This is a genomic window from Streptomyces sp. NPDC014801 (genome assembly GCF_043082085.1).
In the GTDB taxonomy this organism is placed as follows: Bacteria; Actinomycetota; Actinomycetes; order Streptomycetales; family Streptomycetaceae; genus Streptomyces.
Genome location: NZ_JBIBXG010000012.1, coordinates 224,852 through 280,540 on the forward strand (window position 1 = coordinate 224,852; position 55,689 = coordinate 280,540).

The 55,689-nt window shown below is 72.3% G+C and carries 48 protein-coding genes, 1 tRNA gene and 1 pseudogene (1 of these 50 running past the window's edge); 26 read left to right on the forward strand and 24 right to left on the reverse strand.

The genetic code is table 11. From position 1 onward, the window contains the following. Window positions 1–266 precede the first annotated feature (266 nt). Window positions 267–1,583, forward strand: a complete 1,317-nt coding sequence (locus ACF1AL_RS28820; protein WP_391780697.1) for a M6 family metalloprotease domain-containing protein — start codon at window positions 267–269, stop codon at window positions 1,581–1,583. Window positions 1,584–1,798: 215 nt separating this feature from the next. Then, entirely contained in the window at window positions 1,799–3,370 is a 1,572-nt protein-coding gene (locus ACF1AL_RS28825; RefSeq protein WP_391828044.1) for a helix-turn-helix domain-containing protein, read from the forward strand. 15 nt (window positions 3,371–3,385) lie between these two features. On the opposite strand, the gene ACF1AL_RS28830 is transcribed toward ACF1AL_RS28825, so the two are convergent. Then, window positions 3,386–3,664 carry a hypothetical protein gene (locus tag ACF1AL_RS28830; protein ID WP_391780699.1) on the reverse strand — a complete coding sequence of 93 codons (279 nt, stop codon included), beginning with the start codon at window positions 3,662–3,664 and terminating at the stop codon, window positions 3,386–3,388. Window positions 3,665–4,129: 465 nt separating this feature from the next. Here ACF1AL_RS28830 and ACF1AL_RS28835 point away from each other — a divergent pair, with 465 nt between their 5' ends. The 3 genes from ACF1AL_RS28835 (at window position 4,130) to ACF1AL_RS28845 (ending at window position 4,909) form a co-directional block, all read left to right on the forward strand. After that, window positions 4,130–4,387 carry a GntR family transcriptional regulator gene (locus tag ACF1AL_RS28835; protein WP_391828046.1) on the forward strand — a complete coding sequence of 86 codons (258 nt, stop codon included), beginning with the start codon at window positions 4,130–4,132 and terminating at the stop codon, window positions 4,385–4,387. Between the two features lie 118 nt (window positions 4,388–4,505). Next, window positions 4,506–4,754, forward strand: a complete 249-nt coding sequence (locus ACF1AL_RS28840) for a GntR family transcriptional regulator (RefSeq protein ID WP_386912679.1) — start codon at window positions 4,506–4,508, stop codon at window positions 4,752–4,754. Between the two features lie 79 nt (window positions 4,755–4,833). Continuing rightward, window positions 4,834–4,909: transfer RNA gene (locus ACF1AL_RS28845), tRNA-Arg, on the forward strand. Window positions 4,910–4,929: 20 nt separating this feature from the next. On the opposite strand, the pseudogene ACF1AL_RS28850 reads toward ACF1AL_RS28845, so the two are convergent. Then, window positions 4,930–5,124, reverse strand: a pseudogene (locus ACF1AL_RS28850) (hypothetical protein); the annotation flags it as partial. A 163-nt stretch (window positions 5,125–5,287) separates the two neighbouring features. Between ACF1AL_RS28850 and ACF1AL_RS28855 the strand changes: the two are divergent. The 4 genes from ACF1AL_RS28855 to ACF1AL_RS28870 all read left to right on the forward strand — a co-directional run bounded on the left by ACF1AL_RS28855 (window position 5,288) and on the right by ACF1AL_RS28870 (window position 10,165). Next, the gene (locus ACF1AL_RS28855; RefSeq protein ID WP_384211638.1) at window positions 5,288–5,539 is read left to right on the forward strand and encodes a hypothetical protein; all 252 of its coding nucleotides are present in this window, start codon (window positions 5,288–5,290) and stop codon (window positions 5,537–5,539) included. A gap of 474 nt (window positions 5,540–6,013) precedes the next feature. Beyond that, window positions 6,014–9,112: an NACHT domain-containing protein gene (locus tag ACF1AL_RS28860; RefSeq protein ID WP_391828049.1), complete on the forward strand. Its 3,099-nt coding sequence runs from the start codon at window positions 6,014–6,016 to the stop codon at window positions 9,110–9,112. A 302-nt stretch (window positions 9,113–9,414) separates the two neighbouring features. Further along, complete coding sequence (locus ACF1AL_RS28865; protein ID WP_391828051.1) at window positions 9,415–9,612, forward strand: dehydrogenase; 198 nt, start codon at window positions 9,415–9,417, stop codon at window positions 9,610–9,612. Between the two features lie 331 nt (window positions 9,613–9,943). Continuing rightward, window positions 9,944–10,165, forward strand: a complete 222-nt coding sequence (locus tag ACF1AL_RS28870) for a hypothetical protein (protein WP_366835567.1) — start codon at window positions 9,944–9,946, stop codon at window positions 10,163–10,165. A gap of 598 nt (window positions 10,166–10,763) precedes the next feature. On the opposite strand, the gene ACF1AL_RS28875 is transcribed toward ACF1AL_RS28870, so the two are convergent. Together ACF1AL_RS28875 and ACF1AL_RS28880 are read right to left on the reverse strand one after the other, a co-directional pair. Then, window positions 10,764–11,174 carry a hypothetical protein gene (locus ACF1AL_RS28875; RefSeq protein WP_391828053.1) on the reverse strand — a complete coding sequence of 137 codons (411 nt, stop codon included), beginning with the start codon at window positions 11,172–11,174 and terminating at the stop codon, window positions 10,764–10,766. A gap of 439 nt (window positions 11,175–11,613) precedes the next feature. Next, window positions 11,614–12,033, reverse strand: a complete 420-nt coding sequence (locus ACF1AL_RS28880) for a hypothetical protein (RefSeq protein WP_391828055.1) — start codon at window positions 12,031–12,033, stop codon at window positions 11,614–11,616. A 120-nt stretch (window positions 12,034–12,153) separates the two neighbouring features. Between ACF1AL_RS28880 and sigJ the strand changes: the two genes are divergently transcribed. Further along, window positions 12,154–13,110: an RNA polymerase sigma factor SigJ gene (sigJ, locus tag ACF1AL_RS28885; protein WP_391828057.1), complete on the forward strand. Its 957-nt coding sequence runs from the start codon at window positions 12,154–12,156 to the stop codon at window positions 13,108–13,110. 90 nt (window positions 13,111–13,200) lie between these two features. On the opposite strand, the gene ACF1AL_RS28890 is transcribed toward sigJ, so the two are convergent. The 3 genes from ACF1AL_RS28890 to ACF1AL_RS28900 form a co-directional block, all read right to left on the reverse strand. Beyond that, the gene (locus tag ACF1AL_RS28890) at window positions 13,201–14,562 is read right to left on the reverse strand and encodes a serine hydrolase domain-containing protein (RefSeq protein ID WP_391828058.1); all 1,362 of its coding nucleotides are present in this window, start codon (window positions 14,560–14,562) and stop codon (window positions 13,201–13,203) included. A gap of 85 nt (window positions 14,563–14,647) precedes the next feature. Further along, on the reverse strand, window positions 14,648–15,124 hold the full coding sequence (locus ACF1AL_RS28895) for a hypothetical protein (protein ID WP_391828059.1): 477 nt from the start codon (window positions 15,122–15,124) through the stop codon (window positions 14,648–14,650). Beyond that, window positions 15,088–16,341, reverse strand: coding sequence for an MFS transporter (locus ACF1AL_RS28900; protein ID WP_391780706.1), 1,254 nt, complete (start codon window positions 16,339–16,341; stop codon window positions 15,088–15,090). The genes ACF1AL_RS28895 and ACF1AL_RS28900 overlap by 37 nt, the downstream gene beginning before the upstream one ends. Window positions 16,342–16,441: 100 nt before the next feature. Between ACF1AL_RS28900 and ACF1AL_RS28905 the strand changes: the two genes are divergently transcribed. From ACF1AL_RS28905 to ACF1AL_RS28915, 3 genes are all read left to right on the forward strand, one after another. Then, a complete protein-coding gene (locus ACF1AL_RS28905) occupies window positions 16,442–17,431 on the forward strand; it encodes an ArsR/SmtB family transcription factor (RefSeq protein WP_391828060.1) in 990 nt (329 codons plus the stop codon). A 107-nt stretch (window positions 17,432–17,538) separates the two neighbouring features. After that, on the forward strand, window positions 17,539–18,039 hold the full coding sequence (locus ACF1AL_RS28910; protein ID WP_391660179.1) for a glutathione peroxidase: 501 nt from the start codon (window positions 17,539–17,541) through the stop codon (window positions 18,037–18,039). A gap of 114 nt (window positions 18,040–18,153) precedes the next feature. Further along, the gene (locus tag ACF1AL_RS28915; protein ID WP_391821195.1) at window positions 18,154–19,029 is read left to right on the forward strand and encodes a MerR family transcriptional regulator; all 876 of its coding nucleotides are present in this window, start codon (window positions 18,154–18,156) and stop codon (window positions 19,027–19,029) included. A 144-nt stretch (window positions 19,030–19,173) separates the two neighbouring features. On the opposite strand, the gene ACF1AL_RS28920 is transcribed toward ACF1AL_RS28915, so the two are convergent. The 3 genes from ACF1AL_RS28920 to ACF1AL_RS28930 all read right to left on the reverse strand — a co-directional run bounded on the left by ACF1AL_RS28920 (window position 19,174) and on the right by ACF1AL_RS28930 (window position 21,498). Then, window positions 19,174–19,365, reverse strand: a complete 192-nt coding sequence (locus ACF1AL_RS28920; RefSeq protein ID WP_366835556.1) for a DUF397 domain-containing protein — start codon at window positions 19,363–19,365, stop codon at window positions 19,174–19,176. A 205-nt stretch (window positions 19,366–19,570) separates the two neighbouring features. Further along, window positions 19,571–20,428: a helix-turn-helix transcriptional regulator gene (locus tag ACF1AL_RS28925; RefSeq protein WP_366835555.1), complete on the reverse strand. Its 858-nt coding sequence runs from the start codon at window positions 20,426–20,428 to the stop codon at window positions 19,571–19,573. A 317-nt stretch (window positions 20,429–20,745) separates the two neighbouring features. After that, window positions 20,746–21,498 carry a GPP34 family phosphoprotein gene (locus ACF1AL_RS28930; protein WP_366835554.1) on the reverse strand — a complete coding sequence of 251 codons (753 nt, stop codon included), beginning with the start codon at window positions 21,496–21,498 and terminating at the stop codon, window positions 20,746–20,748. Between the two features lie 381 nt (window positions 21,499–21,879). On the opposite strand from ACF1AL_RS28930, the gene ACF1AL_RS28935 reads away from it, so the two are divergent. The 3 genes from ACF1AL_RS28935 to ACF1AL_RS28945 all read left to right on the forward strand — a co-directional run bounded on the left by ACF1AL_RS28935 (window position 21,880) and on the right by ACF1AL_RS28945 (window position 28,380). Further along, complete coding sequence (locus ACF1AL_RS28935; protein WP_391828061.1) at window positions 21,880–24,507, forward strand: D-alanyl-D-alanine carboxypeptidase; 2,628 nt, start codon at window positions 21,880–21,882, stop codon at window positions 24,505–24,507. Between the two features lie 285 nt (window positions 24,508–24,792). Further along, window positions 24,793–26,652, forward strand: a complete 1,860-nt coding sequence (locus tag ACF1AL_RS28940) for an MFS transporter (RefSeq protein WP_391828062.1) — start codon at window positions 24,793–24,795, stop codon at window positions 26,650–26,652. Between the two features lie 183 nt (window positions 26,653–26,835). Beyond that, on the forward strand, window positions 26,836–28,380 hold the full coding sequence (locus ACF1AL_RS28945; protein WP_391828063.1) for a sodium:solute symporter family protein: 1,545 nt from the start codon (window positions 26,836–26,838) through the stop codon (window positions 28,378–28,380). A gap of 10 nt (window positions 28,381–28,390) precedes the next feature. Here ACF1AL_RS28945 and ACF1AL_RS28950 read toward each other — a convergent pair whose 3' ends face one another. The 4 genes from ACF1AL_RS28950 to ACF1AL_RS28965 form a co-directional block, all read right to left on the reverse strand. Beyond that, the gene (locus ACF1AL_RS28950; RefSeq protein ID WP_366835550.1) at window positions 28,391–29,506 is read right to left on the reverse strand and encodes an ADP-ribosylglycohydrolase family protein; all 1,116 of its coding nucleotides are present in this window, start codon (window positions 29,504–29,506) and stop codon (window positions 28,391–28,393) included. A 112-nt stretch (window positions 29,507–29,618) separates the two neighbouring features. Then, window positions 29,619–31,847 carry a caspase family protein gene (locus ACF1AL_RS28955; protein WP_391828064.1) on the reverse strand — a complete coding sequence of 743 codons (2,229 nt, stop codon included), beginning with the start codon at window positions 31,845–31,847 and terminating at the stop codon, window positions 29,619–29,621. Beyond that, a complete protein-coding gene (locus tag ACF1AL_RS28960; RefSeq protein WP_391828065.1) occupies window positions 31,847–32,011 on the reverse strand; it encodes a hypothetical protein in 165 nt (54 codons plus the stop codon). Before ACF1AL_RS28960 ends, ACF1AL_RS28955 begins: the two co-directional genes overlap by 1 nt. Continuing rightward, window positions 31,995–32,369 (reverse strand): hypothetical protein, encoded by a 375-nt coding sequence (locus tag ACF1AL_RS28965; RefSeq protein ID WP_391828066.1) that lies wholly within the window; start codon window positions 32,367–32,369, stop codon window positions 31,995–31,997. The genes ACF1AL_RS28960 and ACF1AL_RS28965 overlap by 17 nt, the downstream gene beginning before the upstream one ends. 132 nt (window positions 32,370–32,501) lie before the next feature. Between ACF1AL_RS28965 and ACF1AL_RS28970 the strand changes: the two genes are divergently transcribed. Then, the gene (locus ACF1AL_RS28970) at window positions 32,502–33,032 is read left to right on the forward strand and encodes a DUF2165 domain-containing protein (RefSeq protein ID WP_366835548.1); all 531 of its coding nucleotides are present in this window, start codon (window positions 32,502–32,504) and stop codon (window positions 33,030–33,032) included. 19 nt (window positions 33,033–33,051) lie between these two features. Here ACF1AL_RS28970 and ACF1AL_RS28975 read toward each other — a convergent pair whose 3' ends face one another. From ACF1AL_RS28975 to ACF1AL_RS28985, 3 genes are all read right to left on the reverse strand, one after another. Then, complete coding sequence (locus ACF1AL_RS28975; protein WP_366835547.1) at window positions 33,052–33,606, reverse strand: L,D-transpeptidase; 555 nt, start codon at window positions 33,604–33,606, stop codon at window positions 33,052–33,054. 222 nt (window positions 33,607–33,828) lie between these two features. After that, the gene (locus tag ACF1AL_RS28980) at window positions 33,829–36,417 is read right to left on the reverse strand and encodes a bifunctional FO biosynthesis protein CofGH (RefSeq protein ID WP_391828067.1); all 2,589 of its coding nucleotides are present in this window, start codon (window positions 36,415–36,417) and stop codon (window positions 33,829–33,831) included. Window positions 36,418–36,955: 538 nt separating this feature from the next. Beyond that, on the reverse strand, window positions 36,956–37,807 hold the full coding sequence (locus ACF1AL_RS28985) for an LLM class F420-dependent oxidoreductase (protein WP_386912703.1): 852 nt from the start codon (window positions 37,805–37,807) through the stop codon (window positions 36,956–36,958). Between the two features lie 232 nt (window positions 37,808–38,039). Here ACF1AL_RS28985 and ACF1AL_RS28990 point away from each other — a divergent pair, with 232 nt between their 5' ends. From ACF1AL_RS28990 to ACF1AL_RS29005, 4 genes are all read left to right on the forward strand, one after another. Continuing rightward, window positions 38,040–39,563: a CehA/McbA family metallohydrolase gene (locus ACF1AL_RS28990; RefSeq protein WP_391828069.1), complete on the forward strand. Its 1,524-nt coding sequence runs from the start codon at window positions 38,040–38,042 to the stop codon at window positions 39,561–39,563. 215 nt (window positions 39,564–39,778) lie between these two features. Next, window positions 39,779–42,733 carry a BTAD domain-containing putative transcriptional regulator gene (locus ACF1AL_RS28995; RefSeq protein WP_391828071.1) on the forward strand — a complete coding sequence of 985 codons (2,955 nt, stop codon included), beginning with the start codon at window positions 39,779–39,781 and terminating at the stop codon, window positions 42,731–42,733. Window positions 42,734–42,942: 209 nt separating this feature from the next. Then, entirely contained in the window at window positions 42,943–43,122 is a 180-nt protein-coding gene (locus tag ACF1AL_RS29000; protein WP_366835540.1) for a hypothetical protein, read from the forward strand. 143 nt (window positions 43,123–43,265) lie between these two features. Beyond that, window positions 43,266–43,811 carry a DinB family protein gene (locus tag ACF1AL_RS29005; RefSeq protein ID WP_391828073.1) on the forward strand — a complete coding sequence of 182 codons (546 nt, stop codon included), beginning with the start codon at window positions 43,266–43,268 and terminating at the stop codon, window positions 43,809–43,811. A 9-nt stretch (window positions 43,812–43,820) separates the two neighbouring features. Here ACF1AL_RS29005 and ACF1AL_RS29010 read toward each other — a convergent pair whose 3' ends face one another. The 3 genes from ACF1AL_RS29010 to ACF1AL_RS29020 all read right to left on the reverse strand — a co-directional run bounded on the left by ACF1AL_RS29010 (window position 43,821) and on the right by ACF1AL_RS29020 (window position 47,954). Continuing rightward, complete coding sequence (locus ACF1AL_RS29010) at window positions 43,821–44,417, reverse strand: hypothetical protein (protein WP_391828075.1); 597 nt, start codon at window positions 44,415–44,417, stop codon at window positions 43,821–43,823. 239 nt (window positions 44,418–44,656) lie between these two features. Further along, window positions 44,657–47,038 carry a PQQ-binding-like beta-propeller repeat protein gene (locus tag ACF1AL_RS29015; protein ID WP_391660191.1) on the reverse strand — a complete coding sequence of 794 codons (2,382 nt, stop codon included), beginning with the start codon at window positions 47,036–47,038 and terminating at the stop codon, window positions 44,657–44,659. Window positions 47,039–47,228: 190 nt separating this feature from the next. After that, window positions 47,229–47,954, reverse strand: a complete 726-nt coding sequence (locus ACF1AL_RS29020; RefSeq protein WP_391821200.1) for a VOC family protein — start codon at window positions 47,952–47,954, stop codon at window positions 47,229–47,231. Window positions 47,955–48,088: 134 nt separating this feature from the next. On the opposite strand from ACF1AL_RS29020, the gene ACF1AL_RS29025 reads away from it, so the two are divergent. Next, window positions 48,089–48,724 carry a TetR family transcriptional regulator gene (locus ACF1AL_RS29025; RefSeq protein ID WP_391702895.1) on the forward strand — a complete coding sequence of 212 codons (636 nt, stop codon included), beginning with the start codon at window positions 48,089–48,091 and terminating at the stop codon, window positions 48,722–48,724. 202 nt (window positions 48,725–48,926) lie between these two features. On the opposite strand, the gene ACF1AL_RS29030 is transcribed toward ACF1AL_RS29025, so the two are convergent. Beyond that, a complete protein-coding gene (locus ACF1AL_RS29030; protein WP_366835535.1) occupies window positions 48,927–49,379 on the reverse strand; it encodes an Lrp/AsnC family transcriptional regulator in 453 nt (150 codons plus the stop codon). Window positions 49,380–49,461: 82 nt separating this feature from the next. Between ACF1AL_RS29030 and ACF1AL_RS29035 the strand changes: the two genes are divergently transcribed. The 3 genes from ACF1AL_RS29035 to ACF1AL_RS29045 all read left to right on the forward strand — a co-directional run bounded on the left by ACF1AL_RS29035 (window position 49,462) and on the right by ACF1AL_RS29045 (window position 51,453). Further along, the gene (locus tag ACF1AL_RS29035; protein WP_391821201.1) at window positions 49,462–50,181 is read left to right on the forward strand and encodes a LysE family translocator; all 720 of its coding nucleotides are present in this window, start codon (window positions 49,462–49,464) and stop codon (window positions 50,179–50,181) included. 112 nt (window positions 50,182–50,293) lie between these two features. After that, window positions 50,294–50,587 (forward strand): hypothetical protein, encoded by a 294-nt coding sequence (locus ACF1AL_RS29040; protein ID WP_366835533.1) that lies wholly within the window; start codon window positions 50,294–50,296, stop codon window positions 50,585–50,587. A gap of 197 nt (window positions 50,588–50,784) precedes the next feature. Beyond that, window positions 50,785–51,453, forward strand: a complete 669-nt coding sequence (locus ACF1AL_RS29045) for a pyridoxal 5'-phosphate synthase (RefSeq protein WP_391821202.1) — start codon at window positions 50,785–50,787, stop codon at window positions 51,451–51,453. A 266-nt stretch (window positions 51,454–51,719) separates the two neighbouring features. On the opposite strand, the gene ACF1AL_RS29050 is transcribed toward ACF1AL_RS29045, so the two are convergent. Beyond that, on the reverse strand, window positions 51,720–52,589 hold the full coding sequence (locus tag ACF1AL_RS29050) for a GNAT family N-acetyltransferase (protein ID WP_391828077.1): 870 nt from the start codon (window positions 52,587–52,589) through the stop codon (window positions 51,720–51,722). Further along, window positions 52,586–53,182 carry a GNAT family N-acetyltransferase gene (locus ACF1AL_RS29055; protein ID WP_391780721.1) on the reverse strand — a complete coding sequence of 199 codons (597 nt, stop codon included), beginning with the start codon at window positions 53,180–53,182 and terminating at the stop codon, window positions 52,586–52,588. Before ACF1AL_RS29055 ends, ACF1AL_RS29050 begins: the two co-directional genes overlap by 4 nt. 440 nt (window positions 53,183–53,622) lie before the next feature. On the opposite strand from ACF1AL_RS29055, the gene ACF1AL_RS29060 reads away from it, so the two are divergent. Then, on the forward strand, window positions 53,623–54,834 hold the full coding sequence (locus tag ACF1AL_RS29060; RefSeq protein WP_366835529.1) for an NAD(P)/FAD-dependent oxidoreductase: 1,212 nt from the start codon (window positions 53,623–53,625) through the stop codon (window positions 54,832–54,834). A 52-nt stretch (window positions 54,835–54,886) separates the two neighbouring features. Here ACF1AL_RS29060 and ACF1AL_RS29065 read toward each other — a convergent pair whose 3' ends face one another. Further along, a protein-coding gene (locus ACF1AL_RS29065) for an MFS transporter (RefSeq protein ID WP_386912716.1) crosses the window boundary here: on the reverse strand, window positions 54,887–55,689 show its 3' portion. The gene runs 502 nt beyond the window's last position; the window shows 803 of its 1,305 coding nt (coding positions 503–1,305); the start codon falls outside the window, past its right edge; it ends in the stop codon at window positions 54,887–54,889.

Consider the following 55,689-nt stretch of genomic DNA (forward strand, 5'->3'; position numbering starts at 1 on the left):
TCCCCCATCAACCCCCGATCGGCCACTCCCCCGCAACTCCCGACCGGCTACCGGCCACTGTCTGCGAACCGCCGACCGGCTACCGGCCACTGTCTGCGAACCGCCGATCGGCTACCGGCTACTGCCTGCACCCCCGATCGACTACCGGCTACTGCGTGCAACCCCCCGATCGGCCCGCTTCAGCGAGCGTGGGCCGCGGCCGCGACTCAGGGTGATCGCATGGGTGCAGCCGGGAACCGGGGGCTGCCTGGAGCGAAGGGCCCTGCATGCAGCCGCAGCGATCCCGGACGGGAGACCACCGCCGGATACGCCCGCGCCGCGTGGCCGCCCTCGCCTCCGTGACGCTGCTGACCCTCGCCGTCAGCACCTCGGCCGGCACCGGGCACCTGCTGCCGGGAGCCAGCCCGGCCGGGGCGGGCCCCGTCGCGGCGCTGTCCCGTTCCACCACCCTGGGCCCCTGCATGATCAGCGGCGGCCCGGCCGTCCAGATGTCCGAGGGCGTCCCCACCCCCGGCGGCTACGCGCACTCCACCGGCAGGGTCCGCGCGCTCACCCTGATGATCGACTTCCCGGACGCACGCGGCCAGGGCAAGGCCATGGACCGCTTCCACGAGTTCTTCCCGCAGACCCAGCGCTGGTTCCGCACCAGCTCCTACGGCCGCCTCGACTACGAGCCGGCCACCCCGATCGAGGGCTGGCTGCGCATGCCGAAGACCTTCAAGGCGTACGGCATAGAGCGCGGCGCCCCCTTCGACCCGGGCTACCGCGAACTGGTCCAGGACATCGTGGCCACCGCCGACGGACGGGTGGACTTCCGCGACTACGACCTGCTCAACGTGCTGGTCACGCCGAACGCGGGCCCCTCCGCGCTGGACACCGTGCTGTCGGTGACGTTCGCCGGCAACGCCGAGGCCCCGGTGGCCGACGGCGTCCCGGTCGCCAACGCCTCCTTCGTCTACTCCCGCCAGGACGACGGCTCCGGCTCCTACGCCCGCACCGGCTACCGCGTCCTGCCGCACGAGAACGGCCACGTCTTCGGGCTGCCCGACCTCTACACCGCGGACGGTGGGGGCGCGGTCGGCCACTGGGACATCATGAGCGAGGACTGGGGCGCCAACAACGACCTGCTCGGCTGGCACAAGTGGAAGCTCGGCTGGCTGGACGCCGCCCAGATCCGCTGCGCCGCCTCTCCCGGCACGGCCGAGTTCCCGCTGACCCCGCTGGCCCGGTCCGGCGGGCCCAAACTGGTCTTCGTCCCTCTGGACGGCCGTTCCGGATACGCGCTGGAACTGCGCACCCGGGAGGGCAACGACGAGGCGGTGTGCCGGCCGGGGGTGCTGATCTACCGGGTGGACGCCGACGTCGACACCGGCCTCGGCCCGGTCCGGGTGTACGACTCCCGGCGCGACAGCGGCGGCTGCACCCGCAGCCCGAACGTCCACGCCGAACTCTCCGACGCCACGTTCGTCCCCGGCCAGTCCTTCGAGGACACCCGCCACGGCATCCGCATCACGGTGACGGAACCGGACGACGAGAGCGGTGCGGGGGAGGACGGGGTGGTGGTGCGGGTCACGCGGAGGTAGGGCGCGGGGCGACGGCCGCCTGGTGTTCCAGGGGCCCCGGGTCAGGAGGCGCCCCGGTACCACCTGGTCCGCCCACGGACGTGGACGCCTTCCTACGCAGACGGCTTGCGGCGACCGACTCCGGTGATGCTCCGGATACGGTGTGAGCGAGATCCGCCCGCCGGCCCCCTCGTAGCCGCCGGCCCCGTCCCGTCAGCCCCGGAGAGCGCACGGTCATGCATCCGCCCGACGCCGCCCGCACCGCCCCGGGGGCCGCCGCGCCCCCGGAGGAGGCCGTCACGCCGCTGATCCGCGGGATCGCCGTACTGCACCGGCTGACGGAGGCGGGCGGCCGGCTCAGCCCGAGCGCGCTGGAGAAGGCGACGGGCCTGGCCCGCTCCACGGTGGACCGGATCACCTCCACGCTGGCCCGCATGGGATACGTCCGCCTCGACGGCCGCGACGCGGTCCTCACCCCGCGCGTGATGGAACTGGGCAACGCCTACCTGGCGGCCCTGCGCCTGCCCTCGCTGCTGTCGGCGCGGGCGGACGAACTGGCCGACGCACTGGACGAGTCGGTGTCGCTGGCCGTCGCCGACCGGGACGGCATCCGTTTCATCCACCAGGCGACCCGCCGCCGCGCGATGTCGCTGAGCTTCCGCATCGGCGACCTGCTCCCCGCCGAACGCACCGCGCCCGGCCCGCTCTTCGCCACCGAGTGGACCGAGGCGGACTGGCGCCGCTGGCGCGAACGCCGGGCGGCGGACCCGCAGGACCGCGCCTTCACGGCTGTACCGCCGCGTGAACGTCCGTATTCGGACGAGGAGTTCGTGCGGCGCAGCCGGGAAGCGGCGCGGGAGGGCTGGGCCGTCGACGACCAGCTGATCGAACCGGGCCTGGTGGCGGTCTCGGTGCCGGTACGGGACCCAGGGACCGGCCGCGTGGAGTGCGTGGCGAGCGTGGTGAGCCACACGAGCAGGCATCCGGCCGACGACCTGGCGGCCACGCTGCTGCCCCGCCTGCGGGAGGCGGTGGCAGAGATGGAGGAGGCCCTGCGCACGGCCCCCACGCCCGACCCGGTCCTCCCGGGCAGCGGCCTCGCCACCTGGACGGCGGCGACGAAACACGAACTGGGCCGCGACTTCGTCGAATCCCTGGCAAGGGGCCTGACGGTCCTGACGGCGTTCAGCGAGGGCAGGGACCGGCTGACCCTCACCGAGGTGGCAAAGGCGACGGGCCTGGCGAGGGCGACGGCCCGCAGGGCGCTGATCACGTACGAGCACCTGGGCCTGGTGGAAGTGGTCGACGGGGTGTTCTCCCTGACCCCCAGGGTCCTGTCCCTGGGCTTCCCGTCCCTGTCCCGCACGACCCTCCCCGAGATCGCGACACCCCACCTGGAGGAGCTGACCGCCCGCATCCAGGAGTCGACGGCGCTGGCGGTCCGCGCGCCGTCCCCCGGGGAGATCGTGTACGTCGCGCGGGCCACGCACCACCGCGTGATGAGCGCGACCATCCCCCTGGGCCGCCCGCTCCCGTCGGCGGAGACCTCGGCGGGCCGCGCGCTGCTCGCCGCGGCCCCCCACGCCCTCCTCGACGCGGAACTGGAAGCGGGCCTGCGCACCCTGTCCGTCCCGCTCTATGACGCCCGCGGCGAGGTCATCGCAGCCCTGACGACGGCCACGCACGCGGCCCGCCGCACCAGAGAAGAGTGCGAGGAAACCCTCCTCCCAGAACTCCTCACCACGGCAGCCACCATCGAAGCAGACCTGCACACGGCGGCCCGCTTCACGAGGGTGCCGCTGACGTGACGGAGGGGCGTCAGGTCAGTCCTCCGACACCCCGCTGGTCATGCGCTCGGCCATGACATCGACGCATTCCTCAAGCGCCGCATGCAAAGGCCGTACGAACGCGGCGAGTTCGATGTCCGAGGCGCGCCCCTCCTCCAAGACAGCCCCGACGACGGCGACGAGGACTGCGGCCGTCTCAAGGGCATACCGATCGGCCAGGGCCTCCAGAAACCCACCGGATTCCGCGACGACGAAGGCCTCCTTCCCGGTGGCCGGGTCGACACCGAGGCTGCGGGGACGTGACGAGGCACTCATACGGCGACCTCCCGGGGGAGGTAGTCCTGCCCGAGCGTGGCCAGCACGGCGGCCCGCCGCCGCTCTCGCTGAACCCACCACCGCTCCTGCGCTTCCCGCTCCCGCTCAGCGAGAACGACGTAGGGCCGCACGAGCGGCAGCCCGTCGGCGAGGACGACGTCGAGGGGCGGCCGCGCCGGCCGGGGAGGTACGGCCCGAACGGAAGGAAGGCCCGGATGCCTTCCGCGGCTCGGCACCCCAGGCCCAGCACGATGAAGCCCGCGGGAAGGCAGCAGTAACTGCAAAAGGGCGGCCAGTAGGCTGCGCATAGGTCGACTCCTGGTCAGTCGGCTGAGCCCCGGCATGGAAGCTCTCACCCTTCCGGCCGGGGCGTTTCTGTCCGCCGCATAGTATCGCCTTGTATCGATACGTAGCGAGACGTATCCCAAAGAGCATGCTCCTCTGAGCTTGCCTAGCGTCGTTCTCATGAACCCTGACGCTGAGATCGATCACGGCGCGCCGCTCACCCCGTACCGGCAGCTGGCGGAGATCCTGCGTGCGCAGATCCGACGCGGCGACTGGCAGCCGGGACGCATGCTGCCCAGCGAGGCCCAGCTCGTACAGCGCTACGGCATCGCCCGGACGACCGTCCGCCGAGGCCTCGGCCTTCTGGCCGACGAGGGCTGGGTGTACGCGGTCCCCCAGCGGGGCTGGTTCGTCTCCGACCCACTGCCGGCGGACTGAGAGCTGCTATGCCCCGCTCCTCTGTCACCTGAGGCGCACGCGATGGACCGACCCGAGCGCGTGCCTGATCGTGACAATCAGGGGCGCGTCGCGGCCCGGTACGCCACGCTGGCCAGTCATGGAACTGGATCGCACCCGCCCCCTCTGGCGACAGATCGCAGCGGAGATCATCCGCCGCATCAAGGACGGCACGTATCCCCCGGGCAGCCGCGTGCCGTCCACACTGGAGATCGCCCAAGAGTTCGGCGTCGTGAACGCCACGGCGGCCAAGGCCATGCGCCACGTGCGGGAACAGGGCTGGACCCGAGGCGAGGTGGGCCTCGGCACGTTCGTCGCCGACCGACTGCCCGAGGACCCGTCCGCCTGAAGGCAGAGGACTTGCTCCCTCCCCCCAGCAGCCGCATCCGCTACCCTGTCATGTGCCAGCCGGACATCCGGCGGTGCACGCCTTCGTAGCTCAGGGGATAGAGCACCGCTCTCCTAAAGCGGGTGTCGCAGGTTCGAATCCTGCCGGGGGCACCAGCCAAAAGGCCTCGGACCAATCATGGTCCGGGGCCTTTGACATCTACTTCTGACATCCACGGGGCGTCACTGACGACCCCGCGACGCCTCCTGAGCAGCCGGTCCATGTGGCTCATGGCCTCGCGCTGCGTGGCCTGGACGACGTAGGTGTACGCGTCCATGATGATGCTCATCTGGGAGTCGCCCAGGATCTCCATCACGATGCGGGGCGCGACCGGTCCAAGTGACGCGGGTGCCGGCGTGTGTGACTGACAGCTCACCGAACAGAGCTCCCGCCTGCGCCTACGAGTTCAAACCCAGACCCAGGGTGCCCCCTCCCAGCTGACACCGAAGGCCTGCTCTCGTACGTGAAGCCGGGCCTCAGTCATGCTCGGCGGCATGAGCGCCTACAGCAGCGACCTGGACCTGAACGTCACCGACGCCACCGGCAACGGCGTCGAGGTGGACGTGGCAACGAACCTTCTCAACGGCACAGTCCGCTTGTCCGTGCTGTGGACCCAGGAGATCTACCTGCGCCCCGACGACGCCGAACGGGTAGCCCAGTCACTGCTACGAGCTGCCGAACACGGCCGGCGCATCGCGGAAGCCCGCAAGCCGGAGACTGATCAAAGCACCAGCCCCAACGACTGAGTTACAACTTTCTCTACTGGTTCAAGCTGGCTCGCTCCGCTCACCGCGCGCGGCCCGGCCCCCGGCCGGGCCTGCGCTCCTGTCTCCGCCCCGCTCCAGCCCGGCCGGCGCCCGCACCGCGCGCACAGCAATCAGCCACCTGACGTCACAGAAGGGGTCCGTCGTGGCTGGGGCCGGTCGGCTCCACGGCTTTAGCCACCTCCCCGGTCCGGGTCCCGCGTCGAGCAAGACCAGGGGGCCACTCGTGCACATTGCGGTCAGGCCCAAAGCCTGCCCGAGTTGCCAACCAGCGTACGGCCCCCTGATCATGCTCGACCCCAGACCGGGCAGGCCACCGGCCAAACCCGTTCCACCGACCTACAGGTATGAACTGCGTGCTGCGGTGTGGGCTCACTTCCCGTGTTTGCCATACGCCGTCCTCCCCGCTCGGGCAGACTGAACCTGCGTTACTAATCTGGCGAGGTAGGAGCCTGCATGTCGGACCGTCAGGAGAGAATCGTTGTCAGCGTTCTTGAGTCCGATAAGAACAAAAAGGGGGACCTCTTCGGAAGGGCAGTGCAAGATCTCTTCCATGCGCTTGGATACGAGGACTTCCATCTGAATGTCCACAAGGCAGGAAGAGAAATCGACATCAAAGGAAGGCATCGGACTGAGTCACGCGTTCTCATCGCCGAGTGCAAGGCCACCAAGAGCCCGACTGGTGGCAGTGACATAAATAAGTTCGCCGGCGCAGTCCAAGTTGAGCGCTCCAAGGTCGGCGACTTGGCAATTGTGCCGTACTTCGTTTCGCTTGGTGGATTTACCGCACCGGCGCGCGAACAAGAAGAAGATGCGGGAAAGCGCTTGGTATTGCTTGACGCCCCGAAGATTGTGGACGAGCTGGTCAGAGGGCGCGTTATCGTAAGCCGAGAAAAGGCGGCCACTGTGGCAGCGACATGTCAGGGTCTGCCGGACCGCGCAATCTTGGGCCAACGCTGTTCTCTACTTGTTCACGAAATCGGTTGGATCTGGGCATTCTACTTCAAAGTCGGAGCCCGTTATGCTTTCTACACCCTAGTCCATGCCGACGGATACGGACTAGACGACGATCTCGCTTCCACCATTACCGCATCCGACGCCGATTCAGCTAAGGTTCTCGCTGGACTCAAGTATGTAGCGCCAATCGATGTTCCTGATTCTACGCTAAAGCGGGACCAAGCAACATCTTCATACTTCGACTATTTGGAACGTGAATGTGGGGGAATCACTCTAGAAGGACTGCCTGCCGACCAGGAAGTCGGAGCTAAGACCATCCGCCTTGAGTCTATTTATGTTCCGCTACACCTATCAGCCATTCCCAAGAGCGACAAAAACGAAGCAGAGAAGGGGAGTGCTCTATCGACGACTAAGTCAACTACTCCCAGAATTACAGTAAGCGAGGTGTTGGCATCTCACAAACATGTGGCAGTGCTAGGAGCCCCTGGAGCCGGAAAGACGACGCTCCTCAAGCGTCTTGCCGTTGCTTATGCTGCTACCGAGCGCCGTGACGAAGTGGGAGATGAGCTCCCTGCAGCTGAGTGGTTCCCTCTATTCATCCGCTGTCGCCAACTGGGCAGCCAAGTAAGAAATCCCGTCACGGAGCTTATCCAAGAACTTCCCCGCTTTGCCGAATTGCCGCATCTTAGGGAAGCATTTTCTCGGCGCGCCTCGGATGCGCTCAAGCAGGGTGAAGCTATCCTGCTCGTAGACGGGTTGGACGAAATCAGCGATCCTGGAGATCGCGCGGCTTTCGCAGCACAACTGCGCACTTTTATAGGCACTTATCCAGCCGTGCGTGTGGTAATTACGTGCCGTGAAGCCGGCTTCCGGGCGGTTTCTGGTGCAATGTCATCAGTCTGCTCCCTTTTCCGGATTTCCGATCTTTCGGTACAGGACGTCTTCACGCTATGTCGCGCATGGCAGCATGAAGTGGTTGGAGGTACTACAGAAGCAGCAAACAAGATCGCTCAATCGATTGTCAGCCAACCAAGAGTTCGCGACTTGGCGATCAACCCACTCCTTCTGACAACCCTCCTGCTTGTTCAACGATGGCTGGGTGAGTTGCCGCCAAAGAGGAGTGTCCTCTACGACAAGGCAATCGAAGTTCTGCTGATGACCTGGAACACAGAAGGTCATACGCCCATCGATCAAGATGAAGCCCTCCCTCAGCTCGCGTATGCAGCCTTTTCGATGATGACATCGAAGCGGCAGAGTATCAGCGCGAAGGGGCTCAGGGACCTATTCGAAAAGTCCCGTATCCAAATGCCCGAAGTGCTGGGGTATGCTCGAATGTCATCGAGTGAACTAATCGAAAGAGTGGAGGATCGGAGTAGCCTGCTAGTACAGAGTGGCCATGTCATTGAGGATGGCCAGCTACGCCCACTCTACGAATTCAAGCACCTGACATTTCAAGAATACCTTGCGGCCCGGGCCTGTGTGGAGTCATGGAATCCACGGCGCAATGAAACAGAGGACTACACAGAGGTCCTCTCACCATATCTAGAAGATGAATCCTGGTCTGAGGTAATTCCACTCGCTACGGTCCTGTCGGGTAGTCGTGGCGCCAAGCGCATGATTGATCTGCTCATTCATACGATTGACAGTCCGACGGCGTCCGAAAGTTCTTCGCAAGATGAAGATGAGTCGCTGGTTCATCAAACCCTGCTCCAGTGCTTGGTTGATGAAGTGCAAATTTCTCCCCAACAAGTTCGCCAGGCCATTGACTGCTTGATCCGCACGGCTGAAGCGAGTGATGCGGTCGTGATCGAGGAGATTCACCAATCGCGGTTCTCATCTGAGATCCCTGACGTCGCATGGTCCGGTTACGTGGCGCAGAACAAGTACCTCTTGAACTATGCGTCGGCGATCGCCAACCTAGCCCATTTGACAATCCTGAAGGAGGAAGGTTTCGCGCAGAAGGTTTCACAGCTGCTGGACTCTGAATCCGACCGGGACGTAGTGAATGGCCTCGCCTGTGTAATGCTGCTGTGCTACTCACGCGCACAACACGAAGATAGGCCGGAAGGGGAAAATGCGGATGATGTCCCTGATATCATCCGCGAGGAGATGATCCCTCCGATTTCGGTGATCGCTGAATATAAGTCTCTAACACTGGCCGCACTTAAACGCTATGACCTCACCCGTCAGGTCTACGTAATGGCTTACTGGGCGCTTGCCTGGATGGGCGAGCAAGTTCCGTGGTCGGATAATGAGCTCCAATTCACATTGTCCGGATGTCTCGATGTGTGGCGCAATAGCGAGATTGAAGAAGCAAAAAGGGTTGCAGCGTGGTGCATCTGGCGACTTCCTTTTGCTTCGACAAGGGAAGTGATCAAACTGCAGCAAGATGAGAAGCTGAGAGAATTCTTGTCAGCCGAATCGCGTAAGAATGCTAAACGTAATTTTGCGCGGGATTTTGGGCGGGCTGCTCAGATCATCGCTTACTATGCGCACTTGAACGTGCCTTACGACGAGAAGCGGTCACAGCTGAACGAGTCGAAGTCGTCATCTAAGCTGTGGGAAGCGAAACTGGAGAGGTTGCGACGGGCGGACTAAGGCTTGCCCCGCAGTGATCAACTAAAGATTTCCTCCCGGAGACGCCCACCTGGGCAGGAGCAAGCACTCAGCCAGATCGCCACCGTCTCAGTTTCCGTCTCATCCAGTCTGGTTCACAGTCGTTCAGCGGAGAGCAGAGGTGCGCGATGAGTGCCTAACTGCGTGACAACGCCGACGTACGTCGGCGGACGAGCGCGGACGTCGGCGGACCATCGGCGCAGGTGGACGGCACACCAGGCCAAGGTCAGGCGCCCGCCCAAGTTGCTTCGGGACGAAGCGGTCGCTCCGTTAGGGTGCGCTGCATGACCGACGCCCCGGACTGTCCCGAGTGCAGCCAGCCCATGAAGTTCGGCGGCTTCGTCCTCGTCGATCGGGAGGACGATGGCCGGCGGACCTGCCAGGCGCTGTGGAGGTGTACCGGTTGGCATGTCTGGTGGCGCTGGGCCGACCGTCCGGAGGAGCCGTTGGAGACTTGCCCGATGCCCGAGCTGTTCCGCTGACATCCAACGCTGACATCAACGACCCCGGACGGCGGCAGCACACAGCAGCCACGTACGGCACCAGTTCATGAGGCGAGCCGCGACCAGGCCGAGGGGGGATCGAACTCCTAAAGCGGGTGTCGCAGGTTCGATCCTGCTGGGGGCACAGAGAAAAGGTCCAGCTCAGGAAGGTTTCCCTCCGCAGCTGGTCCTTTTCCGTTTCCGGCACCGCGCCACACGCATTCCACGGCATCCGCCTCCCCGCCGTGGCCGGGCCATCCGCACCCGGTGTGTCCAACCCGACGTGGACGGCCGCTGCGCAGGGGGCACCCGCGGGCGCATACTAGGGGCAATGACAAAGCCTCCTGCACTGAAGCGTCATTTGCCCACCAGCCCCTTCAAGGCCCGGGTCACGCCGACTCCCCAGCACTTCGCGGTCGGCGACCAGGTGACGCACGACATGTACGGCCTCGGCCGGGTGATCGGCGTCGAGGACGGGATCGCGGCACTCGTGGATTTCGGCTCGACGCAGGAGCGGATCCTGAGTCCGTACGCCAAGATGACCAAGTTGTAGGACCTCCGTGTCCACTGAAGGAACGCCAGGTCCCACGAGGGTCTGTAGCGCAAAGGGAGCCGTCTCATCGACCTGACCTCGCTTTTCTCCGCTCCGGAAGGGGCGCCTCGCAGCTCTGCCACCGCATCGCCGCCTCCGGCGACGGATCCCTTCCAGGCTCCGGACTTCGGGGAGGACCAGGCAGATTCGACAGCCGGCCACGACCCTTCCGCTTCCGGATCTCCCCAGGGCCACGGAACAGCGGGCTTCTGACATCCACGCAACGCGGGTGCCGCTGGTTCGGATCCGACCGCGGGCACCCATACAGAAGGGGGTCGCCTCCGACATTCGGAGGCGACCCCCTTCTGCCATCGGGCGGCACGCCCCACCTGGGCGCCAGAGGGCCACGTCTGCCGCTCGCTGGAGGTCGACGAGGTGCGTTCAGGCAGACGGTGCGTTCCTCGCCATTCCTCTTACCTGCGTCCCCCAAGGCCCCCCGGCCTAGGCTCCCGCTGCCGCGCATGCCCCGACCATCCCTACGCCCATCGCTACGACTGCCAGAGCACAGCCGCGGTGCCCTGACGAGCGGCATGTCAGACGCTATGCCCCGTTTGGTTGATCAGGCGGGGATCCAGGCGGGCCACTGGGGTGGGACGTTGGTCGCTGGGCAGAGGCCGGAGTCGCCGGGGTAGCCGTCCAGTGTTCCTCGGGTCGCGAAGAGCCACCAGGCCAGGCCGGCCGTCGCGGCAACCACCAGCAGCGGCGGTAGTGACATGCGGACCGTCGCTGGTGCGGCATGCACCAACCGGTGGGCGATGGCCCTTGCTGCGAGTCCTACGAATGCTTCGATGATTACGACCAGAGGGAGCAGGATGTTGAGTTCGAAGCGTCCCCCGGCGTCGTAGCCCGCGTCGCAGTACGCGCGTGCCCAGACCGTCAGAGACCAGGCGACGCAGCCCATCGCGGCGCCGAACAACGCGGAGGCTGCCCAGGGGAGGCAGGAGTCGGCCGGTGGCTTGGCTTTGTTCACGTCAGGGCACGACAGCGTACGCACGCTGCGTGGTTCCTGCGGTGGCTGATGGGTGTCTGCGAACGCAGGCCGCCGCTGACCTTGATCTCCTCCTATGCGGGTGACAGAGTCCCGGGGCGGTCGGCGAGCGGCCGGTCCTGGGGAGGGTGTGATGGGTGGGGGAATTCTTGTGCTGGTGATCGGGGTCGCGGGGGCGGCCTGGGGAGCCAGGTTTCTCTTCGATGTGGGCGGGGCCACGGGCAAGGTTGTCGAGCGGGCCGTTACCGGTGCCCGCACGTTGGATCTCCGGCTCACGGAACCGTCGCGGTTCGGCTCGTGGGCGGCATCGTCTTCCTCGGCGGGTTGTTCCTCCTCTTCGTCGGGCTTGCTCTGACACTCCCGGGGTGATCTGAGCACTCCTCCTGTCCGGTTCGTGGCCGGATGCCGGTCCACTGTCCGGCTACCTTCGTGAGCTCGATGCCTCCGGCGCGCCCTGGGCGTCCCGCGCGCCGTCGTCCCGGTTCGCCGTCAGCTCTTGTGCCAGTGCCAGGCAGCTCAGGGCGAACATCGAGACGCCCAGGGGGACGTGGAGCGACGGGACGTGGGCTATGCCCAGGATTACCTGGAGGGAGGCCAAGGTCAGGAACAGGGACGCGTGGAGGATCGGGCGGGCGGAGGCTCCGCCGGGGCGCCACGCCAGGATCGCCGCCAGGACGTAGAGCATCGTCGCGCCGTACATCACCCGTGCGCCTACGCTGTGCAGGGTTTCGGTGGAAGGGGACGACAGGAGCAGGCCCGCTGTTGCCGCCTGGAAGAAGATGGCCAGGGTTTGTGCCGCCAGCGCCAGGCGCAGGAACGTGCGGGTGCGGTGCGTGGGCATGGTGGGGGTTCCCTTCTGCCTTGCCGTGGTACGTCGGTGGGTTGTCAGTCCTTCGACGGCGTAGGGCAGGGGATTGTCAGGTCGGTTCCAGGAGAAGCCGCTTGACCTGGGCTTCGGTTGATGGGGGGAAGCGGCGTGGGGGACGTCGACTCGGTCGTCGGGGAGCGGCGGCAGTTGACCAATCTGGCGTATCGGCTGCTCGGTTCGCTCGCCGAGGCCGAGGACGCCGTGCAGGAGACCTACGCCCGCTGGTACGCCATGACTCCGGCGCGGCGTGCGGCCGTCGTGTCGCCCGGGGCCTGGCTGACGACCGTGGCCGGGCGCATCTGCCTCGATCTGCTCACCTCGGCGCGGGTACGGCGTGAGCGGTACGTCGGTGAGTGGCTGCCGGAGCCCTTGCCGGACCGTTCCGAGTGGGTGGCGGGGCGGGAGCAGGGCGAGCCGGACGATCCCGCCGACCGGATCACCCTCGACGAGTCGGTCGGCATGGCCTTCCTCGTCGTGCTGGAGTCGATGACGCCCGCCGAGCGGGTCGCCTTCGTGCTGCACGACGTCTTCCGGTACCCGTTCGCCGAGGTCGCCGACGTCGTCGGACGTACCCCCGCGGCCTGCCGGCAACTGGCCTCCTCCGCCCGTCGGCGCGTCCGCGCGGCGCGGGCTCCGGTGGCCGCCACCGCCGGGCAGGCCGCCGTGGTACGGGACTTCAAGGAGGCGTGGGAGGCCAAGGACATCGCGGCCCTCGTCGGTCTCCTCGATCCCGGTGCCGCGATGACCGCCGACGGAGGCGGGCTGGCCGGTGCCGCCCTCCGGCCGGTGGAGGGCGGCGAGCGCATCGCCCGGTTCCTCGTGCACTTCGCCGAACGGGCGCCCGGGCTGACGCTCCTGGAGCGGAGCGTCAACGGCCTGCCCGGCCTGGTCGCCCGACACGACGGCGTCACCGTGACCGTGGCCGCGTTCGAGCTCGCCGCGGACCGGATCGTGCGGATCTGGGTCGTCCGCAATCCGGAGAAGCTGCGCGCCTGGAACGCGCCGACGGCGTCGGCCGGTTGGGCCCCGTCCTCCGTCCCGGCCCCGTGACGTCGATCGGTTCTTCGTCCCTCCCGGCCCCGTGACGTCGGTCGTTCGTCCTCCGTGCCGGCCCCGTCCGTTCCGGCTCCCTTACGTCAATCAGCTGCTCGCCGGGACCAGGGGGCCGATCGTCGCGGCGGCCATGCGCTGGATCACGTTCATCTCCGTGCCCTTGAGCTGGGTCGGGTTGACCGAGTAGACGACCTTGCGGGAGAGGTCCTTGGTGGCGAACACGCCGCTCGTCCAGCCGGGGCGGGAGCCCGTCTTGCCCCAGACCACCACGCCGTTGGACGCCTCGACCCGCATCATGCCCATGGTCATGCAGGCCCGGCCGTGGTCGGTCTCGGTGCGACACTGGCTGCTGTGGAAGCTGGGGACGTCGGGGACCTCGAAGAGCTTCGCCTGCTGGGCCGGCGGGAGCAGGCGGCCGCGGAAGAGGGCCGTGACGAAGCGGTCCAGGTCGGCGGCGGTGGAGATCATGCCGCCCTCGGCCCCGGGCCAGGGGCTCTGCTCGGTGACGTCCACGGGGTGGGTGGTGCCGTCCGGGGACGTGACCGTCAGGTAGCCGTGGGCGTGCGGGCCGGGCAGGCGCGCGTCGTCGGCGTCGGGGGCGTAGGTGTGGTGCAGCCCGAGCGGGCGGGTGAGGCGGGTCCGCACCTCGTGGGCGTAGCTGTGCCCGGTGATCTTCTCGATCAGCAGGCCGGCGACGAAGTAGTTCATGCCGCTGTACTGCTGGGCCGTGCCCGGCGCGAACTCCATCGGCCGGCCGGCCATCGTGTCGATCACCTGCTGCGGGGTGAAGCTCTTCAGACGGTTGGCGGCGAACCACTCGGGGCTGCCGTCGCCGAATTCCGCGGTGGCGCCCCCGCGCGGCAGGCCGCTGGTGTGGTTGAGCAGCTGGCCGACCGTGACGGCCGGCAGACCGGCGGGCAGGACGCCCGGCAGGTAGCGCTGGACGGGCTGGTCCAGGTCGATCCGGTGCTCGGCGGCGAGTTGCAGGACGATCGTGGCGGTGAAGATCTTGGAGATGCTGCCGATGCGGAGGTACCCGTCGAGCGGTACGCCCTCCCCCGTCTCCAGGTCGCCCACCCCGGACGTGCCGGACCAGTGACCCGCCCGGCCGGTGACCCGCAGCAGCGCGCCGGTGACGTCCGCGTCGGGCAGGCCGGACATGGCCGCCCTCAGCGCCGCCGGGTCCAGGCGCGGCAGCGGCGCGGTCGGGGCGGCCTGCCCCGACGGGGCGGCGGGAACGGGCGGGGCGACGAAGGGGGTCGTGGCGGCGGCGGGCGCGGCGGCCATGGCGGGTGCGGCCACCCCGGCGGCCAGCGTCATCGTCAGGGTGCCGCAGGCGGCCAGGGTGAGCCAACGGGTGCGACGGGCCGAACTGTTCACGTCGGTGCCCTCCAGGAGCGTGGTGGTCGGGCAGGTGATCGACTGCCCGGCCACGAGTCTGTGTCGCACCACCGGTCCGGCCCATCAGGGAACGCCCCCGATCAACCCCCGGGCCGACCCTGACGGTTGGCAGGGTCGCGCCTCATCCTCACGGTCAGCTCGTGGACTTCAGCAGGTACGTGCAGCCCTTCGCGTTCTCCTCGTCCTCGTTGTGGGCCACCTGCTTGCCGTCCACCGTGATCGTGCAGGCCGGGAAGACGAAGCGGGCGTTGGCGTCCTGGACCGCCTGCGGGACGACCGACAGCGGCGCGCCCAGCTTCAGTTCCGCGCCCTTCAGCGTCACCGTCGTCTGCTTCTTCCACGGCAGGTCCACCTGGTCCATGCCGTTGTCCCCGGCGGTCCACAGCACCTGGCCCTTGCCGGACCCCTTGACCTCCAGGGTCACCTGGTGGGTCTCCCCCGCCGCCGAGCCGGCGGCGCCGGACGCGGACGGGTCCGGGGCGCCCGACGCGGACGAGGCCGACGGGGCCTTCGACTCAGACGACGTGGAGCCGTCGCCGCCGCTGCCGCAGCCGGTGAGCAGAACGGCCGCCGTCAGGAGGGTTGTTGCCGTGGTGATGGCCTTGCGCATGCGTCGTTCCCCGTTGTCGTGGCTGAGATGTCCGTCCGATCCTCACCGATCTTCGGCCCGTGTGTCACATCCGCCGCCGCTGCCCGCGCCAGCAGCGCCGTCACCGTCAGGGAGGACAGGGCCAGCAGGGTCATCGCCGCGGCGGTGGAGGTCAGTTGGGCCACCGCGCCGGCCAGTGTCGCGCTGACTCCCTGGAGGGTGAGCATGCCCGCCGAGTGCAGGCCGAGGGCGTGACCGCTCAGCTCGTCGGGGGTCAGCCGCATCAGGCGTTCCTGCTGCAGCAGGCTCGCGCCGAAGCCCGTCGACGCCGTCGTGACCAGTACGGCCGCGAGCCACAGCGGCGGGTGCAGGGCGAACGCCGCGTAAGGGGCGGCCAGCAGGACCAGTGCGGGGGTGATCAGACGGGGGCGGAGGGCGGGCGGTACGACACGGCCCGCCAGCAGGTCGCCGAGCAGCATGCCGAGGGCCGCGCACGCGAACAGGGTGCCCGCCGACCGGGGGGTGTACGGCACGTACAGGGACTCGCAGCCGACGATCAGGCCGTTCGGGATCCACAGGCCCAGATACGTCAGGCGGCGGGGGCGGGACCGCCACAGGGTGGCGTTGGTCCGCCAGGTCGCGCCGACCGAGGGGCGGCCGGCCGCGCGCGGGGGCCGTTCGGTCAGGCCCCGGCGGGTGATCGCGGCGGCCAGGACGTACAGCGCCGCCGAGAGCAGCAGCGTGCTGCGGGGGCTCAGCCAGGTCAGCAGGGCGCCGCCGAGGCCGTAGCCGGTGATCTGCATCAGGCCGGTCAGCATGGTGAACAGCGAGCGGCCCAGGAGGTAGCCGTCCCGGGCCAGGATCTGGTTCAGCAGGCCCCAGCGGACGCCGCCGCCGAGCGACGCCACCAGGCCCTGGACGAGGATCACCGCGAAGACCGCGGCCAGGGGCAGTGCCGCCAGGGCCGCCGTGCACACCGCGAAGGCCAGCGCGATCGCGGTCAGGGCCCTTCGCGGGGGCAGGCGGTCCGCGCCGGACAGCAGCAGGGTGGCGCCCGCCACCTGGGCCAGGGACGGGCCGAACATGCTGACCGCCGACAGCAGCGGGGAGTCCGTCGCCCGGTACACCAGGGTGCCGAGGGCCAGGCCGCCCGTCGTCTGGGCGGCGGTGTGGGCGGCGGAGGAGAGGAACAGCGGGGTGAACTCGGGGGTGCGGAACAGGTCGCCGTAGCTGCGCATGCCCCACACCGTCGGCCCTGCCGGGCGGCGGCCCGTACTCTTTCGCGCACACGCGAAAGGTCACGCACGGACAAGAGCTCGCGCGGAAGGCCGGTGGAGCATGGGGTGGTGGCAGGTCAACGCGGACACGCTGGCGCGGAGCCGGTTCGTGATCTCGCCGTTCGCGGAGGTGTTCTCCTCGCTGAAGCTGCTGCACGCGGCGAGCGGGGCGCACCCCGGGGAGCAGGAGTGGCTGCGGGCGCATCTGCCCGCCTACCGCGCGCTGCTGGCCCGCGATCCCGCCACCGCGCTGCTCGTGCGGGCGGGCCTGGGGCGGGAGTGGATCGCCGACTTCCTCACCCCGGTGCCGTACGACGGGGAGGGGTTCGCCGATGCCGTCGCGCGGGTGCGGCAGGTGGACGGGGCGCGGGCACGCGCCCATCTGCGGATGTCCCTCGCCGGGGACCTGCCGGGCGAGCTGGTGCGGGACGATCTGCCGGAGCGGGCCGCCGCGCTGCTGGAGTGGGTGTGGGAGGAGACCGTACGGCCGTCCTGGGAGCGGCGCCGGCGGGTGCTGGAGGCCGATGTGCTCGCGCGGACGGCGCAGGCCGGCCGCGGTGGCTGGGCGTCGGTACTGGACTCGTTGCGGCCGGGGACGCGGTGGCTGGGCGAGAACCGGTTCCAGGTGAACGCGCACGAGTACCCGCCGCGCGAGATCACCGGCGCGCAGCTGGTGTTCGTGCCGGTCACTTCGCGGTTCGGGTGGGTGAGCTGGGAGGACGGGCGGCGGTACGCCCTCGTGTACCCGTGCGACGGGGTGCTGGCCGGGGACGGCGGGCGGCGGGTGCCGGCCGGGCTCGGGGCCCTGCTGGGGGCGGGGCGGGCCGCGGTGCTGGTGCTGCTCGGCACGCCGATGAGCACGACGCAGCTGGTCGCCGTCACCGGGCAGCCCCTCGGCTCGGTCGGACGGCACCTGCGGGTGCTGCGGGAGGCCGGGCTGGTGCGGGGACGGCGGGCGGGGCGCTCGGTGCTGTACACGCGGACGGCGGCGGGGGACGTCCTGGTGGAGGCGTCGGGGAACGGCGCCCCGGGAGCACCCCACCCGACCTGAAGCCGGCCACCCGGCGGCCCCCCCCCCGCCGGGTCGAACCCGGCCGCCCGACGGGCCCCCGCCCGGCGCCCTCCCCCCGTTCCCCCCGCCCGGTTAGGCTCCCCCTCATGACTACTGACGCCTCCTCCCCCCTCGACGTCGAGATCGGTGCGCTCACCGGTGGTTCCGCCGACCTGAAGCGGTACGCCGGTCAGGTCGTCCTCGTCGTGAACGTCGCCTCCAAGTGCGGGCTGACCCCGCAGTACACCGGTCTGGAGAAGCTGCACGAGCGGTACGCCGAGCGCGGCTTCACGGTGCTGGGCGTGCCGTGCAACCAGTTCCTCGGGCAGGAGCCGGGCAGCGCCGAGGAGATCGCCGAGTTCTGCTCGGCGACGTACGGCGTGACCTTCCCGATGACCGAGAAGGTGGAGGTGAACGGGGAGGGCCGGCACCCGCTGTACGAGCGTCTGGTCGGCTTCGCGGACGCCGAGGGGCACAGCGGGGACATCCGCTGGAACTTCGAGAAGTTCCTGATCGGGCGGGACGGCACGGTCGTCGCCCGTTTCTCGCCGCAGACCGAGCCGGAGGCGGACGAGGTCGTCGCCGCCGTCGAGAAGGCGCTCGGCTAGGGGCGTCTCCCTCGTGATCGGCGCGAGGCGGACACTCGACAGTCCCGCGTCCGGGCGTTGACCTTGCCCTTGGGGCAAGGAGCAGCGTTCCCGTCACCGGGCGAACCTCGCCCGGTGACGGAGGATGCTCAGGTGGACGACGACCTGCTCACGATCGGGGCGTTCGCCGCGCGGGCCCGGCTCTCGCCGAAGGCGCTGCGGCTGTACGACCGCCTCGGCCTGCTGCGCCCGGCGCATGTCGACGAGGTCAGCGGCTACCGCTACTACCGCGCCGGTCAGATCGGCCGCGCCCGCACGGTGGCGCTGCTGCGGCAGCTGGACATGCCGCTCGCGGTGGTCGCCGAGGTGGTCGCTGCGGCCGAGCGGGACGGCGGCGCGGCGGCCGAGCGGCTCGGCGCGTACTGGGCCGGTGTGGAGGCGCGGATCGCGCAGCAGCGCACGCTCGCCGAGTTCCTCCGTGGACGGCTGTCCGGAAGGGGCGTCGAGATGTACGGCAGGTTCGAGGTGGAGACGGTGGAGGTGCCGGCGCAGCTGGTGCTCACCGAGAAGCGGCACACGCTGGCGGACGAGCTGCCCGCCTGGATCGGGGCGTCGCTGGGGAGGCTGGAGGCGGCGGCCCGGGAGTGCGGTGGCGTCACCGGGGCGCCGTTCGTCGTCTACCACTCCGAGGTGTCGATGGAGAGCGACGGTCCCGCCGAGTCCTGTGTGCCCGTCGCCGACGAGAGCGCGGCCCGGGCGTGGGCGGCGGAGCGGGGGCGGGCCTGGGAGACGGCGGTACGGATGGAGCCGGCGCGCCGGCTGGCGTACACGCGGATCACGAAGGCGCAGGTCGCGCACCCGCAGATCCTCGCCGCCTTCGAAGCGGTGGAGGCGTGGATGAAGGAGCGGGGGCTGGAGTACGACGGCCCGTGCCGGGAGGTCTACTTCGCCGACTGGGACGCTGCCGGGCCGGACGACCCGGTGTGCGACGTGGCGTTCCCCGTGCGGTGACGTCCGGGGCCGGCGGGGGCGCTGCCTCCGTCGGCCGGCGGGGAAAGCCGAGCCCTCTCGGCAAGGACGGCGAGCTCGTCGAGAGGGCCCTGTACGTGGTGCTTGCGTGCTGCGGGAACCGCTGGTCTCAGGAAGACCCTCCCCTCAGGACTTGACCGAGGCGACGAAGGCGGACCATGCCTCGGCCGGGAAGGACAGGATCGGCCCCTGGGGGACCTTGGAGTCCCGTACGGCCATGGCGGCCACGACCGGCGACTTGATCTCGACGCACGCGCCGTTGCCCGTGGAGTACGAGGACTTGGTCCAGGTGTCCGTGGCGCCCTGACGAATTGCCATTTCTGCTCCGTAGTGCCTGAGGAACGTTGCTCGATTTGCGCCAACCTTGGTGCTTGCTTGGCGTGATCGACGCTACTCGCCCCCATCGGCTGACGAAGCGACTATTCACTCGTTGGATGGCATATTCCAGAGGAGACTTCCATCCCGGCCGTTGACTGGTGTACCGTGCGGCACTTTCCGCGACCGGGCCGCGCCCGGCGGCCGGTCAGCGGGTGTATTCCTTGGCGATCCGCGAGATGAACTGCAGCGACTGGTCCACGTTCAGCGCCTGCGCGCGCAAGTGCTCGTACATCACGGCGTACTTGTGGACGTCGTTCGGCTTCTCCAGGTACAGGTCGCTGGTGACGCCCTCGATGTAGACGACGCTGGAGTCCGCCGCGTCCGGGAACTCCAGGATCGCGTACTGGCCGTTGAGGCCGGGGTGGGCGCCCATGTCGAACGGGATGACCTGCACGGTGACGTGCGGCAGCTGCGACTGCTCGACCAGGTGGTCGAGTTGGTCGCGCATCACCGACTTGTTGCCGACGACCCGGCGCAGCGCGGCCTCGTCGAGCACCGCCCACAGCCGCAGCGGGTTCTCCGGCGCGGTGATTCGTTCCTGCCGGCGCATCCGCACCTGCACCCGCTTCTCGATGTCGGCCTGCGCGGTCTCCGGCAGCGCGCCCGCGATGAGCGCCTCCGCGTACTGCCGGGTCTGCAGCAGACCGGGCACCACCTGCGGGTCGTACACCCGAAGGCTCGCCGCGTCGGTCTCCAGCCCGATGTAGACGCTGTACGGGATGTCGCCGAAGGTGTGCCACCAGCCCTGCTGGCGGGAGTCCTTGGCCATCTGCATCAGCGAGTCGACGACCCGCTGGTCCTCGACCTCGTAGACACTGCACAGGTCGCGCACGTCGCGCTGGCTGATGCTGCGGCGGCCGTTCTCCAGGCGGCTGATCTTCGACTGCGAGACCAGCAGCCGCTCGGCGACCTCCTCGGCCGTCATGCCCTTGAGCTCACGGAGCCTGCGCAGCTCCTGGCCCAGCCGGCGCCGCCTGACAGTGGGATTGACATTGGACGCCACGGGACGTGCACCTCCGGCTGCGTGCCTGTTGCTTGCAACTTTGCGTATCTGCTGTTGAGCAGACTGCCACCAAGGTGCTTCCTACCGCTGCCGAACGGTGGATATGCGGCGAAGATGCGTACGGCGCCTCGCACACGTGTATGGACATGCGTCCGCGCGGGACGGTCCGGCCTGCCCCTGAAGGGCCACGCCCCGGGGCGTGGCCCCGTGGCGTGTACGGCCGGTCCGTCCCGCGCGGACGCGCGGCTCCCGGACGGGTCCTCGTGGTGGCGCCGGTGAACGGCGCCGGTCACGGCGTGGGTGTCGTGGTGCGCGGCTCAGTGCGCCACGGCACGCGCCATGTTTCCGCGGTGCGGCTGGACCGGAACCCCGCGAGCGGGTTCCGGTGCCGGCCGGGCACCGCCGGGCTGCCGGCCGCCGGGGGCCGCGCCGCGGCGGGGCTGTGCCGCCACGCCGTTCTGCACGTCCATCACGGCGTGCGCGACCAGGCCGCCCATGGGGTCGTGCCGGATCAGGTCGCGCAGCCGGGAACGGGACGAGCGGCCCTCGTTGCCCGGGTACAGGTGCTTGCCGAGTCCGACCGCGTGGGCCAGGGCGGCGAGCGCCGCGGTCCGCGGGTCCGGCGGCACGCCGGTGCGGATCGCCGAATCCAGCCGGGCCCTGATCTCCCGGCTGATCTCGTTGTCCGTCGCCTGATAGCGCGTCGTCGGCAGCACCCCGCACATCTGGCCCTCGACGGCATGCACCATGCCGCACCGCTCCAGATGCGAGAGGTAGGTCTGGCGGAGCCCGAGACGCGGCCCGCCGATCCAGTGGACGGCACGCACCGGAGCGCCGCGCCTTCGCAGCAACTCCAACGCGCAGTCCAGAGTCGGATCTCCTGTCGGCCGTGGTACCACCACGGCGATACGATCCCCGTCTGGGGCTATCCGTCCGGCCAGCGCCAGCTCCACTAGCTGTGCTCCGGCCAGACCGAGGTCGAGCGACTGCGGCTGTGCAGTGGTACCCGTGGCCGGGTCCAGTGCCAGCAGCAGAAGCTCCTCCGGAAGTGTTCTGCGGCTCCTGCCCATCCATGCCTCCCCGCGTGGATGAATGACAGGGTGACCCCTCTCACATTGGTCTGTCGAGGGTGCGTGACCTGTTTGTGAGGGAACCGGCAGGTATGTCGTTCTCGTCCTACGCAGGAGCCGGGCCCTCACACAGGACACTGGTACATGGTTCGGACAGTGCCGTGAGGCGGTGTCCCGGGCGGCGGTTCACGTTTCGGCAGGCGCACGTCAGGGCGTGCGGCGGCGTATGAGGAGGCATCGGTGGCGGGCGAGTCCCCCGACAGGTCGAAGCAGCGCGAGTCGTCGGCAGAACCGACGCCGGGGAGCGCGGCGCCGGTTCCCGAGGCCCGGGGCGAACGCTCCGACGACGTGGCCGCGGGGAGTCACGACCCTCGGCTGGCGATGACGCGGAAGGCGTCCGGCGGGGGCGTGGACACGGCGACCCGGGTGCTGTCGGTGCGCGACCTGGCGGAGGCCGGGGAGGACGAGACCGACGGCGACGGCGGCAAGGACGCCGGCGACCGGGCGGACGGCGACCCCAGCGAAAACGTCACGGCGGACGGGGACGGCGCGGACGCCTCCGGCGAGGCCCCCGACGAGGACGGCGAGTCCGACCGCGAGACGCCGGACGCGGACGATGACGCCTCCGCCGCGGACGGTGACACCTCGGACGGCACCTCGGACAGGGACTCCGCCGGGGCCGACGGCGACGCGCCGGACGCCGCCTCCTCGGACGCCGACGGCGACGTGCCGGGTGCCGAGGGTGACGCGCGCCTGCGGAACGCCGTGGCGGCCTGGGTGCGGTCGGCGGACGGCGACGGCGGGAAGGACGCCCCGGCGGCCTCCGGGACGCCGGAGCGGGCCGTGGAGGCCTCGGACGACGCGGGCGACGAGGACGACCGGGACGGCGACCGAGACGGCGGGTCCTCCGCCGCCGAAGGGAAGGCCGGTGCGTCCGGTACGGCGGCCGAGGCGGACGCCTCCGCCGGCGAGGCGGACGAGACCGACGCCACCGACGACGCGGATGCCTCGGACGCCTCGGACGCCTCCGCCGGCGAGGCGGACGAGACCGACGCCACCGACGACGCGGATGCCTCGGACGCCTCGGACGCTTCCGCCGACAAGGCCGACGACGCCACGGCGGACGACGCCCCCTCGGGCACCCGGAAGGCCGCCGATCAGCCCACCACCATGCTCAAGATCGGTGATCTGGCCAAGGCGCGGGCCGGCAAGGGCCCGGTCGACCAGCCGACCACCATGCTGAAGCTGGGCGACGCCGCGCCCAAGCCGGTCACGGACGCCAAGCCGGGCGGCAAGCCCGACGGCACGGCGGACGCCGAGCCCGATGCGAAGGCCGCGCCCACGGCCGACGCCGAGTCGGCCCCGAAGACCGACGCCGAGCCGAAGCCCGGCAAGGACGGCGAGAACGACAAGCCCGGCAAGGACGGCGGCGAGTCCGAAGCCGAGCGGACCAGCAAGTTCGTCGCGCTCAAGCCGCTCGACGACCCCTCGACCCGCAGGCCCCCGCGCCCCAGCCCGGCCGGCGGGCCGCCCGTGAGCGAGGCGACCACCGCCCTGCGCAAGGTCACCCCGGGCGCCAAGCCCACCGCCCCCGGGACGGCCAAGCCCACGACGCCCGGCGACGCCAAGCCCGCCCCCGCCGGACCGGCCGCCGCCAAGCCCGCCCCCGCGGAGGCCACCGCCGCGATCCCGCAGGTCGGCCCCGAGCGGACGACGCAGCAGCCGCTGCCGCCGAAGCCGCCGCTGGATCTGCTGGCGGAGCTGACGAACACCCCGCCGCCCCCGCAGACCCCGCTGCGCACGGCGGTGCGCCGGGTGAAGATCTGGACGCCGCTGGTCCTGCTGCTGGTGATCGTCTTTGCGATCGTGCAGGCCGTGCGGCCGCTGCCGACGCCCACGCTCGTGCTGACCGCGGCGGACAGCCACACGTTCGCCGGCGACAAGGTGCGGCTGCCGTGGCCCGGCGAGGGCCAGGGCTGGATGGACGTCGACGGCGTCGGCACGATGGACAGCTTCGGCAACCAGACGCCGGTGCCCATCGGCTCGGTCGCCAAGACGATGACGGCGTACATCATCCTGCGCGACCACCCGCTGAAGGTCGGCGAGGGCGGCCCGAAGATCCAGATCGACGCGCTGGCGGAGAAGGAGGGCGGCTACAGCGACGACGGGGAGTCGACGCTGAACACCGTCAAGGCCGGTCAGTTCCTCACCGAGCAGCAGGCCCTGTCGGCCATCATGATCCCCTCCGCCAACAACATCGCCCGGCTGCTCGCGCGCTGGGACGCGGGTTCCGAGGCGGCGTTCGTGAAGAAGATGAACGCCACCGCCAAGGAGCTCGGGATGACGAACACGACGTACACGGACCCCTCGGGGCTGAAGGAGACCACCGTCTCCACGGCCCACGACCAGGTCACGCTCGGCCGCGCGGTCGTGAAGAACCCGGCGCTGGTGGACATCACCAGCAAGGCCAGCTGGACCGACCCGTCGGGCACGTACCACAACAACTACAACGAGCTGCCGTACAAGATGGGGGCGATCGGCATCAAGACCGGCAGCACCACCGCCGCCGGCGGCAACCTGCTCTTCGCGTCCCGCAAGACGGTCGGGGGCAAGACCGTCACCCTCGTCGGCGCGGTCCTCGGCCAGCAGAAGCCGACGATCCTCAAGACGGTCAACGCGGTCAGCAAGACCGCGCTGCTCGCCGCGCAGGACGCGCTGACCTCGGCGAAGATCCTGAAGAAGGGCGACGTCGTCGGCTACGTGGACGACCAGCTGGGCGGCCACACCCCCGTCGTGCTCACGCAGGACGTCACGGCGGTCGGCTGGGCCGGGCTGAAGGTGACGCTGTCGTTTGCGGCGGACGAGCTGCCGCACACGGCGAAGGCCGGGGCGAAGGTGGGCACGCTCACCGTCGGTGACGGCACCAGCGGTGCGGTGAAGGTGCCGGTCGCCCTGGAGCGGGACCTGACCGAGCCGGGCTTCGCCGACAAGCTGACCCGGCTGGGCTGACCTGACAGGACCGACCCGGCTGGGCTGACCGGCTGGGCCGGCACGTCCTGCGGGCCGGGCCGGCACGTCCTGCGGGCCGGGCCGGCACGTCCTCAGGGCCGGGCTGACCCGGCCGGGCCGGGCCGGTCGCGACGGCCGGCCCGGCCCCTCCCGTCACCGCCCGCGCACCCCGGCGGTGGAGCACCACGGCAGAGCTCCCCGGCGGGGTGCGTGCTAGCGTCGCGAAACGGGACAGGTCGCCGGTCGCGGCCGAGAACAGAAGACGGGAACTGGGAGTGCCTTCAGGTGGCCACTGCGGAGCCGACACGCGCCGACGACGCCGGTACGACATCGAGTACCGGCCCTCGAATAGCGCTGCCTGAGACCGGCCCGTCCGGCGGCGGGGACCGCCGCGAGCGTGTCCGGGCCGCCTTCCTCGCGCTGCGGGAACGGATGCTGCGCCATCCGGTGCTGTCCGTCACCGCGCTCGCGGGCGTCCTGCACATCGTCTGGTTCTTCACCTTCGCGAACAGTGGCGGCGACCTGGCGGCGCAGGACGCGTGGGCGGAGTTCGTCGGCCGGCACCCGGACTCGGCGTACAACCTCGCCTGGTACGGCGGGATGCACCCGGTGTCGTACAGCGTGGTGTCGCCGTATCTGATGTCGGTGCTCGGGGTCCGGACGACGATGATGATCGCCGGCACGGTCTCGGCGGGCCTGCTGACGCTGATCCTGATCCGCAGCCGCGCGGTGCGCAATCCGCTGTGGGCGGCGCTGGCCGGGGTGTTCGCCTTCCTGTGCAACGCGATCTCCGGGCGGGTCACCTTCGGGCTGGGCACGATGTTCGCGCTGGGCGCGGTCGCGGCGGTCTTCTGCTGGCCGTACCGCTGGCGCTACAAGCGGTGGGCGAAGGCGCTGTGCGCGGCGCCGCTGGCGGCGCTCGCGACGATGGCCTCGCCGGTGGCGGGGCTGTTCGTGGGCCTGGTGGCGGTCGCGCTGTTCCTGCAGAAGCGGCGGCCGGGCGCCTGGGCGCTGGGGCTGGCCCCGTCGGCGGTGGTGGCGGTCTCGGCGTGGCTGTTCCCGTTCTCGGGCACGCAGCCGATGTCGTTCGGCTCGGCGTCGCTGCCGCTGGTGTTCTCGGGGATCGTCTACGCCGCCGTGCCGCGCACCTGGAAGACGGTCCGGCTGACGGCGGCCGTGTACGGGCTCTCCGTGCTGCTGGTGTGGCTGATCAGCTCGCAGATCGGCTCGAACATCACGCGGCTGGCGATGCTGTTCGCGGGGGTGGCGCTGGTGGCGGCGCTGCCGTTCACCGTGCCGAAGTCCCGCAAGTGGTACGCGGTGGTGGTGGCCTTCTGCGGTTTCGTCGGCTGGATCGGCTTCAAGACGGTCGACGACATCATCCACACCGCCCCGGCCGCGTCCTGGTCGCGCGAGCTGGCGCCGCTGGTGAACGAGCTGCAGCAGATCGGCGCGGAGAAGGGCCGGGTGGAGGTCGTCCCGGCGCGCTCGCACCGCGAGGCGTCCGCGCTCGCGCCGTACGTGAACCTGGCGCGCGGCTGGAACCGCCAGGCCGACATGGAGCGCAACCCGCTCTTCTACGACGACACCCTCAACTCGGCGAACTACCACGAGTGGCTGCAGCGCTGGGCGGTGCACTACGTGGTCGTGCCGAAGGACGAGCCGGACGGCGACGGCGGGCAGCGCGAGCGGGCGCTGGTGCAGCGCGGGCTGCCGTATCTGCGGCAGGTGTGGGGCGACGCGAACTGGCAGCTGTTCGAGGTCACCGACCCGACGCCGCTGGCCGAGCCGAACGCGGTGGTGCAGCGCGCCGAGCAGGGCGAGTGGACGATCCAGGTGAGCCGGCCGGGCCGGATCCTGGTGCGCATCCCGTACTCGCCGTGGCTGAGCATCGTCGACGCCCAGGGCAAGAGCCTGAAGGCGCCGCAGGAGACGCAGGCCTCCAAGCACCGCCCGGAGGGCACGCCGAAGACGTACGACAACGTCAACGGCTGTCTGACGCGGACGGAGGAGGACGCCGACGGCGACCGCTGGACGGTGCTGCTGGCGCCGAAGGCGGGCACCTACCGGCTGGCGGCGCCCTACCAGCTGCCGCGCGGGACGCCCTGCCCGGACGAGCTGAAGGAGAGCGCGCAGACGCCGTAGCCGTCGGACTCGCGTGAGGTCGAGGCCCCTGCCGGTGACCGCCGGCAGGGGCTTTTGCGTGCCCCCCTTCCCGCCCGTCGCGTTCACATGGGTGAACCTGAGCCATCAAGTCGAACGTTTTTACCGTGACTTGACCTTACGCTTGCTTGTCGCGTTCATGTGACGGACCCCACGATCGGCCCCATGAACAGTCTCGACTGGGCCGTACTCATCGGCTACTTCGGTGTGATGGTCGCCATCGGCGTCTGGTCGCACAAGCGGGTGGACGACGTCAGCGACTTCTTCACCGCCGGCGGGAAGATGCCCTGGTGGCTGTCCGGCATCTCGCACCACATGTCGGGCTACAGCGCGGTGATGTTCACCGGGTACGCGGGCATCGCCTACACCTACGGCGTCACCTCCTTCGTGACCTGGTCCTTCCCCATCGCGCTGGGCATCGCCATCGGCTCGCGGCTGTTCGCGCCCCGCATCAACCGGCTGCGCTCCCGGCTCCATGTGGCCTCCCCGCTGGAGTACCTGAAGAACCGTTACAACCTCCCCACCCAGCAGGCGCTGGCCTGGTCCGGGATGCTGCTGAAGATCGTCGACGTGGGGGCCAAGTGGGCGGCCATCGCCACCCTGCTGTCGGTGTTCACCGGGATCTCGCTCCACCAGGGCATCCTCATCACCGGCGCCATCACCGCCGTGTACTGCACGATCGGCGGGCTGTGGGCGGACGCGCTGACGGAACTCGGGCAGTTCGTCATCCAGTTGCTGGCCGGCGTCGCCATGTTCGTCGCGGTGGTGCTGAAGCTGAACGACAAGGGCGTCGGCTTCCTCGGCGCCTGGGACGAACCCGCGCTGCACGGACACGGCAAGCCGCTCGTCGGCCCCTACGGCACGGTGTTCCTGCTCGCGTTCCTGTTCATCAAGCTCTTCGAGTACAACGGCGGCATGCTCAACCAGGCCCAGCGCTACATGGCCACCGGCAGCGCGCGCGAGGCCGAGCGCTCGGCGCGGCTGTCGGCCGTGCTGTGGCTGGTCTGGCCGCTGGTGCTGTTCTTCCCGATGTGGATGTCGCCGCTGCTGGTCCACGCGCAGAAGCCGGACGGCTCCGACGCCTACGCCCTGATGACCGAACAGCTCCTGCCGCACGGCGTGCTGGGGCTCGTCATCGTCGGCTTCTTCTCGCACACCATGGCCATGTGCTCCTCCGACGCCAACGCGATCGCCGCCGTGTTCACCCGGGACGTGGCCCCGGCGCTGTCCGCCCGGGCGCGGGCGTGGGGGCAGCGGTCCGGGCTGATCGCGGCGCGCGTGACGACCGTCGTCTTCCTCGGCCTGTCCATGGCGGTGGCGACCCAGGTCAACTCCCCCACGTTCAAGGACATCATCACCGTCGTCATCAAGTGGGTCGCCGGTCTCATGGGACCGATCGCCATCCCGATGATGCTGGGGCTGCTGCGGCCCTTCCGCCGCTCCGGCCCGACCGCGGCGCTCACCAGCTGGGGATTCGGCCTGCTGGCCTTCTGGCTGGTCAACTACCCGATCAGCTGGCGGATCGACGGCGGGGTGCCGCTGCAGTACCAGGTGTCGATCCCGCTCGCCGTCTCCCTCGTGCTGTACGTCGTCGTCGGCTGGATCAGGCCGGAGGACACCCCGGAGCGGCTCGCCGTCATCGAGCGTGTCAACTCGGACGACGACGCGGCGGTCGCGGCGCCGGTGCCGGGGGCCGTGGGAGCGCCGTAGGGACGCCGGATCAGGCCCTCGGGTACCGGGCCAGCCAGCCCGGGGACGCTCCCGCGGGGCTGTGCAGGGCCGGGCCCTGGGTCATCTCCATCGCGAAGTCGTCGGCCAGTTCCAGGATCGTGGGGCGGCCCTCCAGCTCGGCCAGCCAGGCCGGCGGGAGGGCCGTCTCGCCGTGCAGCGCGCCGAGCAGCCCGCCGGCCAGCGCGCCCACCGCACCCGAGGGTCCGTCGTGGTTCACGGCGAGCCGCAGCCCGTGCCGTACGTCCTCACCGACCAGCGCGCAGTAGACGGCGGCGCCGAGCGCCCCGGCGGCGGTGCCCTCCCCCAGCAGCTCCGTCACCCGCACCGGTGTGGGCAGGCCCTGCCGTACCGCGCCGAGGGCGTGCTGGAGGGCGTCCGACACCGGCGGGTGGCCGGGCCGGGCGGCGAGCAGGGCCAGCGCCTGCTGCACGGCCCCGTCCAGGCTCTGGCCGCGCGCCAGCCCGTGCACGATCACCGCGTACGCCCCCGCCGACAGCCCGGCCACCGGGTGCCCGTGGGTGTGCGCGGCGCACTCCACCGCCAGCTGTACGACCAGCTGCGGCTCCCAGCCGACCAGCAGCCCGAAGGGAGCCGAGCGGGCGGCGGCCTCCGGCCCGTCCTCGGTGGGGTTCTTCGGCGCCTCCACCGTGCCCATGGCCGCGTCGCCGAGCCCCAGCAGCAGCGCCCGCGCCGGGTCCCGCCGGGCGTACAGCCACTCCTCGCGGGCCAGCCAGCCGTCGTCCTCGCGCCGCTCGTCGGGCCCCCAGTCGCGCTGGGTAGCCAGCCAGCGCCGGTAGGCCCGGTGCAGGTCGGTCGGCGGGTGCCAGGCGCCGGTGTCGCGGCGGACCTGGGCGCGGATCAGGCCGTCCACGGTGAACAGGGTGAGCTGGGTGAGGTGGGTGACGGCGCCGCGCCGGCCGTGCGCGGGCAGCAGGTCGACGACGCCCTCCGGGCCGTGCGCCGCGCGGATCGCGGTCAGGTCCAGGCCGTCCACGGGGGAGCCCAGCGCGTCCCCGACGGCCGTCCCGAGGAGCGTGCCGCGCACCCGGCTGCGGAAGTCCTGCTGTTCGGCACGGCCCCAGACGGCACCGGACGTCGCGCCCACCTTGACCTCCCCGGCACCGTCCGGACGTACGACGCGAGCACTGTAATCGAACGGGGAGGACAGGTTCAGGGCGGAAACGGTCGGAAACTGTGCACGACCGCAGGCGGGCCGGTCAGCGGCCGGTGTGACGCCGCTCCCAGCGGCGGGCGAGCTCCCGGCCCGCCCGGTACCCGGCCGCCCCGCATCCCGCCATGACCGGCAGGAGCAGCAGCGACACGAGGATGTCGCCGCCGGACGGGCGGAAGGCGTTCTGGCCGGCGTAGTCCCAGAAGGGGCCCCAGCCGATGCCGCGCAGCAGGTCGGAGTCGGCCTTGATGTGGTCGGCCCGCGCGGAGCTGTTGCGCCCGAGCAGCCAGTACAGGACCAGCAGGGCGGAGGCGGTCAGTGCCGGCTTCACGGGCGGCACCCAGGAAGAGGGCGCCCCCAGCCGGGGGCGGTGGCCGGAACCGAGCCGTACCGCACACGGGAGCAGCGCGCCCAGTACGGCGGCGCCGGTGAGGCCGGCGGCCAGGGACAGCGTCTCGGCGGCGTCGACGTCGTAGCTGGTGAACCACCAGGTCACCCAGACGACGACGGCCGGGACGAGGGCCCAGCCGGTGCCGATCGCCAGCGCCGCCAGGACGGCCGTGGTCCGGTCGCGGGTGTACGACCGGGTGGGGGCGGCGGTGCGCGCGGCCGTGCCGGGCGCACGCAACCCGCGTGCGCCGGCCGCCGGGGCCTGGGCGGGCCCCGGCCCGGTGCCGGGCTGCTGCGGCGGCGCGGCGAGGGCGGCGGCCTCGCGCTCGCGCTGCTCTTCCTCCGCGCGGCGCCGCCGTTCGTCCGCCTCGGCCTGGCGGCGGGCGGCCTCGGCCGCGCGCCGCGCCTTCTCCTCGGCTCTCAGGCGCGCCTCGGTCCCGGCCCGCTCGGCGAACTCGGCCTCCACCAGCCCGCCCAGCAGGGACTGCCGCCCGCCGGCGGCCTTGAGCAGACGGTCGTACCACTGCGTGGTCCGCTCGGGGCGGTGCGGGGCCGCCGGGAGGGTGTCGCGGATGCGGTCGAGTTCCTTCGGCGGCAGCAGGGCGGCGAGCAGGGCCCCGGGGCCGGTGGCGGCGGCCCAGGCGCGGACGTCGTCGGGCAGCCCGGCCACGGCGGTGCCCACCCGCCAGGCCCGCAGCGCCTCCTCCCACGCCTCCTGCACACCGGCCAGGCGGCGCAGGGACCGGAAGCCGGCCAGGGTGGGCAGCAGCCGCTGCTCCTCCAGCTCCGCCGGCAGGCCCGCCTCGCCGTCCCCGCCGTACCGGGCCAGGCAGGCCCGCGTCAGCGTGCGGTAGGTGAGCGGGGTGCCGCGGAGGACGACCGGGCCGTCGGGGTCCAGCCAGCGCAGCAGGTGCAGCAGCTTGTGGTCCGGGGTGAGGCCGGGATCGGTCAGGTACCGGTCGACGAGCGCGATACGGCCCTCGACGTCGTCGGTCAGCGGGTCGGTGAACTCGCGCAGCCAGGCCCGCAGTTCGCGCCAGTTCTCGGACGGCTCCTCGCGGGTGCCCATGTCCTCGAAGAACCGCCGGGCGGCGTCGGCCCAGTGGGCGCGCACCGTCCGCGCGAGGTCCTTCTTGGTCGCGTGGAACTCGCCCGCGAACACCAGCGGCCGGGACACGTGGGTCGGCACGACGGCCGGCGGCGCGACGGCGGCCGATCCGGCGCGCCGGGCGGGGGCCGGTCCGGTGCACCGGGCGGGGGCCGATCCGGTGCGAGCGGCGGCGGCCGGTCCGGTGCGCCCGGCGGCGGGCCGCGCACGGTTGCGGACCAGCGCGATGTGCCGGGTACTGCCCTGGAAGACGTCCACCGGCTCCGGCAGTCCCCGCAGCCGGGTCGCGCGGGCGAGCCGCTCGGACAGCAGTTCCAGCGACAGCAGGCTCTCCGCGCCGGGAACCCCCTCGCCGAGCAGGCGCAGCAGCTCCCCCGTGAACGAGGTGTATGTCGCCCCGTGCGGCGCCAGCGACTCCCGGGTGGCGGCGCTGGAGGTGAGCACGCAGGCGCCCTCGATCTCCAGCTGCGCCTTCAGCGCGGCGGCCCGCCGGCCCCCGCTCATCGCGGGCACCGCCCGGCCGCTGTAGCAGCAGTCGAGGATCACGATCCGGTGGGCGGCCGGCGTGCGCTCCCGCAGCAGGGCGTGCATCTTGTCGTATTCCAGGCAGCTGACGTCGACGTCGTCGGGCGTGGTGTCCTTCAGGACCAGCCCGAGGCCGCCGCCCCGCAGCCGTTCGCCGTGGCCGGCGAAGTAGACGAGCAGGGTGTCCTCGGCCTGCGCCGCCTCGTGCCGCAGGGCGTTGTAGACGGCCTGCGGGGTGGCGGGATCGGCCATCACCAGTGCTCGGGCGCGAAGGCGCCGTCCGGGGAGGTGAGGAGGCGGCGCAGGTCCCTGAGGTTGTTGCCGACGGCCGGCAGGTCGGGTGTCTCGGGGTGGGTGTAGGAGGCGACGCCGAACAGGAACGCTCGGGAGCGTGCGCGGTCAGGCAGCCGGGTCATCGTCCCGGTCGTGGAGGCGGGTGAGCGCCTCGGTCAGACGGCGCAGCTCGTCGGCGTCCGGGTGGCTGATCTCGTAGCGCGTGCCGTCGGGGGCGGTGACGACGACCGTGCCGCCGGACCTGCGGGTGCGGCCGCGGTGGGTGAGCCAGGTGCCGATCACCGAGGTGAGGGTGGCGACGAAGGACATGCCCAGGTTGGACAGGTCCACCGCGATCTCGAGGCCGGAGCCCATGGTGCCGGGCGCCGGGGGCGCGGACTGCAGCCGCATCCGGCCGCGCAGCGCGCGCTCGTCGCTCAGCCAGTCCCAGAGTTCCTCGAGCGCGTCGTCGTCGCCGACGACGTCGATCCGGACGGACATGCTTCCCCCGCGGTGTCCTGACGGTGTGTCGGTCCATTCCAGGGCAGGTGGCGCGCGGCCGTCAAGGCCGAAAGGAGAGGCGGAAGTTGAGCGGTGCACGGACGGGGGGCGCGGTTGGGCAGAATGATCGGCATGACCACCCCCACTTCACGCGTGCTTCCGCTCGCCGCCGGTGTGCTCACCGGTGTGCTCGCGCTCTACATCGCCCTCGTCGCCTTCGGCAACATTACTGATTTCGGGACGAACCAGGCGTTCGTCCAGCATGTGCTGGCGATGGACACCACGTTCAAGGACGACGACCTGATGTGGCGCGCGATCACCGGCAAGGGCCTGCAGAACGCCGCCTACGTCGCCATCATCGTCTGGGAGACGCTCGCCGCGCTGGTGCTGATAGCCGGCACCGTCTGCTGGGCCCGCCGCGACCACGCCCTGGCCCGGCGGCTGTCCACGTACGGCCTGCTGATGCTGATGCTGCTGTTCGGCGCCGGCTTCATCGCGATCGGCGGCGAGTGGTTCGCCATGTGGCAGTCGAAGAACTGGAACGGCCTCGACGCGGCCACCCGGATCTTCCTGATCAGCGGTGTGGTGCTGATCGTCAACCATCTCGCGGCCGGCGAGCCCGCGCCCGCCGAGGTGCCCGCCACGGAGAAGACCGCCGGCTGACCACCGCGGAAGAAGACCGCTAGCCGACCACCGCGACCGTCGTCCCCGGCGTCGCGAACGTCCACAGCGCCGCCCCGTCGGCCGCCCGCATCCGGATGCCGCCCGTACGGCTTCCCGCGGCGGCCGGCGGCGGCGAGGAGCCGTCGACCGCGTTGGAGAACGCGATCGAGACGCCGGACTTGGCCGCGAAGTACACGATGTGCTCGATGGGCACGCCGTCGGAGCCCGTCGTGGTCTCCCGCCGGGTCGACACCTTGTACGTCCCCGGGTCCGGGCTGACGGTGCCCGCCCACACCGGGAACGTACGGCGCGGGGAGTCGCTCGCGTCCACCAGCCACAGGCGGTGCTGCGCGAGCGAGTAGACGACACGGCGTCCGGTGCCCGAGCCGCCCGGCACGGCGGGCGGGGCCGCCGGCGCCGGGTGCGGACGCGCCGACGCCGACGCGCTCGGCCGGGCCGCCGCCGTGGGCTTGGCCCCCTGGTCGGCCTGCACCGCCAGCACCGAGACCGCGGCGACCGCGCCCACGGTCAGCGTGGTGACCCAGACCCACGAGGGCAGCCGTCGGGCAGGCACCGCTACGCATCTCCTCAGTCTCCGGCCCCCACGATCCCGGAGGCCGGATCATCGTACTGCGCCCCCCGGACCACCCGTCCCGCCGCCCGCGGGGGCCTCCGGCGCCGGCGGGGGCCCCGGGGCGGGCGCCCGGCCGGGCTCCGACGGGAGTCCCGGGGCGGGAGCCCGGCCCGCCCCGGACGCACCGCCGGCGGCCGGGACGGCCGGCTCCGTCCGGCGTGGTCAGTCCAGTACCGGGAGCAGCGCCGGGAGGTGGCCGTCGGAGGTTTCGGCCGCTCGCTGCCGTTCCTCGGGGACCTCGCCGTAGAGGGTGGTGCGGGGTTTGGCCGGGCGGCCCGCGGCCCGGGCCACCGCGGTGAGGTCCTTGACCGACTTGTAGGAGCCGTAGGAGGAGCCCGCCATGCGGGAGATGGTCTCCTCCATCAGGGTGCCGCCCAGGTCGTTCGCGCCGGAGCGGAGCATCTCCGCGGCGCCCTCCGTGCCGAGCTTGACCCAGCTGGTCTGGATGTTCGGGATGTACGGGTGGAGGAGGAGGCGGGCCATCGCCGTGACCGCGCGGTTGTCGCGCATCGTCGGGCCGGGGCGGGCGATGCCGGCCAGGTAGACGGGGGCGTTGGTGTGCACGAAGGGCAGCGTGACGAACTCGGTGAAGCCGCCCGTGCGCTGCTGGATGCCGGCCAGCGTGCGCAGGTGGCCGAGCCAGTGGCGGGGCTGGTCGACGTGGCCGTACATCATCGTCGAGGAGGAGCGGATGCCCAGCTCGTGGGCCGTCTCGATCACCTCGATCCAGGTGGCCGTGGGCAGCTTGCCCTTGGTGAGGATCCAGCGGACCTCGTCGTCCAGGATCTCCGCCGCGGTGCCGGGGATCGTGTCCAGGCCGGCCTCCTTGGCCGCCGTCAGCCACTCGCGGATCGACAGGCCGGTGCGGGTCGCGCCGTTGACGACCTCCATCGGGGAGAAGGCGTGCACATGCATGCCGGGAACGCGGGCCTTCACCGCCTTCGCGATGTCGAAGTACGCCGAGCCGGGCAGGTCCGGGTGGATGCCGCCCTGCATGCACACCTCCACCGCGCCCACGTCCCACGCCTGCTGGGCGCGGTCGGCGACCTGCTCCAGGGAGAGCGTGTAGGCGTCGGCGTCGGTGCGGCGCTGGGCGAAGGCGCAGAAACGGCAGCCGGTGTAGCAGACGTTGGTGAAGTTGATGTTCCGGGTGACGATGTACGTCACGTCGTCGCCGACGGCCGACTTGCGGACGTCGTCCGCGACCCGGCACAGCGCGTCCAGCGCGGGACCGTCCGCGTGCAGCAGGGCCAGCGCCTCGGCGTCGGTGAGCGCGGTGGGGTCGTCGGCCGCCGTGCGCAGCGCCTGGCGGACGTCGGTGTCGATGCGCTCGGGCGCCATGCCGGGGGCGGCGGCCTCGCGCAGGGCGTCCCAGTCGCCGTAGACCTCGTCGAAGTCGTCGCGGCGGTCGGAGGTGCGGCCCTCGGTGTCGATGGACGCGTGGAGGTCGGTGCGGCCGGTGGGGGTGAAGACCTCCTCCGGCTCCTGCCACGGGCGGCCCTGGACGACGGCGTCCTCCCGGGCCAGGCCGGTCTCCGGGTCGGCCAGCGCGCGCACGTGCGGCAGCAGGCGCGGGTCCAGCCAGGGCTCGCCGCGCCGCACGAACTCCGGGTAGACGCAGAGCCGTTCGCGCAGCTCGAAGCCGGCCGCGCGGGAGCGTGCGGCGAGTTCCTCGATCTGCGGCCAGGGGCGTTCGGGGTTGACGTGGTCGATGGTCAGCGGGGACACCCCGCCCCAGTCGTCGATGCCGGCGCCGATGAGGCGCTCGTACTCGCCCTCGACCAGGTTGGGCGGGGCCTGCAGGCAGGCGCTCGGGCCCAGCAGAAGGCGGGCGACGGCCACGGTGGCGACCAGTTCGTCCAGTTCGGCGTCGGGCATGCCGCGCATCGCGGTGTCCGGCTTGGCGCGGAAGTTCTGGATGATCAGTTCCTGGATGCCGTGGTAGGCGCGGGCGACCTTCCGCAGCGCGAACAGGGACTCCGCGCGCTCCTCGTACGTCTCGCCGATGCCGATCAGCAGGCCGGAGGTGAACGGGACCGAGGAGCGGCCCGCGTCCTCCAGCACCCGCAGCCGCACGGCCGGTTCCTTGTCCGGGGAGCCGTAGTGCGGACCGCCGGGCTCGGACCACAGGCGGGTCGCGGTGGTCTCCAGCATCATGCCCATCGAGGGGGCGACCGGCTTCAGGCGCTGGAAATCCGTCCACGACATCACGCCCGGGTTGAGGTGGGGCAGCAGGCCCGTCTCCTCCAGGATGCGGATCGAGACGGCGCGGACGTAGGCGAGGGTGTCGTCGTAGCCGTGCGCGTCGAGCCACTCGCGTGCCTCGGGCCAGCGGTCCTCCGGCTTGTCGCCGAGGGTGATGAGGGCTTCCTTGCAGCCGAGGGCGGCGCCCTTGCGGGCGATGTCCAGCACCTCGTCCGGGGACAGGAACATCCCGTGCCCGGCGCGGCGCAGCTTGCCGGGCACGGTGACGAAGGTGCAGTAGTGGCACTTGTCCCGGCACAGGCGGGTCAGCGGGATGAAGACGCTCTTGGAGTACGTGATGACGCCGGGCCGCCCCGCCTGCTCCAGGCCCGCGTCGCGCACCCGGGCGGCTGAGGCGGCGAGATCGGTCAGGGCCTCACCGCGCGCCTGGAGCAGCACCGCCGCCTCGCTGACGTCGAGGGCGACACCGTCCCGGGCGCGTTTGAGAGCGCGACGCATGGAGTTCTCGGTGGGATGTCCGGTTCCTGAGGTCGCGGAGGTCGTCATCCTCCGAGCATAGGCTCCACCGGTTCACCCTGGTCGCGGGCCTTGCAACGGGGGTTGTCGCGGCGCGGGGGGGGCCATTGGCCCGCGGAAGCCGCGCGGGGCGGCGGAGCCTGCGTGCGGCGACCCGAGGCGACTCCTGGGCGCGTGGCCACAGAGCCAGGTGGCCGGGCCCGGGTCGCAGAGTCGCGTGTCGCGGCGGGCCGCAGCGCCGGTGGCCGCACCCGGTTGCGATGCCGCGTGTCTTTCCCGGCCACAGAGCCTGGAAGCCGTACCGGCCGCGGAGCAGCGTGCCGCGGCGTGCCCCGGAAACGGGCCGCTCCGCTCGGCGGCGGAGCCGGCATGCCGCACGGGCGGCGGAGCAGCATGCCGCGCTCGGCCGCAAAGCCGCATTGGCGTTGCCCGGCCGCGAAACCCCGGCGCCGCGCCGGTGGCAGGCCCCAACTGTCGCCCCCGGTCGCAAGCCCCGGGTGTCGTCCCCGGTCGCAGGGCCCGGGTGCCGTCCAGGGGTGCGCCGTCGCGGCGGATGCGGTCCGCTCTCCTACGTCTGGAGGTACGCCGCGTAGGCGTCCAGGGTGCGCAGTACCTCGTTCTCGCCTGCCGGTGGCAGTTGGACGACCACCTCTTCGATGCCCAGGTCCGCGTAGTGCGCCAGCTTGCCCGGGTTCGGGTGGACGGCGTACGGGACCACCTGAAGCGTGTGCGGGTCGCGGCCCGCGTCCGCCCATGCCGAGCGCAGCCGGGGCACCGACTCCGACAGCCCCCGTCCGCCGATCGGCATCCAGCCGTCGGCGTACGCGCAGATGTCCGCGAAGAGTCTCGGGCCCGCCGCCCCGCCGACGAGCGTGCGCGGGCCGAGCACGGGGCCGCGCGGCTTCCGCACCGGCTTCGGGTGGGCGAGGCTGGGCCGTACGCCGCCGAACTCGCCGTCGTATCCCGTTGGTTCCGGCGCCCACAGGGCCCGCATCAGGGCCATCCGGTCGCGCACGAGCGCGCGCCGGGTGCGCCACTCCACCCCGTGGTCGGCGGCCTCCTCGACGTTCCAGCCGAAGCCGACGCCGAGGGTGAGGCGGCCCGCGGAGAGGTGGTCGAGCGTCGCGATCTGCTTGGCCAGATCGATCGGGTCGTGCTGGGCGACCAGGGTGATGCCGGTCCCCAGACCCAGCCGCTCGGTGACCGCCGCGGCCTGGGCCAGCGCCACGAAGGGGTCGAGGGTACGGCCGTACTCGCGCGGCAGGTCGCCACCGGCCGGATAGGGCGTGGTGCGCTCGACGGGGATGTGGGTGTGTTCGGGCAGGTAGAGCCCGGCATAGCCGCGCTGCTCCAGCTCGCGGGCGAGGCGGGTGGGGGTGATGGTCTCGTCGGTGAGGAACACCGTGACGGAGATGCGCATGGGGCATCTGTACCGCGCGGGACGACGACCGTCCATACCGGCTGGTCGGTCCAGGCCGGCCACAGCACGCCACAGCACGCCACGCCAACGCCTCCGGCACGCACGACAGGCCACGGCACCCCACCACAGAACACGCCCCGACCCGCCGCCCCGCCGCCCGCCAGGGCCTCCGCCGTCCCCCGATTCCCTTGCCGTCTACCGGAGTTCACGCCCGACCGGCACAGTGGCCGGCATGTGTGACGACAGAGCAGACGGAAACGCCCTCGGCAGACGCGCCCTGTTCGTGACGGGAGCCGCCGCCGCGCTTACGTTGGGAAGCGTGAGCTTCGCTTCAGCGGCCGACGCGGGCGCGGGTGGCCAGGAGACGCGGACCGTGCGCGGCACGCTGCCTCCCGGTGCCCCCGACTTCGTGTACGTCCCGGTCGAAGTGCCCGCCGGGGTCCGCGAGATCAGGGTCTCCTACACCTACGACCGGCCCGCCACCCCGGCGGGCACCCCGGGCAACGCCCTCGACATCGGCCTCTTCGACGAGCGCGGCACCGACCTCGGCGGCCGGGGCTTTCGCGGCTGGTCGGGCGGCGCCCGCACGGAGTTCTTCGTGCGGGCCGACGACGCCACCCCCGGATACGTCCCCGGCCCGGTCCGCGAGGGCACCTGGCACATCGCGCTCGGCCCGTACACGGTCGCCCCGCAGGGCCTGGCGTACGAGCTGACCGTCACGCTCACCTACGGGGACAGCGGTGAGACACCGCGGCCGGTGTATCCGCCGGAGCGGGCCAAGGGGCGCGGGCGGGCCTGGTACCGCGGCGACTGCCACCTGCACTCCTGGCACTCCGACGGCCGCCGCACCCCCGCCGAGATCGGCGCCCTCGCCCGCGCGGCCGGCCTGGACTTCATCAACACCTCCGACCACAACACCCACACCTCCCACCCGCACTGGGCGGACGTGGCCGGCGACGACCTGCTGGTGATGCTGGGCGAGGAGATCACCACCCGCAACGGCCATGTGCTGGCCCTCGGCACCGACCCCGGCACCTTCGTCGACTGGCGCTACCGGGCCCGCGACAACCGGTTCGGGAGGTTCGCCCGCCGCGTCCGCCAGGCCGGCGGTCTCGTCGTCCCGGCGCACCCGCACGCCACCTGCGTCGGCTGCAACTGGAAGTTCGGCTTCAGCGAGGCCGACGCGATCGAGGTGTGGAACGGGCCGTACACCCCCGACGACGAGGTCGCGCTCGCCGACTGGGACTCCATGCTGGTCGCCTCCGTGCGCGAGGGACGGGACTGGATCCCGGCGATGGGCAACAGCGACGCCCACCGTGACCCGGACCCGGTGGGCATGCCGCAGACCGTCGTCCTCGCCGACGACCTGACCCGCGACGCCATCCAGGAGGGCATCCGCGCCGGCCGCTCCTATGCCGCCGAGTCCGCGAGGGTCGCCCTGTCGTTCGGGGCGAGCGGCGGACGCGGACGGCACGCGGGCATCGGCGAGCGGCTGGAGGTGGACCGGGACACGCCGGTGACCGTGCGCCTGGAAGTCACGGGCGCGCCGCGCTGCACCGTCCGGTTCGTCACCGACCAGGGGGTGCTGTTCACCAGCGCGCCGCTGCCGGTGACCGGGTCGGGCGTGGTGGAGTGGCGGACGACCCCCTCCTACGCCGCGTACGTCCGCGCCGAACTGCGCCACGAGGCGGCGGCCGGCCCCCTGCCGGGCGCGCTCGCGGCGTTCACCAACCCGATCCTCCTCGGGCGCCGCTGAGCGGGGACGGCACCCGCGGCACGCCATGTCCCCCACGGGCAGGGCCACTTGACGGCACGACGGCAGGAACGCGCCGCATTCTTCGTGCGGAGCTGTTGTGTGGGTCCTGTGACCGCCCGCCCCGCGCCTTGTGATCGGCGTCTCCCACGGCTGACGCATCCGCCATGAACAAGGCAAACTGACGGGGTTGCTCGGGATCTCCAGGGGGGACGGCGATGGACGGTGTTCCGCGGGTGCCGGAGCCAAGGCGCCCTGACTCCGCGGCGGAGTCGGCGGGCTTGCGCTTCGGCGTGCTCGGCCCGGTGCGGGCCTGGCGCGGCGACGACCCGCTGCCCACCGGCTCCCCCCAGCAGCGCGCCCTGCTCGCCGCGCTGCTGCTGCGCGAGGGCCGTACCGCCACCGCCGCGGAGCTGATCGACGCCCTGTGGGGCGAGGAACCCCCGTCCCAGGCCCTCGCGGCGGTGCGCACCTACGCCTCCCGGCTGCGCAAGGTGCTCGACGCGGGCGTCCTGGTCAGCGAGTCCGGCGGCTACGCGGTGCGCGGGCTGGCCGAGGGAGCGCTGGACCTGGCGGTCGCGCAGGACCTGGCCGCCGAGGCCGACAAGGCGCGGGCCGCCGGGGACCTGTGCCACGCCCGCGAGGTGCTGCGCCGGGCGCTCGCCCTGTGGGACGGGGAGGCGCTGGCGGGCGTACCCGGCCCGTACGCGGAGGCGCAGCGGGTCCGCCTGGAGGAGTGGCGGCTGCAACTGCTGGAATCGCGCCTGGACATGGACCTGGAGCAGGGCTGCCACGCGGAGGCGGTCTCCGAGCTGACCGCCCTCACCGCCGCCCACCCGCTGCGCGAACGCCTGCGCGAACTGCTGATGCTGGCCCTCTACCGCAGCGGCCGCCAGGCCGAGGCCCTCGCCGTGTACGCCGACACCCGCCGCCTGCTCGCCGAGGAACTCGGCGTCGACCCGCGCCCCGACCTGCGCGCCCTGCAGGAGCGGATCCTGCGGGCCGACCCGGGTCTCGCGCAGCCCTCCGCCCCGCAGCCGCAGCCGGTGGTGCACCACCCGCGCCCCGCCCAGCTGCCCGCGACCGTGCCCGACTTCACCGGCCGGGCGTCCTTCGTGCGCGAGCTGGGCGAGATCCTGGCCTCCGCCGAGGCCCGTGTGATGGCCGTGTCCGCGCTGGCCGGCATCGGCGGCGTCGGCAAGACCACGCTGGCCGTGCACGTCGCCCACCAGGCGCGGGCGGCCTTCCCCGACGGCCAGCTCTACGTCGACCTCCAGGGCGCCGGCCCGCGCCCCGCCGAACCCGAGACCGTCCTCGGCTCCTTCCTGCGCGCTCTCGGCACGGCCGAGGGCGCGATCCCGGACTCCCTGGAGGAGCGCGCGGCCCTCTACCGGACGGTGCTCGACGGCCGCCGGGTGCTGGTCCTGCTGGACAACGCCCGCGACGCCGCCCAGGTCCGGCCGCTGCTGCCCGGCACGGAGGGGTGCGCGGCGCTGGTGACCTCCCGGGTGCGGATGCTGGACCTGGCCGGGGCGCACCTGGTCGACCTGGACGTGATGGCGCCGGACGAGGCGCTGGCCCTGTTCACGAAGATCGTGGGCGAGGAGCGGGTGGCCGCGGAGCGCGAGGCGGCGCTGGACGTGGTCGCCGCGTGCGGCTTCCTGCCGCTCGCGATCCGTATCGCCGCCTCCCGGCTCGCGGCCCGCCGCACCTGGACGGTGTCCGTGCTCGCGGCGAAGCTCGCCGACGAGCGCCGCCGCCTCGACGAGCTCCAGGCCGGCGACCTCGCCGTCAAGGCGACCTTCGAGCTGGGCTACGGCCAGCTGGAGCCGGCCCAGGCGCGCGCCTTCCGGCTGCTGGGCCTGGCGGACGGCCCGGACTTCTCCCTCGCCGCGGCGGCCGCGATGCTGGACCTCGCGGTCGAGGACACCGAGGACCTGCTGGAGTCCCTGGTCGACACGTCGCTGCTGGAATCGGCGGCGCCGGGCCGCTACCGCTTCCACGACCTGGTCCGCCTCTACGCCCGCGCCTGCGCGGAGCGCGACGAGTGGCCGCCGACGGAGCGCGAGGCGGCCCTGTCCCGGCTGCTGGACTTCTACCTGGCCACCGCGGCGGGCGTCTACGCCACGGAACGCCCCGGCGACCGGCTGGTGGACCACCTGGAGCAAACGCAGTACCCGGGCCTGACGTTCGCGGACCCCACCGCCGCGCGCGACTGGCTCTACGCCGAGGCGAACTGCCTGCTGGCCACCGCCCGCCTGTCCGCCGCCCGGCCCGGCACGCTCGGCCGGGCGATCGACCTGCTGTGGGCCGCGCTCGACCTGTCCGAGTCGGGGGCCAACTCGCGGGAGTACGAGGCCACGGCGCAGGCGCTGCTGGAGGCGGCCCGCAAGGTCGGCGTGGAGCGGGTCGAGGCCCGGGCGCTGATGACGCTGGCCCACGCGCACGTCGACGGCGGCCGTTTCGACGAGGCCGACCAGGAGGCGGCGCAGGTGATCCGCCTGGCCCAGGCGGCCGACGATCTGCTGCCGGTGTGCTGGGCGCGCAACGCCCGCGGCATCATCGCGCTCTACCAGGGCCGCAACACGGACGGCGAGGAGCATCTCTCCCGGGCCATCCAGCACTTCCGCACCCTGGGCGACCGTCCCGGCGAGGCGAGCGCGCTGTGCAACCTGTCCCGCATCCACCTGGCCACCGGGCGGACGCAGAGCGCGGTGGCGCTGGCACAGCAGGGCATGGAGATCTACGACGCCATGGGCAACTCGATGCGCGGCGCGAACGGCCGCTACGCGCTCGGCCTGGCGCTCACCAGCACCGGACAGCTCGACGAGGCCACGGCACGGCTGACGGAGGCGCTGGACGTCTTCCGCGAGAGCCGTCAACGCCTGTGGGAGGGCATGACGTTGTTCCGTATGGCGGAGGTCGACCTGGCCGCCGGCCGCTCGGCCCAGGCCGCCACCAACGCCGAGCTGGCGCTGACCGTGCTGCGCGGCATTGGCGGCGAGTGGCGCCGCGGCGGCGTGCTCACGGTCCTGGGTCACGCGCTCACCGGCATCGGCCAGACGGGGCGGGCGCAGGCGTGCTGGCGCGAGTCCCTGCGGATCTACGAGGAGCTCGGTTCGCCCGAGGCCGGTGCGGTGCGCGCTCTGCTGAGCACCCCGCAGGCGGCCTGAACGGCCGGACGTTCATCGTTCGTTTATCCCGCTCCGCCATTCTCGAAGCAGTCGATCCGTCGCGTCGGGGGGCAGACGGGTCGCAGCGAAGGCCCTCGCACGCACGCACTAGTGTGAGCGGCCCGACAGACCCGTCCGGCCACCCTCGGGGGAGTGACCGGACGGGTCGTGCCGACCCAACGACGAGCACACCGAGTGGAGCCAGCACCATGAGCGACGAGCCGGTCATCAAGCCGCAGGACATGCACGCCACCGGCACGACGGACACCGAGGCCGCGGCCACGGCGACCGACGGCGAGGTGACCACGCAGGACATGCACGCCACGAGCGAGCCCCTGACCACGATGGACATGCACGCCACGTCGGAGCCCTTCAAGCCGGCGAAGTAAGCCTTCACGCCCCGGGGGGGGCCGGCCGCGGCGGCGCGGAGGGGGAGCCGTCGCGGCCGGAGTCGTTTCCGGCAGCGGTGGACGGCGGCCGTGGGGCGAAAGGGAGTTACGGGGAGCGGGGGGCGGCCGTCATCATGGGGCGCATGAGGATTCCCGATCGCCGGATCGAGTTGTTCACCGGGGCAGGCAGCGAGCAGCGGTTCGCCGGGCCCGCCACGGGGGACGAGCGCGCGATGCTGGTGGCCGTGCTGGACGCCCAGCGCGCCACCCTGGAGCTGAAGTGCGCCGGGCTGGAGGCGGAGTTGGCCGAGCGGTCCGTGGCGCCCTCCTCGCTGTCCCTGCTCGGCCTGGTCCGGCATCTCGCCGACGTCGAGCGCCGCTGGTTCCGTGCCGTGCTCGCCGGCCAGGACGTCGAACTGCGTTTTTCCACCCCGGACCGGCCCGAGGGCGACTTCGACGGCGCCACGCCCGGCACCCTGGCTCAGTCGTGGGCCGCGTGGCGCGAAGAGGTCGCGTTCGCGCGGGAGTTCACCGCGAAGGCGCCGCACCTGGACGTCGAGGGGCACGACGGCTGGCGGGGCACGGTCTCCCTGCGCTGGGTGCTGATCCACATGGTCGAGGAGTACGCCCGCCACAACGGCCACGCCGACCTCCTGCGCGAACGCATCGACGGCGCGGTGGGGGTCTGAACCGCCGGGTCAGGGCGTCGCGGACGGGGTGGGGGTCACCACGTCCGCCAGGGCGTCGGGGTCGCAGCGGCGGACCTTGCCCGCGTCGCCGGCGCCGACGTACTCCTTCGCGGTCACCGTCCGGTTCGCGGGCACGTCCAGCTGGTCGAGCTGCACGTGGAGCAGGCGGCCCTTGGCGTCGAGGAAGCGGATCCTGAACGAGAAGGTGCCGTCCTGGTCGTTGGGGTTGTGCACCTGGACCGTGGCGTACGGCTGCTTCTTCGTCGCGCAGCTCACCAGGGTGACGATCCCGTCCCTCGGCGGCATGGTGGTCGCGTCGTCACCGGCGGGGGTGTCGTCGCCCGAGGTGTCGTCGTACGCGGTGTCGTCATCGTCGTCGTAGTCGTCGTGGTCCTGGCTGGAGCTGCTGCACCCGCCGCCGCCCGAGCCGTGACGGGACCCGCTGCCGCTGCGGCTCTTGCCCGACCCGCTCTTGCTCACCTTGCCGCTGCCGCCACTGCTGCTGCCCGAGCTGCCGCGGTGGCCTCCGTCGGAGAACCCGGTGAGCGCCAGGACCACCAGGCCGCAGACCGCCGTGAGCTTGATGCCTCGTCCCCAATGCTGCATGGCCGACACCCTAGGGCCGGCTGGTCACGGACATGTCACCGCGTGGCGACCGTCGCGTCCCCGGCGTAGCGTCTGCGGTGAGAGCGGCCGACGGCCGCTCCCCGATGCGGCGGCCGCCGTCCGGCACCCCTTCCGTGCGCCCGCACGACGGCCGTCCCCGGGCCGCGCGCCCTCGCCGGGGACGCGCACCTCACCGGACGCGCGCCCTCGCCGGACGCGCGCTCACGCCGGACGCGCGCTCACGCCGTGCGCGCCGTGCCCGTCCCCTTCTCCGCGTCCAGGGCGTACACGCAGCGGTCCTTGCTGCACGCGTACACCACGCCGTCGCGCACCAGCGGCGAGCCGGTGATCTCGCCGCCCGTGGCGAGCTTCCAGCGCAGCCGGCCGTCGTCGGCCTTCAGCGTGTAGAGCAGGTGGTCGGTGGAGCCGAAGTGGATGCGGCCCTCGGCCACCGCGGGCGCGCCCACGATGTCCCCGCCCGCCTGGAAGCGCCACTTGGGCGTGCCGGTCACCGCGTCGAGGGTGTACAGGCCCTTGCCGCTGCCGACGTGGACGTGCCCGGCGACCACCAGGACCGGTTCGACGGAGGCGCGGGACTCGGTGGCGATGCGCCAGCGGTCGCGGCCGTCGGTGGCGTCGAGGGCGTACACCGTGCCGAGGTAGTCGGCCAGGTACACGCCGCCGCCGGTCACCGCGGGGCCCGGGACGAAGGCGGGCGGGGAGAGGAAGACCGCCGGTGCCTCGAAGTGCCAGCGCACCATGCCGCTCGCCACGTCGAAGGCGAGCACGCGGGTGCCGGCGCTGACGTAGACATAGCCGTCGGGGGCCTGGGTGAGGCGCAGCGGGACGCCGCCGCAGGAGGCCGCGTCGCCGATGGGGTACGACCAGCGCTCGTCGCCGGTGCGGGCGTCCAGGGCGCGCAGCCGGGCGTCCTGCCAGACGTAGACGGTGCCCTCGTGCAGGGCGGGCCCGGCCTCCGGGGACTCGAAGTCGGTCTGGGCGCCGGTGATCTCCCACAGCTTCTGCCCGCTGGAGGCCTCCCAGGCCTGGACGCCGCCGCCCCGGGTGCCGGTGACGACGGTGCCGCGCTCGGCCTTGAGGGAGTACACCCAGGCGTCCGTCTGCAGCCGCCACAGGTCGGTGCCGGTGCGGGCGTCCAGGGCGAACAGGGTGGGGCCGTCGGAGGCGTGGACGCGGCCGTCGGCCACCGCCATCGACCAGGCGACGTCCCGGGTCTTGAAGCGGCGCCGGCCGGTGGCCACGTCCAGGGCGTGCACCTCGAAGGAGGTGACGTACACCAGGTCGCCGTCGACGGCCGGGGTCCCCCAGACGTCGTTCGACATGCGGAAACGCCACGGCCGCCAGCCGGTCTGCGGCTGCTCGGGGGCCACCGGCTGCGGATGGGGTACGGCCGGGTCGGCGCCGCCGAGGCCCGGGCGGGGCCGGGACCAGGAGGCGGCGAGCGCGGCCTCGGGCGCCGGCGCCTTGAGCGCGGCGGCGCGCAGGTCGGCCACGCGCGGGCCGGGCCCGATGGGCACGGGGGCGCCGGCGAGGCGGACCGGGCCGGTGTCGGGCGCGCCCACGGGGGCGGTGGCCGGCGGGGCCGGGACGGCGGGAGCGTGCGGGGGCGGCGGGGGCAGGGCGGGGCCGGCGCCCTGGCCGCCCGCGCCCGATCCGCCGCGGCCGCCGCTGCGCGGGCCGGTCGTGGCCGGCTGGGCGGCGGGACGGCCGCCGCGGCGGGTCTCGATCAGGGCGACCGCCTTCTCGGGCAGCCACGCCGAGGCCGTACCGCTGTCGTCGGAGCCGGAGCCGAACAGGTGCGGGGCGAGCTGGGCCTGCAGATCGGCCGGGGTGGGCCGGGCGGAGGCCTCCATCTGCATACAGGACTCGATCAGCGGGCGCAGCTCGTCGGGCAGGCCCTCCAGGTCGGGGCCCTCGCGCAGCAGCATGAAGACGGTCTCGACCGGGTTGGCGCCGTGGAAGGGCGGGTGGCCGGTGGCGGCGAAGACGAGGGTGGAGCCGAGGGAGAAGACGTCGCTGGCGCCGGTGACGCTGCGGGAGTCCTTGGCCTGCTCGGGCGACATGTAGGCGGGGGTGCCGACGGCGACGTTGGTCATCGTCAAACGTGTGTTCGACACGCCGGAGGCGATGCCGAAGTCGATCACCCGCGGGCCGTCCTCCACGACGAGCACATTGGACGGCTTCAGGTCACGGTGGACCAGCCCGGCCCCGTGGATGGACTGCAGCGCCTCGGCCACACCGGCCGCCAGCCAGCGCACGGCCTGGGCCGGCAGCGGCCCGCACTCGTTCACTATCTCCTCGAGGGAGGGCGCGGGCACGTACGCGGTGGCCAGCCAGGGCACCGCGGCGCGCGGGTCGGCGTCGACCACGGCCGCCGTGTAGAAGCCGGAGACCGCCCGGGCGGCCTCCACCTCCCGCGTGAAGCGGACCCGGAACAGCTGGTCCTCGGCCAGCTCGGTGCGCACCGTCTTGATCGCCACGCGCCGGCCGGACGCCGAGCGCGCCAGATAGACCAGCCCCATGCCGCCGGCACCCAGCCGTCCCAGCACCTCGAACGGCCCGATCCGCCGAGGATCGTGCTGCGTCAGCTGATCCACCACTTGCCTGCCACCTCCCCGTTCGAGCCGCGCGCCACCTGCTTGTGTCCGCGGCCGAAGTGCAGCGTCTCACCACCGCACCGCCATGGCGGCACGCACCCCGATTCTTCCTGGCGCGGGCACTGGTTGCGAACCCGGTGACAGGAAGGGTGTTGCGCATCATTTCAGGACACAAGCCGCAGTCCGGACGACGTCACGCCCTCTCCAGCAGTGCGAACGACGCCCCCTGGTCGTCGGTGACGACCGCCACCGTGCCGTAGGAAGTGGTGAACGGCTCCGCCTGCACCCGCCCGCCGAGCCGCTGCACCCGGCCGAGGGCCTGCGCGCAGTCCGCGACCCGGAAGTGCACGAGGAAGTGCGGCGGCATCTCGGCGGGGAAGACGTCGGAGACCGGGGCGCGGCCGAAGTCGGGCTCGGCGTCCGCGCCGAACAGGGCGTCGTGGAAGAGGTCGCCGTAGAAGGTGTTCGCGGCGGCGGTGTCCCGGGTGTACAGCTCCACCCAGGCGAAGGAGCCCTCCTCGTGGCGGCGGCCGAAGCCGGGATGACCCTCCGGCTGCCACAGGCCGAAGACGGCGCCCTCACGGTCGGTGGCCAGCACGGCGACGCCGAGGCCACCCACCCTCGTCGGGGCGGTGACCACCTGTCCGCCCGCCGCCTGCACCCGGCGGGCCAGCGCCTCGGCGTCCGGGGTGGCGAAGTGCACGGTCCACACCGTGGGCAGCCGCCCGTCGGCCTTGCGGGCGAGCGCGGCGACGGGTTCCCCATCCAGGTGCGCCCACACCGAGTCGCCGTACGCCGGCTCGAAGGACCACCCGAAGAGCTCACCGTAGAACCGCTTGCCCGCCTCCACGTCCGGCAGCTGGGCGTCCACCCAGCACGGGACGCCCTCTGCGTACGCGGATGCCCTGTTTTCGGCCATGCCGCCAAAGTAACGGGACCTCACGCACCCCGCAGACCAGGCACACCAGCCTCCGCACCCCCGTGCACCCCATTTGCAGTCGGCCGAATCGCGCTCCCACACCCCCTCGGTAAGCTGACGGCATGACAGGACAAGTGCGTACCGTCGACGGCCGCGTGGCCGGCCGACGTGGGCAGGCGACCCGGCAGAAGCTGCTCGACTGCCTCAGCGAGATGCTCAGCTCGTCCCCCTACCGGGATGTCAAGGTCATCGACGTCGCCCGGAAGGCGGGCACCTCGCCCGCGACGTTCTACCAGTACTTCCCGGACGTCGAAGGCGCGGTCCTGGAGCTCGCCGAGCACATGGCCACCGAGGGCGCGGCCGTGACCGAGCTGGTGCAGGGCCGGTCGTGGGCCGGCAAGGCGGGCTGGCAGACCGCGCAGGAACTCGTCGACGGCTTCCTGGAGTTCTGGCGGAAGAACGACGCGATCCTGCGGGTGATCGATCTCGGCGCCGCCGAGGGAGACAAGCGGTTCAACAAGATCCGCACGAAGATCCTCAACACGGTCAACGGCTCCCTCGCCGAGGCGATCTCCGAGCTGCAGGCCAAGGGCCGGATCGACAAGGACGTGAACCCGGCGGCGATCGCCGGCGCGCTCGTCGCGATGCTCGCGGCGGTCGCCTCCCACCAGAAGGCCTTCACCTCCTCGGGGGTGAAGCAGGCCGAACTGAAGCCGACCCTGGCGCTGTTGGTGCATCTGGGCGTCACCGGCAAGAAGCCGTCGAAGTAGGCGCCGGCCGTCTCATCCGGGTTCCAAGTCCTGTCTGGCAGGCGGTGGTTCACTCCAGTGGACCACCGCCTGTCGCATATCCGCCCCCGCGGCGCCAGGGGTGCCAAGGGGTGCCTTCGTCCGCACCGGCCGCCAGGGGCGCCTGGGGCGCTGGGGGGCGTGCCTCTGTCCGCCCTCGCCGCCCCGGAAGACGCCTCGCCCCTCACGCGGGCAGCGGGCGGTCGCGCACCACGTGTTTCATCACCAGCGTCGACGTCAGGCGCTGTACGCCCGGCAGGGTGGCCAGCCGGTCGTCGTAGACACGCTGGTAGGCGGCGAGATCGGCGGCGACCACCCGCAACAGGTAGTCGGGCTCGCCGAACAGGCGCTGCGCCTCCACCACCTCGGGCACCTCGCCCAGCGCCCGCTCGAAGCCGGCGACCGTCTCCCGGTCCTCCTGCCGCATCGACACGAAGACCAGCGCCTCGAAGCTCAGGCCCACCGCCGCCGGGTCCACCACCGCGCGGTAGCCGCTGATCGCGCCCGACCGCTCCAGTTCGCGCAGCCGCCGGTGGCACGGCGAGACGCTGAGCCGCACCCGCGCGGCCAGCTCGGTCACGGTCAGCCGCCCGTCCTGCTGCAGCTCGGCAAGGATTTTCCGGTCCACGTCGTCCATGGGGGAAATCTTGCCCCGACGTGCGAGAGAGGCGGCAAACTTCGGAAACACTTTCGGCCGGATCGCGCCTAATGTCCCCGGTATGGACTCCGCGACCCTCCTCTCCTTCCTCGCTCTGGACTTTCTGCTGGTCTGCGTGCCGGGCGCCGACTGGGCGTACGCGATCGCCGCGGGGCTCGGCGGCCGCTCGGTGACGCTGGCGGTCTCCGGTCTGGTCGCCGGGTACGCGCTGCACACGGCGCTGGCGTCGGCGGGGCTCGCGGTGCTGGTCGCGGGCTCCCCCGCGCTGCTGACCGCCCTGACGGTGGCGGGCGCGGGGTACCTGGTCTGGCTGGGCTGGACCGTGCTACGGCGACCGGGGGTGCCGGGGGACGGGGTGCCGGCCGTCGACGGGGACGGGGCGCGGGGTGGCGCGCCGGGCGGGGCGCGGAGTGGTGCGCCGAGCGGGGCACGGGGTGGTGCGCCGAGCGGGGCACGGGGTGGTGCGCCGAGCGGGGCGCGGGTGTTCGGGCGGGGGGCCGCGATCAGTGGGCTCAACCCCAAGGGGCTGCTGCTCTACCTCTCCGTGCTGCCGCAGTTCCTCGCCGTCCGCGGCGCCCGCCTGCCGGTGCCGGCGCAGACCGCCGTGCTCGGCGTGCTGCACATGGCGTGCTGCGCCGCCGTCTACTGCGGGGTCGGCCTGCTGGCCCGCGCGGTCCTGGGCGCCCGGCCCGCCGCGGCCCGCGCGGTCACCCGGACCTCGGGCGCGGCCATGCTCGGCATCGGCGCGTTCCTGCTGGTGGAGCGCCTGGCCACGCTCTGAACGCGGGGCGCCCGGCGTCCGTACAACACGAGGGAGACACCCCCGCACGGGGGAGACCCCCGCCGCCCCGCGGAGACTCCCCCGCGTATGCCTCGCGAAAGGAGAGGCGATCATGAACCTCCTGAAGCGGGCCGCCCTCGCCACGGCCTCGGTCGCCCTGTTGACCGGTGCCGCGGGCTTCGCCGCCGCCCCCGCCTTCGCGGACTCCACCGGCACCCCCGGCCAGCCGAGCCAGTCCTGCGAGGACCAGCCCAGCACGCCGGGCCACGCCGGTACCGCACCCGGCTCCGCCTTCTCCGGCGGCACCGCCGACTCCAAGTACGCCGGCACCCAGCCGCAGAATTCCGTCAATCCCAAGTCCGTCTCGCAGTACGACGTGGCCTGCTTCCAGGTCTCCTCGCACTGACCCGTCCAGCGCGGCGACCGCCACGGCACGGCTCCGGCGGTGCGGTGGGGGTCGCCGCCGCGGGATACGGGGCTGCGGTGGCGGTCGCCGCCGCGGGATACGGGGCTGCGGTGGGGGTCGCCGCCGCGGGAAACAGGGCGCCCGCGCCACTCGGGGTCACTGCCCGGCGATGCGGCCGCTGCGGCGATACTCGGCCCATGCCAACCGCACTGCACGAGCTGCTGAGGTCCCTTCGGGTGTGGGCCCCCGAGGTGACCCGGCTGCCGGCCCTGGACCCGGCGGCCGCGCCCGCCGACCCGGTCACGCTGTTCGAGGAGTGGTTCGCGGAGGTGGTGGCGGCCGGGCAGCCGGAGCCGCACACCATGACGCTGGCCACCGCGGACGAGGAGGGCCGCCCCGACGCGCGGATCGTGATGCTGCACGGCGCCGACGCCGACGGCTGGGCCTTCGCCTCCCACTCCGTCAGCCGCAAGGGCCGCCAGCTCGCCGGCCGGCCATACGCCGCGCTCTGCTTCTACTGGCCGGTGCTGGGCCGGCAGGTCCGGGTGCGCGGGCCGGTCGCCGTGGCCCCGCCGGACGCGGCGCGGGCCGACCTGCACGCCCGCTCCACCGGGGCGCTCGCGGCCGCGCTCACCGGCCGGCAGAGCGCGCCGCTGGACTCCGTCGAGGAACTGCGGCGCGCCTCCGAGGCCGCCTGGGACCGCGCCCGCGACGAGCCGGACGCCGAGGCTCCGACGTGGACGCTGTACCGCCTGCGCCCGGAGGAGGTCGAGTTCTTCCAGGGCGAGCAGACCCGCCGCCACGTACGCCTGGTGTACCGCCGCACGACCGACGGGAGCTGGTCCACCGGACTGCTGTGGCCGTGACGGCCACGGGGGCGCCCGGCGGGTGGGGTCAGCCGACGGGCGGGGTCAGCCGGTTGGCGGGGCCACCCAGCGGGCGGGATCACCCGGCAGCAGGCCACCCGACCCTGGCGAGATCAGCCGGCCCTGGCGGGTCGCCAGTGGGTGGGGTCACCCGGCGGGCGGGGGCGCCCGGCGGACGGAGCCAGCCGACGGACGGGTCAACCGGCGGGCAGGGCCGCCCGGCCTGGAGGGGCCACCCGGCGGACGGGGCCACCCGGCGAGTGGGTTCAGTCGGTTGCCGGGGGCGTGAAGGCCCAGACCGTGAAGTCGCCGACCGGGCGGTAGCCGAGGCGCTGGTAGAGGGCGTTGCTGGTGGGGTTGGCCAGGTCGGTGAAGAGCAGCACCTCGTCGGCGCCGGCGGCGCGCGCGGCCCGGCTGACCTCGGCGGTGGCGGCGCCCCCGTAGCCGCGGCCACGCAGCTCGGCCGGGGTGTAGACCGGCGCCACCCGGACCTGGCCGGCACTCCGGCGGGTCACGCCGGCCATGGCGAGCGGGGTGCCGTCCGGGGCCTCCCAGAGGGTGACGCCGCCGTAGGCGATCCGCGCGTCGGCCCAGCCCGCCCCGGCGTCCGCCGGCGCCCGGTCCCCCACGGCCTCGGCGAACGCGCAGAACCAGCGGGCGATCAGCTCCCGGTCCTGGGCGCCCGCCACCCGGGGGCGGCCCGGCGGCACCGGGTGCGGGGCGGTCAACTCGCCGAGCCGGTAGAGCCGTTGGCTGCGCTCCACCCGTACCGCCGCGCCGGTGTGCCGCTGCCAGGCGCCGGCGAACGCGGCGGCCGTGTCCTCGGCGGCGAAGACCCCCGCCAGGTCGTGGCCCAGCTCGGCCAGGTGCGCGGCGAGCGCGTCGGCGTCCGGCTCGGAGAGAGGGGTGAGGTTCAGCGCCCACGGCGGTGTGCGCACGAAGACCGCCTCCACCCGGCCCGCGCGCTCCAGGGCGCCGAAGACGGGGTCGGCGGGGCCGAAGGCGTGCGGGCCGCGGTGACGCAGCGCGTCGGTCACGGTCAGCGGGACGGTGTGCGCGGCGGGCCGGGAGTGCAGGAAGGCGCCGGCGCGGCCGAGGAACGCCTCCAGGTCGCCGGTGATCCACCAGTCGCTCACGAGGAGGCCCCGGCCGGCTCCGGGTCCGTCGCCAGGCGGGCGTGCAGATGGCAGTCGCGGAACGCGTCCCGGCGGCCCGCCTCCCACATCGCGCCGCGCAGGGTGCCCTCGTAGCGGTAGCCGCACCGCTCGGCGACCTTGCACGACACCTCGTGGCCGTCGGCGTGGTCGAGCTCCAGGCGGTACAGGCCGAGGTCGCCGAACGCCCAGCGGGTGGCGACGGTCAGGGCGCGGGTGGCGACGCCCTGGCCGCGCGCCTCGGGCAGCACCCAGTAGCCGACCATGGCCCGGCTCATGGCGCGGTCGATCCGGTTGACGCCGATGTGCCCCAGCGGCGTACCGCTGTCGACGTCCTCCACGCAGAACGCGACCCCGGTCCCGGCCTCGGCGGCCTCGGCCTTGGTGCGCAGGGTGGCGCGGGCGTCCGCCAGGGTGGCGATGGGGCGCAACGGGGTGTTCCAGCGCTGGAACTCCGGGTCGGAGCAGCCGCGCAGAAACGTCTCGACGTCGGCGTCCGAAGTGGGATCCCAGCGCCGCAGACGCAGGCCACGGGTGTTGAGGGCAGGCGGGAGAGGGGGGCTGTCGGGCGTCATCCGGTCATTGAACAACAGGGAGGGCCGGGCCCGGTGGCCAATTTCCGGCTCCGCCGGGTGGCGTACGTCTCGCCCGCCGGGCTGCCGGCCCACCGGCCGCCGCCCGCCCACCCACCCCCTTTGTACGCGTCCCCGTCCCACTCTCCGACCATCCGCTCCCCTTGTACGCGCCCCCGTCCCGCTTCGGCCACGCGTCCCCGCCCCGCCCTTCGGCCACCCGCCCCCCGTGTACGCGTCCCCGCCCCGCCCTCCAGCCACCGCCCCTGCCGTGAACGTCCCCGTCCCTCCTCCGGCCACCGCCCCGGCCACCCGCCCCGACCATGAAACGCGACCTCCGAACCCCCGCCCGGCGTCAGGACCTTCACACTCGTGATCAATCCGCAACCAATTCCGGTCTTGACCGAGACCCATCAAGCGCGGGCGTGATTACGCTCGCGCTCATGGCCGACTCCCCCACGTCCCCGAGCCCCGCGCACCCGGCGCCGCCGAACCCGGCGGACCGTCCCGTGTACGTCGTCGGCGGCGGCCCCGGCGGTCTGGCCACCGCGTACGCGTTGCGCGCCCGCGGCGTCCGGGCCGTCGTGCTGGAGAGGTCCGACCGGGTGGGCGCGTCCTGGCGCCGCCACTACGACCGGCTGCACCTGCACACCACCCGCCGGCTGTCCGCGCTGCCGGGGCTGCCGATGCCCCGCCGGTTCGGCCGCTGGCCGGCCCGCGACGACGTGGTGCGCTACCTGGAGAAGTACGCCGAGCACCACGCCCTGGAGATCGTCACCGGCGTCGAGGTCTCCCGCATCGACCGCACGCCCGACGGCACGGGCTGGCTGCTGCACGCCACCGGCGGCCGGGAGCTGACCGGCGCCGCGGTGGTCGTCGCCACCGGCTTCAACCACACCCCGTACGTCCCCGACTGGCCCGGACGCGAGGACTACACCGGGGAGTTCCTGCACGCCTGCGACTACCGCGACGCCGGGCCGTTCGCCGGCCGGGACGTCCTGGTCGTCGGCGTCGGCAACACCGGTGCCGAGATCGCCGTCGACCTGGTGGAGGGCGGCGCCGCCCGGGTGCGGCTCGCGGTGCGCACGGCACCGCACATCGTGCGCCGCTCGACCGCGGGCTGGGCCGCCCAGTACACGGGTGTCCTGGTACGGCGGCTGCCGGTGCCGCTGGTGGACGCGCTCGCCCGGCCGCTGGCCCGGCTCAGCGTGCCCGACCTGTCGGCGCACGGCCTGCCCCGCCCGGACACCGGCCTGTACAGCAGGGTCACCGAGGGCGCGATCCCGGTGCAGGACGTGGGCCTGATCGACGCCGTGCGCGCGGGCCGGGTGGAGGTGGTGGCCGCCGTCGAGGGCTTCGAGGGCGGCAAGGTCGTCCTCGCCGACGGCAGCCGCGTCGAACCGGACGCCGTCGTCGCCGCCACCGGATACGTCCGCGCCCTGGAGGGCCTGGTCGGTCACCTCGGCGTCCTCGACGCGCGCGGCCGCCCCGTCGTCCACGGTGCCCGCAGCCCGCAGGGCGCCCCGGGCCTGTACTTCACCGGCTTCACCAACCCGATCAGCGGGATGCTCCGCGAACTGGCGCTCGACGCGGTGCGGATCGCCAAGGCCGTGACCCGGAAGGGCGGCGCGGGCATCTCCCGGCTGCCGCACTGACCGTCCGCCCCGGCGGCGGGCCGGCGGGGGCGGTGCCGCCGCCCCCGGCCGTTCACGCCGCGGCCAGGGTCACCGCCCGCGGCTGCCGCCGGATCACCAGGGCCATCAGCGCCGCCGCCGCGCACAGCGCCCCCGAGGCGTACCAGACCATGTCGTACGTCCCGAAGACGTCCCGCGCGAGACCGCCGAGCCAGGCCACCGCGGCCGCGCCGACCTGGTGCGAGGCCAGCACCCAGCCGAAGACGATCGCGCTGTCCTCGCCGTACTGCTCCCGGCACAGCGCCAGGGTGGGCGGGACGGTGGCGACCCAGTCGAGGCCGTAGAAGACGATGAAGAAGAGCATCGGCGGGTGCACGCTCGGCGCCAGCAGCATGGGCAGGAACAGCAGCGACACACCGCGCAGCGCGTAGTAGACGGCGAGCAGGCGGCGCGGCTCGAAGCGGTCGGTGAACCAGCCGGAGGCGATCGTGCCGACGACGTCGAAGACACCGATCACGGCGAGCAGGGACGCGGCGGCGGTCACCGGCATGCCGTGGTCGTGCGCCGCGGGCACGAAGTGCGTCTGGATCAGCCCGTTCGTGGAGGCCCCGCAGATCGCGAAGGTGCCCGCGAGCAGCCAGAACGGCCCGGTGCGCACCGCCTTGAACAGCACCGTCAGCGCGCGCCGCGCCGCGCCGGTCACGGGCGGCGGCTTGGGCACGAACTCCCCCGCGCCGTACGGCTTGAGGCCCACGTCGGCCGGGTGGTCGCGGAGCAGCAACCAGACGAACGGGACGACGGCGAGGGCGGCGAGCGAGACCGTCACGGCGGACGGGCGCCAGTCGCCGTTGCGCTCCAGCATCCAGGACAGCAGCG

Excerpts from the sequence above, each read along its gene's own strand:
- ACF1AL_RS28820 (WP_391780697.1), top strand. The coding sequence starts at position 267 with ATGCAGCCGCAGCGATCCCGGACGGGAGACCACCGCCGGATACGCCCG.
- ACF1AL_RS28825 (WP_391828044.1), top strand. The coding sequence starts at position 1,799 with ATGCATCCGCCCGACGCCGCCCGCACCGCCCCGGGGGCCGCCGCGCCC.
- ACF1AL_RS28830 (WP_391780699.1), bottom strand. The coding sequence starts at position 3,664 with ATGAGTGCCTCGTCACGTCCCCGCAGCCTCGGTGTCGACCCGGCCACC.
- ACF1AL_RS28835 (WP_391828046.1), top strand. The coding sequence starts at position 4,130 with ATGAACCCTGACGCTGAGATCGATCACGGCGCGCCGCTCACCCCGTAC.
- ACF1AL_RS28840 (WP_386912679.1), top strand. The coding sequence starts at position 4,506 with ATGGAACTGGATCGCACCCGCCCCCTCTGGCGACAGATCGCAGCGGAG.
- ACF1AL_RS28855 (WP_384211638.1), top strand. The coding sequence starts at position 5,288 with ATGAGCGCCTACAGCAGCGACCTGGACCTGAACGTCACCGACGCCACC.
- ACF1AL_RS28860 (WP_391828049.1), top strand. The coding sequence starts at position 6,014 with ATGTCGGACCGTCAGGAGAGAATCGTTGTCAGCGTTCTTGAGTCCGAT.
- ACF1AL_RS28865 (WP_391828051.1), top strand. The coding sequence starts at position 9,415 with ATGACCGACGCCCCGGACTGTCCCGAGTGCAGCCAGCCCATGAAGTTC.
- ACF1AL_RS28870 (WP_366835567.1), top strand. The coding sequence starts at position 9,944 with ATGACAAAGCCTCCTGCACTGAAGCGTCATTTGCCCACCAGCCCCTTC.
- ACF1AL_RS28880 (WP_391828055.1), bottom strand. The coding sequence starts at position 12,033 with ATGCCCACGCACCGCACCCGCACGTTCCTGCGCCTGGCGCTGGCGGCA.
- sigJ (WP_391828057.1), top strand. The coding sequence starts at position 12,154 with ATGGGGGGAAGCGGCGTGGGGGACGTCGACTCGGTCGTCGGGGAGCGG.
- ACF1AL_RS28895 (WP_391828059.1), bottom strand. The coding sequence starts at position 15,124 with ATGCGCAAGGCCATCACCACGGCAACAACCCTCCTGACGGCGGCCGTT.
- ACF1AL_RS28900 (WP_391780706.1), bottom strand. The coding sequence starts at position 16,341 with ATGCGCAGCTACGGCGACCTGTTCCGCACCCCCGAGTTCACCCCGCTG.
- ACF1AL_RS28905 (WP_391828060.1), top strand. The coding sequence starts at position 16,442 with ATGGGGTGGTGGCAGGTCAACGCGGACACGCTGGCGCGGAGCCGGTTC.
- ACF1AL_RS28910 (WP_391660179.1), top strand. The coding sequence starts at position 17,539 with ATGACTACTGACGCCTCCTCCCCCCTCGACGTCGAGATCGGTGCGCTC.
- ACF1AL_RS28920 (WP_366835556.1), bottom strand. The coding sequence starts at position 19,365 with ATGGCAATTCGTCAGGGCGCCACGGACACCTGGACCAAGTCCTCGTAC.
- ACF1AL_RS28930 (WP_366835554.1), bottom strand. The coding sequence starts at position 21,498 with ATGGGCAGGAGCCGCAGAACACTTCCGGAGGAGCTTCTGCTGCTGGCA.
- ACF1AL_RS28935 (WP_391828061.1), top strand. The coding sequence starts at position 21,880 with ATGACGCGGAAGGCGTCCGGCGGGGGCGTGGACACGGCGACCCGGGTG.
- ACF1AL_RS28945 (WP_391828063.1), top strand. The coding sequence starts at position 26,836 with ATGAACAGTCTCGACTGGGCCGTACTCATCGGCTACTTCGGTGTGATG.
- ACF1AL_RS28955 (WP_391828064.1), bottom strand. The coding sequence starts at position 31,847 with ATGGCCGATCCCGCCACCCCGCAGGCCGTCTACAACGCCCTGCGGCAC.
- ACF1AL_RS28960 (WP_391828065.1), bottom strand. The coding sequence starts at position 32,011 with ATGACCCGGCTGCCTGACCGCGCACGCTCCCGAGCGTTCCTGTTCGGC.
- ACF1AL_RS28965 (WP_391828066.1), bottom strand. The coding sequence starts at position 32,369 with ATGTCCGTCCGGATCGACGTCGTCGGCGACGACGACGCGCTCGAGGAA.
- ACF1AL_RS28970 (WP_366835548.1), top strand. The coding sequence starts at position 32,502 with ATGACCACCCCCACTTCACGCGTGCTTCCGCTCGCCGCCGGTGTGCTC.
- ACF1AL_RS28980 (WP_391828067.1), bottom strand. The coding sequence starts at position 36,417 with ATGACGACCTCCGCGACCTCAGGAACCGGACATCCCACCGAGAACTCC.
- ACF1AL_RS28985 (WP_386912703.1), bottom strand. The coding sequence starts at position 37,807 with ATGCGCATCTCCGTCACGGTGTTCCTCACCGACGAGACCATCACCCCC.
- ACF1AL_RS28990 (WP_391828069.1), top strand. The coding sequence starts at position 38,040 with ATGTGTGACGACAGAGCAGACGGAAACGCCCTCGGCAGACGCGCCCTG.
- ACF1AL_RS28995 (WP_391828071.1), top strand. The coding sequence starts at position 39,779 with ATGGACGGTGTTCCGCGGGTGCCGGAGCCAAGGCGCCCTGACTCCGCG.
- ACF1AL_RS29000 (WP_366835540.1), top strand. The coding sequence starts at position 42,943 with ATGAGCGACGAGCCGGTCATCAAGCCGCAGGACATGCACGCCACCGGC.
- ACF1AL_RS29005 (WP_391828073.1), top strand. The coding sequence starts at position 43,266 with ATGAGGATTCCCGATCGCCGGATCGAGTTGTTCACCGGGGCAGGCAGC.
- ACF1AL_RS29010 (WP_391828075.1), bottom strand. The coding sequence starts at position 44,417 with ATGCAGCATTGGGGACGAGGCATCAAGCTCACGGCGGTCTGCGGCCTG.
- ACF1AL_RS29020 (WP_391821200.1), bottom strand. The coding sequence starts at position 47,954 with ATGGCCGAAAACAGGGCATCCGCGTACGCAGAGGGCGTCCCGTGCTGG.
- ACF1AL_RS29030 (WP_366835535.1), bottom strand. The coding sequence starts at position 49,379 with ATGGACGACGTGGACCGGAAAATCCTTGCCGAGCTGCAGCAGGACGGG.
- ACF1AL_RS29035 (WP_391821201.1), top strand. The coding sequence starts at position 49,462 with ATGGACTCCGCGACCCTCCTCTCCTTCCTCGCTCTGGACTTTCTGCTG.
- ACF1AL_RS29040 (WP_366835533.1), top strand. The coding sequence starts at position 50,294 with ATGAACCTCCTGAAGCGGGCCGCCCTCGCCACGGCCTCGGTCGCCCTG.
- ACF1AL_RS29045 (WP_391821202.1), top strand. The coding sequence starts at position 50,785 with ATGCCAACCGCACTGCACGAGCTGCTGAGGTCCCTTCGGGTGTGGGCC.
- ACF1AL_RS29055 (WP_391780721.1), bottom strand. The coding sequence starts at position 53,182 with ATGACGCCCGACAGCCCCCCTCTCCCGCCTGCCCTCAACACCCGTGGC.
- ACF1AL_RS29060 (WP_366835529.1), top strand. The coding sequence starts at position 53,623 with ATGGCCGACTCCCCCACGTCCCCGAGCCCCGCGCACCCGGCGCCGCCG.